Here is a 47,861-nt window from a genome sequence, read left to right as displayed (position 1 = left end):
TCACCGCCCACGCCTTCTCCGTCAACTCACCGCGACCAACCACCGGGCACAACTACCAGAGGTCCAGCTCAACCGCTTACAGGACACGCCCTAGGCCGGTGAATCGAACGCCCGCGACCGGCGCACGACGATCGCCGACGTGACGCCGCCCGCCGCCGCGATGACGGCCGCGAGAGGGAGCATCCCGTGGTCCAGCCCGAGCCCGCCGAGCGCCGCGCCGAGGGCGATGCCGATCTGGAACGCCACGATGTAGACCGCCGACGCGAGGTCCGGTCGGCCCTTCGCGACGCGCAGGACCGCCGCCTGCAGCACCACGCCGATCCCGGCCGCCGGACCGGCCCACAGCACGATCGCCGCGCCCGGCACCGCGACTCCGGGGCCGGCCAGCAGCAGCAGCATGCAGACGGCGAGGCCACCGGTGGTGAACAACGCCGTCGCGCGCGGGTGCCGGTCGACGTGCCTGCCGATCAGGATCAGGCCGATCAGGCCCGCCGTGCCGTGGGCGAAGAGCAGGCTCGACGTCGCCGGGCCGGTCAGGTGGACGTAGTGCGCGATGAGCGCCGTGATGTAGGTGAACGCGGCGAAGTGCCCGGTCACCACGAGCAACGTCGTCAGGTTGACCGGGAACAGCGCGCGGTCGGCGACGGCCGGCCGCCCGGGCTCCGGTGCTTCGGCGGGCATCGGGCCGACCGTGAGCCGGATGACCAGCCCGGTCAGCGCGGCGACCCCGGCCACGGCGAGGACCGCGGTCCGCCAGCCGAAGGTCGCGCCGAGCCACGAGCTGGCCGAGAGCCCGAAGAGGAAGGCCAGGGAGTTCCCGGCGAACACCACGGCCGTCGCCCGGCCACCCTGTCCGGGTCCGAGCAGCCGGCCGGCCATCGACGCGACGACCGACCAGAACACGCCGTGGCCCGCGGCCGCCACCAGCCGGGCGGCGACGGCGACGCCGTAGTTCGGCGCGACCGCGAGGACCAGGTTGGACACCACGACCATGCCGAGGGTGACCAGGGCGGTCGTCCGGCGGTCCCAGCGGCCGGTCAACGCGACCAGCGGCACCACCGAGACCGCGACGACCAGCGCGTACCCGGTCATCAGGAGGCCGACGGCGGGTTCCGGGACACCCAGCCCGGCCGAGAGCTGCGGCAGCAGGCCGACGGGCAGGTTTTCCGAGGTCACGGACACGAAACAGGCGGCGCTCAAGGCGCCGAGCGCGAGCCGGGTCCGGGGTGCGACGAGCATTGTTTAACGATACACAGCTAAGGTGTGCCCATGTCCGGTGCCGGTCGCGTCACGATGGCGGACGTCGCGCGCCGCTGCGGCGTCTCGGCGATGACGGTGTCGTACTGCTACAACCAGCCCGACCGGGTCGCGCCCGAGACGCTGCGGCGCGTCCGCGAGGTGGCCGCCGAGCTCGGTTACCGCGGGCCGGACCCGACCGCGCGGTCGCTGCGCCGGCGGCACAACGGCGCGATCGGCGTCGTGCTCGGCGAACACCTCGCCTACGCCTTCGAAGACCCGCAGGCCCGCCGGTTCCTCGCCGGCGTGGCGGAGGTCTGCCGCGAACGCGGGAGCGGGCTGAACCTCATCCCGACCACCGGCGCGGAGGATGACGTCGAGCGCGTGCGGTCGGCGTCGGTCGACGGCTACATCGTCTGGACGACCGTCGACGCCGACCCGGTGCTCGACGTCGTGCGCGGGCTCGGGAAACCGGTCGCGATCCACGGCGGCCCGGCCGTCGGCGGCGCCCGGGTGGTCACCATCGACAACCGCGCGTCCGCGCGTGAGCTGGCCGCGCGCACGTTCGCCGGCGCGCGCCGGCCGGCCGTGCTCAGCTTCCCCTTCGACCGCGACCGCCGGCCGCGGCTGGAAACCGGGCCCGCGCCGGAAACCGTGGCGTTCCCCGTCACTCGGGAGCGGCTGCTCGGCATCTACGACCACCTCGGCGACCCAGGCGGGATCCCGGTGGCCGTGGTGTCCCGCAACGACCGCGACGAAGCCGGCAAGACGGTCGAAGAGCTGCTCGACACCGAGCCCGACGCCGTGGTCGCCATGAGCGACCAGCTCGCCTTCGCAGTCCTCGACGCCGCCCGGCGCCGTGGCCTGCGCGTGCCCGAAGACCTCGCGGTGGCCGGGTGGGACGACGACCCGGACGCCGCGCGCACCGGCCTGACCACGATCGCGCAGTCACTCTTCGACCAAGGCCGCGAGTGCGCCCTGATCGCGCTCGGCGAGCGGGGCTCCACGCGCCCGGCCGAGTGGACCGCGGCGGTCCGGGCGACTACCCGCTGACCCGCACGACGACCTTGCCCCGCCGCGGCCCGCGTCCGGCGGCGGCGTGCGCGGCGGCCGCGTCCGTGAACACCGCCTCGACCGGCACGCGGAACCGGCCCGCCTCGAACAACGCGGCCGCGGCGGCGAGGCCGTGCCGCCCGTCCGGCTCGCCGCCCAGCGCGCCGGTCGAGACGCGGACGCCGTGCGAGGGACCGCCGAAGTCGGCGAGCGTGACGACCTTCGACGGCGTCCCGGTCAGCTCGACCAGCTCCGGCAGCGAGCCTTGGCCCGCGACGTCGAGAGCCGCGTCGACCCGGCCCGGTACCCGTGCGGGCAAGCCGGGGCCGTACGAAACCGGTGTGGCGCCCAGGCTTTCGACGAAATCCGGGTCTCCGGCCGTCCCGAACACGCGGGCGCCGCGCGCGAGCGCGAGGCCCACCGCGAGGCTGCCGACCCCGCCGGACGCGCCGTCGATCAGCAGCGTCATGCCGTCGCGGACGGCGAGCAGGTCCAAGGCCCGGGTGGCCGTCTCGATGCCGGAGGCCGCCGCGCCGGCCTGCTCCCACGGCATCGACGGCGGTTTCGCCGCCCAGAAGGCGAGGACGGCGAACTCGGCCGTCGCGCCGCCGAGCCGGGCGACGTCGACCGCGCCGAAGACCTCGTCACCCACCGCGACCCCGGGCCCGGCCTCGTCCACCACGCCCGCCGCGTCGACGCCGGGGATGTGCGGCAGGGCGATCGGCGCCCGCGACTTCCCGGCCCGGATGGCGAGGTCGACCGGCGAGACCCCGGCCGCCCGGACGCGGATCCGCACCTCGCCGGGCCCGGCGTGCGGCTCCGGGAGCTCGCCGGTGGACAGGACGCCGGGCGGGCCGAACCGCTCGAACCGGACTGCGAACACACTCACTCCTCGACGTCCGACCGCTGATCACGCCTACGGTAGGCGTCAGCACCGGTGACGAGCGGGGAAGTGAGAGCCGTGCGGGACGAAGTGACTCGGAAACGCCGGGTGGACGCCGAGCACAACCGCCGGCACCTCGTCGCGGTGGCGCACACGGCCTTCGCGCGGCACGGCCCCGACCTGCCGGTGCGCGAGATCGCGCGGCGGGCCGGGCTCGCGCCCGCGACGGTCCACCGGCACTTCCCGTCCCGCGCCGACCTGCTCGCCGCCGTGGTCGCCGGCCAGGTGGACCGGTGCGAGCACCAGCTGCGGGCCGCGCTCGCCGACCCGGACAGCCGCCGCGCGCTGACCCGGACGTTCCACCGCTTCGGCGAGTGGCGGCTCGAGGAGCCCGGGCTGCTCGACGTCCTGACCGGACCGGAGCTCGCCGACCGGCGCCGCGGGCACGCCGAAGCGTTCACGCGGCTGGTCGAACGGGCCCGGGCCGAGGGCGTCCTGCGCCCCGGGGTGTCGGCCGGCGACGTCCGGCTCGCGCTGCGGGCGACGACGTCCGCGCCCACGAGCGCGGCGGCGCGGCGGCTGACCGCGGTGCTGCTGACGGGCCTGCTAGCACTTCCCGTCGGCGATGACCCAGTACCCCGGTGACGTCTCCTGCAGGGCGTGCGTGGTGAACGTGTTCCACAGCCCCATCGCCTGGTTGGAACCGTTCGCGTACACCTGCCCGCCGCTCTGGTGGGCCCGGCCCGCCTGGGTGTGGGCGTAGTTGCTCGCGTTCACGCACGTGCCCGACGGCTGGGTGGTGGTCGTGGCCGTCGTCGGCGGCGCGGTGGTCGTCGTCGTACCGCCGGTTCCCTTGTCCAGCCCCCAGAACACGCCCGTGTAGTAGCTGGAGCAGATGCCCGCGAGGAAGTACGCGCCGGTGCTGCCGCACTGCGCCGCGCCGGTGCCCGGGTCGACCGCGGTGCCGTGGCCCATGCCGGCGATCGAATACAGCTGGACCTTGTCGGCGTAGTTCGTCAGCGTCGTGCTGCCCGGCAGGGACTGGGTGCTCGTCGGAGTCTGGGAGACGCCGTGCACCGCCGTCCACTGGTCGCGCAGCTCGGTGCCGTTGACCGGGTAGACGGTGTAGTCCGCGGTGCCCTGCCAGATCGCGACGCGCGGCCACGGCCCGCTGTAGCCGGGGTAGCCGGCTTTCGCCTTCGACGCCCACTGCGCGGGCGTCAGGTTCTGGTCGTTCATCTGGCAGCCCGACGCCTCGGTGACGCTCGTGGCGCACTGCGCGGGGATGCCGGCGTCGATGCCGCCGCCCGCGAAGACGTCCGGGTACGCGGCGAGCAGGTCCGCGGTCATGGCGGCCCCGGCCGAAAGCCCGGTGACGTAGACGCGTGAGCGGTCCGAGCCGTGGTCGGCGACCGCCTTGTCCACCATGGACTTGATCGACGCGGCCTCGCCGCTGCCGCGGGTGTCGTCGGCGGTGGAGAACCAGTTGAAGCACTTCAGCGAGTTGTTCGCGGTGGACTGCTGCGGGTACACGACCTCGAAGCGCCACTTGTCGGCCAGCTCGGCCCAGCCGGCGTGGGCGTAGTAGTCGCTCGCGGCCTGCGTGCAGCCGTGCAGGGCGACGACCAGCGGGCGGCCGCTCTCGAGCCCGGACGGCGTGTAGGTGTACATCGCCAGCGCGCCCGGGTTGGCCCCGAAGTCGGCGACCTGGACGAGCGACGACGGCGGCGGATCGGCGGAAGCCACCCCGACGGTGGTGAGCACGGCTGCGGTGACCGCGGCGAGTCCGGCCAGGGCGAGTTTGCGCATGGTGAGTTCCTTCTCGTCGTTGAGAGGGTCCCCGGTGACGCTAGATCGTCCCGGTGGTGCGGACCATGTGGACGGCCACCACATCGCCGCGGGGATTCATGGTGACCGGCGGGATGGCTCGCGGGTGGGGCACGCGCTTGGGTTGGCCTTCCATCCGAGACTGGAGGTGAACCGTGCGCAGATGGCTGGTCCTGGTTCTGGCGGGGGCGCTCGCGGCGGGCCTGCCCGCGTCGGCGTCGGCTTCGGCCGGGCGCTGCCGGGTGGACGTGCCCGGCGCCCAGAAGGCCGTGTCCGCGTGCCTCGACGACCTGACGACGACCGGGACGCTCGCGTCCGGGCACACCGTGCAGGCCGACTGGGCCGGCCTGACGTCGGCGGGGCTGCCGACGTTCGCCGCGGTGCCCGGCGTGCAGGTCGACGGGTACTTCCCCGACACGTCCACGACGAACGCGAACAACGGCTGGAACCACGACGCGCAGTTCGTGCTGCGCCTGCCGGACCACTGGAACGGCGGCCTGGTCGTGTCCGGCTCGCCCGGGACGCGGCGGCAGTACGCGAACGACCGCGCGATCGGCGACCAGGCGCTGGCCGAGGGCTACGCCTTCGCCGCGACCGACAAGGGCAACACCGGTGCCGCCTTCTACGCGGACGGTGTCCGGCCGGGCGACGCGCTGGCCGAGTGGAACACACGCGTCACGCAGCTGACGGTCGCCGCCCGCGGCGTGGTGGCGCGGCACTACGGGCGCCCGCCCGCGCGGACGCTGGCCGCCGGGCTGTCCAACGGCGGGTACCTCGTGCGCTGGCAGCTGGAGAACCGGCCGTGGCTCTACGACGGGGGCGTCGACTGGGAGGGGACCCTGTGGCGCGCCGGCGGACCGAACCTGTTCACGTTCCTGCCGCCGGCCCTGCGGAACTACCCGGCCTACGCGGCCGGTTCGGCGGCGGCGCACCAGTCCATTTTGGACGCCGGGTTCGCGCCGGGGTCGGAGTTCCTGTGGGACTACCACTACCGCGTCTACTGGGACCTCACGCAGCGGATCTACCGCGAGGCGGTGGACCCGTCGTTCGACGGCTCGCTGGCGGCGGGAATCCCGTTCTGCGCTTCGGGAACGCCCTCCTGTGACGCCGACTACGACTACGCGTCGCGGCCGTCGTCGGTGGCGCGGGCGGTGGAGCGGATCTCGCTGACCGGCCGGATCGGCAAGCCGCTGCTGACCCTGCACGGCACGCTCGACACCCTGCTGCCGATCACGCGCGACTCCGACGTCTACGACCGGATGATCACCTCGGCCGGCCGCGGGAACCTGCACCGCTACTACCGGATCGAGGACGGCAACCACGTCGACGGCCTGGTCGACCAGTACCCGGACCGGCTCCGGCCGCTGGCCCCGTGCTTCCGGACGGCGTTCGACGCGCTGGCCGGCTGGCTGCGCGGCGTCCGCCCGCCGACGTCGGGAACGATCGCGCGTCCGGCGGGCGCCACCCCGGCCGACCTGGCCCGCAGCTGCTCCCTCGGCTGAGTCGCGGTGCGTGAAGGCACACCTCGTGGGACTCACGAGGTGTGCCGACCGGAATGCGTATTCCGCGAGTTCGCGCCGGGCCGGCACCGGGAACGTGCGAAACAAAAGTGAACCGGATCCCGGCGGCGTCCGTACTACTGGGTGAGGGGCTCGTTCCGGCTACCCGAAAACCGGTCGTGACCTGCAGTTTCACCGCCCGGACGGGGCACCCCGTTCGGCCGCTTGCGGGAGCGTTGCCCCTCGTTCATGATGGGCTTCCGGGGTCCGCGAAACATTCGTTCACGTCGAATATCCAGGTGTCGGCCATGCTTCGGAAGAACCGCAAGTCCGGAAGTGAACGCCATGCTGCCAACCGTCTCCGGGGCCTCCTGATGGCCGCGGACCTGCCCGGATTCGCCATCGTCGCCGGCCTGCTGCTGCCCGCGCTCGCGGCGGCCGCCTGGGCGATCGCGCTCGAACGCCGCCCGCGCCGGGTCCCGGTCGACCCGGATCCGGAGCCGGACTGGACGGTGGCCGGCATCCAGGCCCGCCTCCGCTTCGAACAGGCCGCGGTCCGCCTGGCCGAAGCGGGCACGATCGCGTTGCCGACCCTGCCGATCCCGGAGCAGATCGGCCGCGACGCCTCTCCGGACCGGCTGCCGTGGCGGGTCCCGCGCGCGATCCCGCCGCCCCGGCCGCCGTCGGGCCGGGTCCCGGTGCCGCGGTTGGCGTTCGCGCCCCCGGACAGCGACCTCATGCGGCGCATCCTCGAGGGCCTGCGCAACCTCGACTGACCCCGCTGTCGATCCGCGGCTCCGCCGTTCGTACCGGAGGTGACCCACCCCGAACGGAAGGACACCCGGATGCGCTCGATCACCGTCACCATGAACGTCACCCTCGACGGCGTCGTGCAGGGCCTCGGCCGGCCCGACGAAGACACCCGCGGCGGCTTCGCCCACGGCGGGTGGGGCACCGGCTACCAGGACGAGGTCCTGGCCCGGGAGATGGCCAAGGGCATGAGCCGCCCCGGCGACATGCTCTTCGGGCGGCGGACCTGGGAAGACTTCATCGGCGCCTGGGCCGGGCGCGAAGACGGCAACCCGTTCACCACGCACATGAACGCCGTCACCAAGTACGTCGCCTCGACCACCCTCGACGACGCCGGCGCCTGGCAGAACTCGGTCCTCCTGCGCGGCGACGCCGAGAAGACGGTCGCCGAACTGAAGGAGCAGCCCGGCCGCGACCTGTCCGTCATCGGCAGCGCCTCGCTCGGGCACGCACTGCACGCCGCCGGCCTCGTCGACCGCTACACGCTGCTGGTCCACCCGCTGACGCTCGGTTCCGGGACGCGCCTGTTCGACGGACCGGCGCCGCGCACCGAGTTCACGCTCACCAGCAGCGTCACGACCACGAAGGGCGTCATCATCGCCCAGTACGAGCGTCGCTGAGCGCCGCCGGGGACTCCGCTTCCGGGATCAGCAGCCGGGGCGCGCCCGAGCCGTCGGCGGGGACCGACCAGACGTCCGAGTGGCCCGGCCCGCGGGGCACGCCGTAGCCGACGGTGTGGTCGTCGAGCCACGCGGGCTGGTCGTCCACGCTGCGGGTCTCGGCCAGCGGCGTCACCCTCGAGGTCGTCAAGTCCACAACGGACAGCCGCCAGCCCTTGCCCGGGTCACCGTCCACGGCGGACTTGAACGCCACGCGGGTTTCGTCCGGTGCCAGCGAAGGGCATTCGACGTTCTCGCGCAGCGTGCGGATCGTGTGCGCGGCGAAGTCGCCCGCGACGAGGTAGCGGTGGCCCGCCGTCGACATCGTCGCGTAGAAGTGGCGGTCGTCGCGGGTGAACGTGACACCCCAGAAGTTGAGGTCCGCCGCCTGGTAGGGCCGGCCGTCGACGGTCACGGCGTAGTCCTCCAGGGTCCCGGCGAGGTCGCCGGTCACGGTGTCGAGGATGCCGGCGCGGGTGGAGAACATGCCGCCGTTGTAGGAGTCGCCGGTGACGAACACCGTCCACGCGAGCATCCGGCCGCTCGCCGACACCCGCGCCCGGTTCGGCAGCCCGACCAGCGGGATCTCCCGCTTCGACGCGAGCTGCGCGTCGAGCACCACCAGCTGGTAGGTGGTGAGATCGCCGTCCTGGCGCAGGCAGATCCCGGTGCCGCCGGCGGCGTACACCCGCACGCACGACAGCGGGGACACCGTCCGCGGCCCGCCGGGATCGGCGGCGGACACGCTGGTGACGTGCCCGCGGTCGGCGTCGGCGGTGCTGCGGAAGAGCAGCCGCGGGCCGGGGGAGAGGCTCACCGCACCGGTTGCCGCGACGTCGTGGTTGCGCGCGCTCGCGAACCCGACATACGCGACCGCCGCTCCGGCCAGCACGAGCACGCCGGCGACGGCGATCAGGATCCGGGTCTTCACGCGGCCTTCCTCGGGGAGAGCACGGCGAACGTCACGGCGATCGCCACCACGGCCCCGCCCGCGGCGACACCGATCGCGAGCTCGGGACCCCAGAACTGCCAGGCCAGTCCGAACAGGACGGACGAGGCGAAGTAGGCGAGCGCCTGCACGGTCTGCACCAGCGAAAGTCCCGTGGTGCGCAGGGATTCCGGCAGCAGCGGGCCGGCCAGGGCCATCAGCACGCCGTCGGTCGCCGCGTAGAACGCGCCGTACAACGCCAGCGCCAGGACGAACAGCGGCCAGCCCGAGACCGGCCCGGCCAGCAGCAGGTAGACGAGCGCCAGCGCGCCGTAGCCGCCGAGCACCACCGGCAGCCGGCCGACCCGGTCGGCCAGCGCGCCCAGCGGCGCGGCGAGCAGCAGGTAGCTCAGGTTGGTGCCGACGGCCAGCAGCGGGAACCAGCCGGTCGCGACGTCCTCCTTGTGCTGCAGCAGCAGGTACACGAACCCGTCGCCGACCGTGGCCAGGCCGAGCACGCAGGCCGCCACCAGGAGCCGTCGCACGCCGCTGCCCCGCAGCAACGCCACGGCCGCGCGCGGGGAGACGGGGTCCGCGGGTTTCGGCGTCCGCCGGTCGCGGACGAACAGCACCAGCAGCAGCACGCCGATCGCGGCGATGCAGAAGCTGACGACGAACACCGCGTCGAACGCCTCGGGGTTCGCGGCCCCGACCGCGGCCAGCACCGCGAGCGCCACCAGCGGCCCCGCGAACGCGCCGACGCTGTCCATCGCGCGGTGGACGCCGAAGGCCCGGCCGAGCAGCGGTTCGGGGGCCGACAGCGTGATCAGCGCGTCCCGCGGTGCGGTCCGCAGGCCCTTGCCGGTGCGGTCGAGGGTGATGACGGCGCCGATCGCGGCCGCGGACGAGCCGGCCGCGAGCAGGCCGAGCTTCATCACCGCCGACAGCGCGTAGCCCGCGCCGGCCACGACCTTGCGGCGCCGGACCCGGTCGGCGACGTACCCGCCGACGATCCGCAGGAGCGCCGTCGCGCCGGTGTAGAGGCCGTCGACCAGGCCGTACGCGGCGGGGCCGAGGTGCAGCCCGAGCACCAGGTACACCGGCAGGACCGCGGTGACCATCTCCGAAGAGACGTCGGTGACCAGGCTGACCGCGCCGAGCGCGAAGACGTTCGCGCCGATCGCCGAGAGCTTGCCGTTGCCGGTGTGCTCTCGGCGACCGATGGTGGAGAGGTACACGCGGGTTACTGCCAGACGTCGAGGATCGGCGACTTGCTCGCGGCGCCGCCGATGCCCGGCAGGCCGTAGGACGCCTCGATCGTGCGCAGCACGGTGTAGTGGTTGATCGACTCGCTGTAGCTGCCGGTCTTGACGTGCGCGCCGGTGAAGCTGGTGAAGATCTGGTTGACCGAGGTGCCGCTGTCCTCGTCGAAGGTGACGATCAGCAGGCTGTTGTGCGTCTTCGCCCACTGGGCGTAGGCGTCGAGGTTGTTCTTGAGCCAGGTGTCGCCGGTGCCGATCGAGCAGTCGTGCATGTCGTTGCACATGTTCGGCGTGACGAAGGAGACCGTCGGCAGCTGGCTGTAGTCGGCGGGGAAGTTCGTGTAGCGGAGGTTGCTCGCCGCGGGGACGTTGGAGAAGTCCACCCAGCTGTTGTGCTTGCGCATGTAGTTGCCGCTGGAGCAGCCGGTGTAGCCGTCGGAGGGCATCGACTCGGAGTAGCCCTTGAACGTCTTGCCCGCGTCGATGAGCTGCTGGCCGAGGTTGGCCTTCGCGCCGAGGTCGGCCGGGCAGCTGTCGCTGGTCACGCCCTGCGTCGCGCCCGAGAACAGGGCGACGTAGTTGGGCTGGCTCGGGTGGGTGATGGCGAAGGAGTTCGTGAACTTCGCGCTCTGCGAGGCGAGGGTGTTGAAGTAGGGGGCGCTGGAGCTGCCGTTGATCGACGAGTACTTCTTGTTCTCGAACATCACGAGGACGACGTGGTCGAACGCCGGCACGGTCGACGCGGTCGGCCGGACCGCCGGTTCGGCCGTTCCGGTGACGACGGCCGCGGTGACCGCACCGGCTGTGACCAGGGTGGCGGCGGCGAAGGCGGCGAAGATCCGCTTGCGGATCATGGAGTCCTCCAACGGTGGCGGGTGAGGGCGCCTCATGATGCCCAGTCCCCCGGGCCGGCCGGTGCTGTGCCGTGGTCCGGTTCGTGAACATCAGGGAACCTCCGGCGAACAACGGAAAGAGTGGGTGAATCGCTTTCGGGTGTCAACCTCCTTTGGTAGGTGTCCATAGTGGACAGTCAGGGACTTGACAGGTCGCTCCCAGCTCGTTCAAAGGATCCGCGCCGAGACTCGGTCCCATGGACCCCCACACGACAGACGGCCCGGCCCGCCGCGAGCACGGCCGCCGCAAGGCCGCACTGGTCACGGTGACCGCGGCGGTGCTCGGCGCGGCCGCCGCCGGCGCGATCGGCTTCGGCCTGTCGGCGGCCTCCGCCGACACGTCGACCACCCAGACCACCAATACCGGTTCCCAGGACCAGCTCCAGTCGTCCGACAGCGGCCTGGGCAGCGGATCCGGCCAGGCCCACACGGGCACGGGTGCGTCGTGACGACCGCGGCGAGGGCGTTCCCGGCCCTGGGCACGACGGCCGAGGTGCTGGTCACGGACCCACCGAAGCTGGACGCGGCGGTCGCGCTCCTGCACGAGGAGCTGGCGGCGATCGACCTGGCGTGCAGCCGCTTCCGCACGGACTCGGAGATCTCCCGCCTGCACGAGACGGCCGGGCGCCAGGTCCGGGTCGGACCGCTGCTGGCGGAGGCATTGGGAGCGGCCTTGCGGGCGGCCCGCCTGACGGACGGGTTGGTCGATCCGACGGTCGGTGCGGCCGTGCGGGCGCTGGGGTACGACCGGGATTTCGCGTTGCTGGAGGGTTCCGGCAGCTCGGCCCGGCAGACGGGCGATGCGGCTCCGCTCGCCGGCGCGGCCGAGTTCGGAGGCTCGCGCGGCCCCGAGGTGGCTGGTTCCGGCGCTGTCGCTGCGTGCGGGGATCCGGGCGGCCCTGGTGCGGGTCGACTCGGCGCCCCTGCGGCGGCTGGATCTGGCGGCCTCGGCGGCCCTGCGGCGGCTGGATCCGGCGGCCCTGCGGCGGCTGAAACCGGCGGCCTCGGCGGTGAGATTGCTCGTGATCGAGCCACGCCTGGCGGCCCGGCTGCCGGACCCGAGCCGCGGCCCCTCACCCCCGCGCCCGGCTGGCATCGGGTGCTCTTCGATCCCGGGCAACGGCTCGTCGTCCTGCCGCGGGGGGTCCACCTCGATCTCGGGGCCACCGCGAAAGCCCTCGCCGCCGATCGGGCTGCGCGGCGGATCCACGCCGTGCTCGGGTGCGGTGTTCTCGTCAACCTCGGCGGCGATCTCCGCGCCGCGGGGGCCGGGCCCGCGGGCGGCTGGCAGGTCGCCCTCGGCGATGACCATGCCGATGCGCTCGCGCGGCCGGACGCCACTGTTGCGCTGCGGCGGGGTGGTGCGCTCGCCAGTTCCGGCATCGCCCGCCGGCGCTGGCGCCGTGGCGAGCGGACCGTGCACCACATCGTCGACCCGCGGACCGGTGATGTGCCGGAACCGCGCTGGCGCACGGTGACCGTCGCCGCCAGGTCCACTGTGGACGCCAATACCGCCAGCACCGCGGCCGTCGTGCTCGGGATGGCTGCGACGGGCTGGCTCGCGGAACGGCGGCTGCCCGCGCGGCTCGTCGGGGTCGGCGGCGACGTCGTCACGACGCCCGGCTGGCCGGCGGAACGGGACGCCGCATGAGCTCCGCCGTCTGGTACTTCAGCCGCGCGACCGGGCTCGTCTCGCTCGTGCTCTTCACCGGCGTCGTCGTCCTCGGCGCGCTCGGCGCCGGGCGGTTCGCGACGCGGGAGTGGCCGCGGTTCACCGTCGCCGCCGTGCACCGGAACCTCGCGCTGACCAGCCTCGCGTTCCTCGCCGCGCACATCGCGTCGGCCGTCCTCGACGGCTACGTCCCGCTCGGCTGGCTCGACGTGATCATCCCGTTCGGGGCGGACTACCAGCCGTTCTGGGTCGGTCTCGGCGCCGTCGCGATCGATCTGCTGCTGGCGATCGTAGTCACCAGCCTGGTCCGCACGCGCATCCCGGCGCGGGCCTGGCGCGCCGTGCACTGGCTCGCCTACCTGTGCTGGCCGGTCGCGCTCGTGCACGGCTTCGGCATGGCCGAGAACGACGCCGCGTACGGCTGGATCGTCGCCCTCGACGTGCTGTGCGTGCTGGCCGCGCTCGGCGCCGTCGCCTACCGGGTCACCGCCCGCGACGCCGACACCGAAACCCGCAAGCTCTCGCCGCTCGGAGGCTCCCGATGACCATCCTGCCGCCCCGCCGGCTCGACCTGGCCGGCCACCGGCGCGCCCACGGCGTCCTGCCGTGGGTCGCCTACCACGGCGAAGACGGCCGCGACCGGCTGATCGAAGCCGTCGCCGCGGCGGACCTGCGCGGCCGCGGCGGGGCCGGCTTCCCGACCGCGGTGAAGCTGCGCGGTGCCCGGGCGCGCCGCTCGATCGTCGTCGCCAACGGCTGCGAGGGCGACCCGCTCAGCCACAAGGACGCCGCGTTGCTGACGCTCTCCCCGCACCTGGTGCTCGACGGCCTGCAACTCGCCGCGCACGCCATCGGGGCCGGGGAGGCGGTGCTGTGCGTGCACGCGGGCAGCCCGGTGCTGCCTGGTGTCCGCGCGGCTCTCGCCGAACGCGACGACCCCGTGCCGGTCCGGGTCGAGGAGGTCCCGCGCCGGTACGTCGCCAGTGAGGAGACCGCGCTCGTCCACTACCTGACGTCCGGGGACGCGCGACCGCTCGGCAAGTCGCCGCGGCCCGCCGAGCGCGGGGTGCGCGGCCGCCCGACGCTCGTGGACAACGTCGACACGCTGGCGCAGCTGGCGTTGGTGGTCCTGCTCGGCCCGCACCACTACCGCGCGGCACGCACGGACCTCGTCACGGTGACCGGCGCGGTCGCCCGCCCGGGGGTCGTCGAGGCGACGCGCGGGGCGTCGCTCGCGGACCTGCTGGCCGCTGCGGGCGGCGAGACCGAGCCGGTGCAGGCAGTGCTCGTCGGCGGGTACGGCGGGACCTGGACGGCCGACCTGAGGCTCGGGGTCTCGGGGATTCCGGCGGTGTACGCGCTGCCGGCCCGCGCGTGCGGGCTGGCGTACACGGCGAAGGTCCTGGCGTTCCTCGCGGCCGAGTCGGCCCGGCAGTGCGGGCCGTGCATGTTCGGCCTTCCGGCGGTCGCGGAAGACTTCGCGTCCCTGGTCGGCGGCGCTTGTCCGCCGCGCCTGGCCGAGCGGCTCCCGCTGCTCGCCGGCCGTGGCGCGTGCGCCCACCCGGACGGCGCGGCCCGCCTCGCGGCGAGCGCGTTGCGGGTGTTCGGCGCCGACGTCGAGGCGCACGCGGCCGGCGGCCGGTGCCGGGTGCTGGAGCGTGTCGCGTGAAGCTGTCGGTGGATCGGATCGGATGCCGCGCGCACGGGTTGTGCGCCGACCTGCTGCCCGAGGCCGTGCGGCTCGACGAGTGGGGTTATCCGGTGGTGGCTGCGGGGCCGGTGCCGCCGGAGCTGGTGACCGAAGCGCGCCGGGCGGCGGCCGCTTGCCCGGCGCTGGCGCTGCGGCTGCGGAAGGACTGAGCGTCAGACGGCGGTGGCGAGGCAGGCGGCCGGATGGGGCTGCTCGCACGCCATGGCCCACGCGTACAGCTTCTTGCAGCGGTCGTCGACCAGGCGGTCGAGGTAGCCGTCCGGGTTCTTGGTCCCGCCGGCGGCCGCGGTTTCGAGCTCGCTGAGCTGTACCGTCTTCTTGCCCTGCATGAAGTCCGTGTAGTCGAGCCGCTTGAGGGCTGGGACGACCGCGCCGATCAGCCTGCCGACGCAGCCCCGGAGGCGGGGGTCTTCGTCGCCGAGCCAGATCCCGTGGAGGCGGACCGCGACGGCCCGCAGCGCGTCTTCGCAGCTGGAGTGCGCGAGCGTCAGCTGGACGAGGGCGTCGATCAGCAACAGCTTGGTCTTGGGGCCGAAGTCGTGGTTCCAGCCGCCGTCGATGGTGCTCGGCCAGTGCAGCGACTGGCAGGAGTTCAGCCGGTGCGCGTTGCGGCACAGCAGTTCGGCGGCGACCAGCTGCGCGTTGCCGGTGGAGGTCAGCGCGGCGTCGATGACGAGAACCGCCGTTTCGTCGGCGACCCGCGAATCGTCCGAGTCCGACCAGAGGTTGACCAGGAGGGCGACCGCGAGCTCGGCGTGGTCGAGCCGGGTGAGGGCGAGCAGCCCGGACGCGATCGCGGCGGGGTGGGCGGGGACGTTTTCCTTGGCGGTGAACAGTTCTCCCGCGCGCATGGCCGCGTCGAGCTTCAGCCGGGCCAGCTCTTCGAGGTGTTCCTGGTGCAGCCGGCGGTCCGCCTGCCGCGTGGTGAGCCGGCCGATCCAGATGCCGGCGAGGGAGACCACGGCCGTCGCCAAGCCGCCGACCAGCGCGGGGTTCATGGTGACCACCTCCTTGCTGCCGGGTGAGTCGCCGTTGCGGGCTGCCGTGTGACAACGCGCAGGTAAAACGGGTCGTGGGGGAGCCGTTAACCTGCGGCGTATGGACCTTCTCGACGGGCTCCCCGGCTACCGCGGACCCGACGCCGCGGCGAGCGAGGTTTTCCTGGCGGGCGGCAGTTCGCCGCGGGTGCGGGATGACGTCGAGACGATCGTGCCGCTTCGCTGCGCGGCGGTGTCCGCTTGAGGGCGCGGCGTGACCCCGCGGCGGTCGCCGATCCGGACAACTGGGCGGGCGGTTTCTACGAACTGTCCTTGGAAGCCGACGAGCCGGCCCTGGCCGCGGTGTGGCGCGCGACCGGCGCGCGCGGGGCCACGGAGGAGTTCGGTCACCTTCGCGGCACCGTCCAGCCGCCGTTCGGCGGCCCGGCGGTGTGCGGCGGCTTCGTCACGGGCCTCGACGACGGCTCGACGCTGACGACGTTCTACCTCCCGTTGGGTGCGCTCGCCCGTCTCGACCGCCGGGTCGGTGGTTTCCCGTTCGGCCCGTCGGGCGGGCCGGGATCGCTGGCGTGGCGCACGGAACTGGACACGTGGCTGGCCGGGGTGGCGGAGGAGGTGTTCGTCGAGGCCGGGTTCAGCCTGGGCGTGATCGGCTTCGAACTGGACCCGGTGCTGTCGGCCGAACTGGGCGGCGTGGTGCCGGAGGAGCGCTGGGAAGGGTACTTGCTGCCCGCCGACGGCCGCCTGACGTACTGGCCGGCGAACCGCTAAGCGCCTCCGGCGGTGACGGGCCGGCTGTCGGCAGCAGCGCGGCGGACGCGTTGCGGCAGCGCGATCCGTGTGTCGGGAGCCGAGGAGTGGGGCCGCCGTTGGTCCAGTGGCGGACTCGATGAAATGAACGACGCTCGCTGCGTGGGGAATCGGCGCAAACGAGCACAACGCAAGGCAAGTAAACGAAGCGCCGATCTCCCACGCCACGGCGAAGCCGCATCAGTAAAACTCTAGGCGGACAAAGGAACGGTAGCGAGAAGCTGACGAGCAGCAACACTGGCACCATCAAACCGAACAACCCGAGCAAACTCACGCGCCCGAGCAGCAACAGAAGGCCGCAGGGCACCATCAAGAGCGGCAGTCAACGAAGAAGCAGTAGGCTCGGCAGCAGCACCGAGACCAAGCGAAGAAACCCGCTCCCCAAAGTAAAACTGATCGTACATCTGAGGAACGACAACCTGAGTAGCACCAGCCCGCGCAGCACAGGTAGTCGTCCCAGCACCCCCGTGATGGACGACAGCAGCCACCCGCTTGAACAAGGCCTGCTGGTTCACCTCGCCGACACCAAGGCAATCGGAAGCGTCCACAGCGACAAGATCAGCCCACCCCCGGGCAATGATGGCCCGACGCCCGTGGGCCCGAGCAGCCTCGAGCGCCGCGGTGGCGACCTCGGCAGGCGCGCGCATGCTGCCGAACCCGAAGTACACCGGCGGCTCACCGGCGTCGAGGAACTTCAGCAGTTCGACGGGCAGAGGACGTTCGTCAGGCCAGATCCAGGCACCCGTCTGGACGACCTGGGAGTCGTCCGGCCACGGCGCCAAAGCCGGGTCGGCCGCGAGCCACGGCCGGTCCGTGAAGACGTGGCCCGGCAGGTCGTCGACCGCTGCCTGACCCGCCGCCTGGCGGTGTTCGTTGACGCGCCCGCCGAACATCGTGTTCCAGCGCTGCGCGTCTTCGTCCCAAAGGGCATGGTTTTCCGCCTTTCCGGGCGACCGCCAGGGCATCGGCGGTGGCGCGTGGCGATCGGACGGCAAGGTGATCGGGCAGAAACTCGCGTAGACATACGCGGCACCCAGGCGCTCGGCGATCGAGCGGGTGGCGAACTGCAGGGCGCCGGCGGCGACCAGGACGTCGCAGCCCTCGGCGGCCACCGCGATCGTCTCGAACTGGGTCGTGACGGTGCCTTCGGCGGCCGCGCGGATCTGTTCGGGTGTCGGCTTGCCGCGGTGCGCCGAAGCGGTTCCGCGCAGCTCGGGACCGATGGGCACCACGTCGAAACCCAGTTCGTCCAGCCAGGACCGGAAGTCCGGCGGCACGCACAGGCGGACGTCCTGCCCGAGTGCTCTCAGCTCCGAGGCCAGCGCCAGCACCGGCTGCACCTCGCCCCGCGAGCCGATCGTGGACAGCAGCACACGCATGAAAGATTCCCCTCCGCAGAAAATGGTGAGCCCGAATGATGGACCCCCGCCGGGGCCTTGCCGCAAGCCCCGGTCTCCGCTATATCTTTGAGTGGGGAGAGGGAATCAGCCCAAGGTGAACGGATCCCGCGTACCGCCGGAGAGTTCGACCCACACCGCCTTGTCGACCAGGTACTCGTCGATCGCGTGGACGCCGTTCTCGCGGCCGAGGCCGGAGTTCTTCACCCCGCCGAACGGCACCGAGGGCGCGACGACGCGGTAGGCGTTGACCCACACCGTCCCGGCCTTGAGCCGCGCCGCGACGCGGTGGGCGCGGTGGACGTCCTTCGTCCACACGGCACCGGCGAGGCCGTACGGCGTGTCATTGGCCAGCTTGATCGCTTCGTCCTCTTCGGTGAACGTCAGCGCGGCCAGCACCGGCCCGAAGACCTCCTCACGCACGACCGTCGACGCGGGCGTCACGCCGGTCAGCACGGTCGGCCGCACGAACAGGCCGCCGAGCGCCGGGTCCGCCGAACCGCCGCAGACGACCGTCGCGCCTTCGGCTTTCGCGGTTTCCAGGTAGTGCAGCACCTTCTCGTACTGCGGCGCGTTCGCGACCGGGCCCATCTCGGTGCCGGGCTCGTTCGGGTCGCCGAGCCGGATCGCCCCGGCGCGCTCGGCGACGAGCCGGACCAGCTCGTCGTGGACGTCGGCGTGCACGATCAGCCGCGATCCGGCCATGCACGTCTGGCCGGTGGCGGCGAACACGCCGGCGATGACGCCGTTGGCGGCCGCGGCGAGGTCCGCGTCGGGGAACACCACCTGCGGTGACTTGCCGCCGAGCTCCAGCGTCACCTTGTTCAGGTTCGCGGCGGCCGCCGTCGCGACCGCTCGGCCGGTGGCGGTCGACCCGGTGAACGCGACCTTGTCGACGCCCGGGTGCCCGGCCAGCGCCGCGCCCGTCTCGCGGGAGAGCCCGGTGACGACGTTGACGACGCCGGGCGGGAACCCCGCTTCGGTGATCAGCTCGGCGAGCCCCAGCGTCGAAACGGGGGAGTGCTCGGACGGCTTCACCACGACCGTGCACCCGGCGGCGAGGGCGGGCGCGAGCTTCCAGGTGAGCAGCAGCAGCGGCGAGTTCCACGGCGTGATGGCGGCGACGACGCCGACCGGCTCGCGGCGGGTGTAGACGAGGTAGTCCGGGTTCGGCGCCGGGATCTGGCGGCCCTCGATCTTGTCGGCCAGGCCCGCGAAGTAGTGGTACCAGCCGCCGAGCCCGGTGAGCTGGCCGATCATCTCGCGGTAGAGCTTGCCGGAGTCGTTGACCTCCAGCCGGGCGAGCCGTTCGGCGTTCGCGGCGATGAGGTCGCCGAGCCGCCGCAGCAGGGCGGCGCGGGCGAAGCCGGTGGTCGCGCCCCATTCGCCGTCGAGGGCCGCGCGGGCCGCCGCGACCGCGTCGTCGACGTCCTCGGGGCCGCCGTCGGGCACCTCCGCCCACGGCTCGCCGGTGTACGGGTTCTGCGACCCGAACGTGCGCCCGGAGCGGGCCTCGACGGCTTTTCCGTTGATCAGCAGGGAGAAGCGGAGCTGCTCGGCCATGGCGTGGCCTCCTCGACGTCCGGCTGTGCTGGGTTTCAGCCCGCACCGGTCCGGGTACTTCAGTGCACCCGGTCGGCAGGAGGTCAGGATGACACTTCGCAGCGTTCTCCTGGAAGACGAGATCATCCTGTCCGTCGACGGTCTCTTCGACGGCGACCTCGCCCCTGACTACCACCGAGCGGTCGAAGTCGCGTTCGCCGCCGGGGTCCGCCGGGTGGTGGTGGACCTGACGATGGTCACGGCGGTGGACGGCGGCGGCGCGGCGGTGCTGGCCGCGACGGCGGCGGGCTGCGTCGCCCGCGACACCCACCTGATCATCGCGATGCCCCGGGGCGTCGAGGCCGAGATCCGGGACCCGGCACAGGTCAAGCTGCTGTTGCGGAGCTTCGAGCCGTGGCAGGACGCGGGTTAGCCGACCCGGACGGTCAAGCGGAACCGGCGCACCTCGCTGTCCGGTGCCCACGCGCGGGCTTCCCGCGCCACCACCGTCGTTTCACCGGGGCGGTCCGCGTGGAGGACGAACCGGTGCTCGCCGGTGCCGCCGGCCCGGCCCGCGGCCGGGTGGAGGGTCTCCTCGACCACCCGCAGCGGCGGCCCCGGCTCGTCCAGCACCCACTGGTAGCCGGTGCTCGCGTTCTCGGGCAACCGCAGCTCCAGCCGCTCGCCGGGCGCGACGGAGGCCGCCGCGCCGTCGGCTTCGAGCGTGAGCACCTTCACCAGAGGTAGATCTCGTGGATCAGGCCGTCGGTGGCCTCGGGGTAGGTGATGGAACCCGCCAGCCGGCCCGACGAAGCAAGGGCCAGCAGGGCTTCGTGCACGCTGTCGCTGTTCGTCGCGAACCGCTTCCAGCCGATGCCGTCGACGTAGGCGTAGCCGTTGCGGTCGGAGTTGTTCGTCCAGAGCGCGAGCACCTTCTTGTTCGACTGCCAGGCCGCGGCGGCCGTGGCCTGGGCGGCGACCTGCGGTGCGCCCGGCGGGCTCAGCACCGGTTCGGCGGCGGCCTCGGTGGTCACGGTCGTCGTGGTCGTGGCATTGAGCTGGTCGAGGGTCAGCGGCTGGGGCGCGTTGTCCGGGCTGGCGGCGGGCGCCACCGCCGCGGGCGAGCTGGACGGGCTCTTCGATGCGGCCATCTCGCGGCTCCTAGAAGACGTAGGTCTCGATGATCGTGCCGTTGTTGTTGAACGCGTTGACCGGACGGCCACCCTGCTTGGCGACGACGAGCTCGGTCAGCATCGCCTTGGCGACGACCTCGTCGTCCGAGGCGAGGTGCAGCCAGCCGAGGTCCTTCAGGTACGCCCAGGTGTTGCGGTCCTGGTCGTTGCTCCACAGGCCGAGCACCGACGTCGAGCCGGTCCACGAGCGCAGGTTCACCGTGCCGATCTGCTCGACCTGCCAGGTCTCGATGCCGCACTCGCCGTACGCGATCCGGAAGAAGCCGCTGTCGCCCCAGCCGGTGCTCCAGCTGTTCTTCGCGATCCAGCAGCCCTGGGAGTCGTCGTAGCCCACGAGCGACACGCAGTGCCCGCCGGCCAGACCGCCGGTGACGTGGCGGTACACGCCGGACCGGTAGGAGAAGAAGTCCTGGTAGACGAGGAAGCACGCGATCAGGGCGCCGCGGGCGGCGAGCTGCTCCTTCATCGCCGCCGGGTTGCCGGTCAGCGCGCCGTAGGACGGCGAGGTCGCGAGCCGGTTCGGCCAGTCGGCGTTCAGCTTGGCACCGGAGCGGTTGCGGGGGCTGTACGGGAAGTAGTCCTCGTAGGTGATGCCGACGTCGTGGCACGCCTTGAGCGCCCGGTCGGGCATCCAGCCGGTGTCGCAGTTCGCGTTGTCGTTCAGGCCGTGGGTGTAGAACAGGTGGGCTTCGGAGAGGTCGAGCTGCAGGCCCGGCTGACCGCGGGTGAACGCGGCGACCGTCTCCATCGTGGCCACCGTGCCGAAGGCGACGCACGAGCCGCAGTCGCCCTGGTCCTTCACCGGCGTGACGTAGTTGGCGCCGCCCGCGGCGCGGCTGTCGAACTGCGCTGGGGCCCCGGCCCCGGCGACGGCGGCGGCGCGGGCGGCCTCGCCGGCGGCGAGGGACTTCGCCTGCGACTCGAGCTCCTGCCGGTCGTTCTCCGGCGGCAGCGGCACGCCGAGGCGGTGCCGCCGCTGGTCTTCTTCGAGAATGGTCATGGAGTTCTCCCCCATGATCCACGGGTGGCCTTGTGCGGCCAGTTCGGTGCGGACCCGGTCGAGTGCGACCGGTGAAGCGGGGGTACCGGGGTCGGCCATGACTGCTCCCCAATCTCGGACGTCTCACACGGCGCTGTGCCCGACCCGTTGTACGCCAGGGCCGGGCGAGGTCACCAGAGGTGTCATCCCTTTGCCGGAGAGCAGTTTTGTGGCGCGTGAAAACGATCTGCGAGTCAAGAGATCTCGACGCCGACGCCGTTTTCGGCAGGCATTTCCGGTGACAGTTCTTCGGCGAAGATCGTGTCGATCTTCCGGGCCGCGGTCCGCAGTTCGAGGGCGCCCGCGACGAGCAGGAGGAGCGCGGCGGCGGGCACGACGAGCAGCACCGGCGGCCAGCCGGCGCCGACCACGGCGAAGGTGGAGATCAACGCGCACAGGAGGAAGAGCGTCCTGACGGCGACGCGCGGCCACACCGGGCGCGGCTTGGCGTGCCGCCCGCGGGGTGTTCCGAAAACCGGCCGCGCGAGGGCAGCGTGGACACTCATCAAGACCTCCGGGAAGTCGTCGAACCGGGGATTCCCGGCACGTGAGTTGTGTCGGCGCCGGGTACGGTTCGGTTACCGCTCGTTATTGCTTCGAGTCCGAATTCGGGAAATCCATTCCGAACGGCTTATGGTCTATTCCGAATCGGTTTCCGGCACTAGGGCCGTTGGGCCCGGATCCGCCGGCCGGAGGGCCCTCACGAGTCGTGGCCGGGACCCTTCCCCTTGCCGTGGTTCCGGGTCCGGTTGGGGTTGGCGGGCTTCGCCGGCGGCTGCGGGGCGGGCCGGCTTTGGTGGGTCACGGCGGCGGGCTCGAGGTCGGCGGTCTCGTTGGCGGCGGGCTGGGACGTGGTGCTGTCCGGCGCGGACGAGGAGGGGGTGGCGGTCGCCACGGGGGAGTTCGGCGCGGGCGGCTGGGCCGGAGTGCTGGTCCCCGGTTCCTGCGCGGCGAGCAGCATCGCGGAAACGGCGGCAACGGCCGCGGCGGTCAGTCCGGCGGCCGCGGTGAACCGGCGGCGGTGGGCTGGATCGCCGGAGCTGGACAGGCCGACCGCGGCGAGAATCCGGCGGCGCGGACCGGCTCGGTGGGGGGCGTGCGCCGCGGTGTCGGTGGGACTGGAGTCGCCGGTGGGGGCGAAGGGGCCGGCGGCCCAGGGCAGGGTCGGGACCGGGGTGTGCAGGAGCTGGCGCACCTCCAGGGCCGTCGGACGGTCGGCCGGCTCACGGCGTGTCATCCGGCGCAGCGTGTGCGCCAACGACGGTGGGAGGCCGTCCGGGATGCGGGGTGCTCTCGTCAGGCGGGCCATGGCCGCCTCGACCATGGTGCCCGGGTACTCGCGGTGGCCCGTCACGCACTCCAGGAGGATCAAACCCAGCGCGTAGACGTCCGCCGACGGGCTCGCCGGCTCGCCGCTGACCTGCTCCGGTGCCAGGTACGCCGCCGTGCCCGGGACCACGCCAGTGCCCGTGATGTGCGTTGTGTCCAGGGCGTGGGCGATGCCGAAGTCGCCGATCAGGGGGCCGGTCGCGGACAGGAACACGTTGGCCGGCTTGAGGTCGCGGTGGACTATCCGGCGCGCGTGGACGTGGGCCAGCGCCTCCGCGAGCCCGCCCGCCAGCTCGATCACCTCGCCCGGCGGCAGCGGCCCGGTGAGCAGCCGCTCCGCCAGGTTCTCGCCCTCGACGAGCTGCATCACCAGGTACGTCCGGCCGTGCTCGGTGCCGCTGTCGAGCAGCGCCACGACGCCCGGGTGGGTGATGCTGCCCTGGATGCTCATCTCGCGCAGCCGTCGGCGCTGGTCGAGCGCCACCGCGTCGCGGTCGTAGATCTTGACCGCGACCTCGCGGTTCAGCCGCAGGTCGTACGCCCGGTAGACGCGGGCCGTGCCGCCGCTGCCCACCAGCCGGCCGACCTCGTAGCGCTCGGCCAGCAGGCCGGGCGGGCGCTCGTCGGCGAGGGGTCGCGGCTCGACGGCGAACTCGCCGAGAGCGAAGCGCGCACACGTGACCTCGTCCGCGTCGCTCATCGGCGCGCTCCCCGTTTTGCCGGCTTCGTCAGCCACGGCCGCGATGTACCCCGATCCAGTGAACGGCAAACCTCAGAAGATCATACTGAGGCGTCCACTCCGGTCAGCTCGGCCGAGAGCGTCCACAGGCGCGCGGCCTGCTCGCGGTCCACGGCGTACCGGCGGACGCCCGAGGCGGCCAGGCCCTCGGCGTCCTCGGGGGACAGCTCGGCGACGTCGCAGTCTTCGAGGTACAGCCCGCCCAGCCCGGCGAGCTGCGGGGACGTCGCGGCCCAGACGGTCGTCGCCGCGCCCTGCTCCGGCGTCTTGAACTCCATGAGCATCGTCCCGGCCTCGTCCATCCAGCCGCGCTCGACCATTTCGGCGCGCGACAGGTGCCGCTGCAGCGGCGTCATGATGCCGCCCGGGTGCAGCGCGAAGGCGTGGACGCCGCGGGAGGCGCCCAGCTCGTCGAGCCGGACGGCGAAGAGCACGTTGGCCGTCTTCGCCTGCCCGTAGGCCACCCACTTGTCGTAGCCGTGCTCGAACTGGACGTCGTCCCAGCGGATCGGCGAGTTGTGGTGGCCGCGCGACGACACGGACACGACGCGCGCGCCGTCGGCGACGGCCGGCCACAGGCGGTTGACCAGCGCGAAGTGGCCGAGGTGGTTGGTGGCGAACTGGGCTTCCCAGCCCGGGCCGACACGGGTCTCCGGGCACGCCATGACGCCGGCGTTGGCGATGAGGAGGTCGATGCGCCGCCCGGAGGCGAGGAAGCGCTCGGCGAAGGCGCGGACGCTTTCGAGGTCGCTCAGGTCCAGCTCGTCGACCTCGACGTTTTCAACGCCTTCGAGGGCCGCTTCGGCCGTCTCGCGGCGGCGGGCCGGGACGACGACGTGCGCGCCGGCGCCGGTGAGCGCGCGGGTGGTCTCGAGGCCGATCCCGGAGTATCCGCCGGTGACGACGGCGAGCCGGCCGGTGAGGTCGATGCCCGCGACGGCTTCGGCCGCCGTGGTGGTGGCGCCGAAACCCGAACCGATCTTGTGCTGTGCGGTGGTCATGCCCCGACGCTACGAGCTGGAGCGCGCTCCAGCGCAAATCGCGAACGAGGCCGAAAGAGGGGACAATCGGGGACGAGAGGCGCAGCCGACCTAGGAAGGCTCTGATGGCCGACTACTACGGGAACCAGCCCCAGGACGTCCGCCCGGGGATCGATGCGGGCCGGCTGTGGGCGGGCGGCGTGGCGACGGCGGTGGTCGCGGCCCTGCTCGCCGTGGTCGGGCTGCTCATCGCCCGGGGCATCTTCGAGGTCGAAGTGCTGGCCCCAAAAGGCGAGGGCGTCTGGGGGAACGCGAGCACCACGACGTACGCACTGGTCGCCGCCGCGGTGGCCCTGCTCGCCACCGGGCTGATGCACCTGCTCAGCGTCGCCACGCCGGCGCCGGCCCAGTTCTTCGGCTGGATCATGGTGCTGGTGACGTTGATCGCGGTGGTGCTGCCGCTGACGTTGACGGTCACCCCGAGCGCGAAGATCGCGACGGCGATCATCAACCTCGTGATCGGCCTTGTGATCGCCACGGTGGTCAACAGCATGGCGGCGAGCGCCCGCACCCTGCACCGGCGCCGCAGCCAGCAGAAACCCCCGCCGCCGACCCGGCAGTGGTCGAACCAGGAGCCCCCGTCGACCCGGTACTACGACCAGTGACCGTGGACGTGCGGGAGACGAACCGCCGGGTGATCGAGCAGTTCCGGGCGGGCGGTGAGGTCGAGGGCATGCACCGGGACCGCCTGGTGCTGCTCACCACGACGGGCCGGCACTCGGGCGAGCCGCGCACGGTCCCGATGATGTTCCACCGCGACGGGGATCGCCTGCTGGTGGTGGCGTCCAACATCGGCGCGCCGCGGCACCCGGACTGGTACCTCAACCTCGCCGACGACCCGCGGGTGACGGTGGAGGTGGACGGCCGCGAGTTCGAGGCGGAGGCCCTGCCGCTGCTGGGCGCGGACTACGTGCGGACGTGGACGGAGCTGGAGAAGCAGTACCCGTTTCTGGCCGACCACGCGGCGAAGGCCCGGCAGGCCAAGCGGGTCATCCCCATCGTCGAGCTGTCCGAAGAGGACTGACCCGCTCGGTCCACTTCGGACTACTTGCTCGCCACCCGGCGGTAGCGGGCCGTGGCCAGCGGGGCGAACACCGCGATGATCGCGACGCAGCACAGGAGCGCGTACAGGGCCGCGTGCTCCGCCGGCCAGCCCGAGGGCGGTGCGCCGAACCGGTTGCCGAACAGGTCGCGGGTCGCGTTGATCACCGCCGTGAACGGGTTCCAGTCCGCGATCGCCTTGAGGAAGCCCGGCAGGGTCTGCGTCGGGACGAACGCCGACGAGATGAAGCTCAGCGGGAACATCCAGATCAGCCCGAGGCTCTGCGCCACCTCGACGCTGCGCGCCGCCAGGCCGATCAGCGCGCCCACCCACGACAGGGCCCACGCGAACATCAGCATGACCAGGTAGCCGAGCAGCGCGTCCCAGAAGCTGCCGCGGATCCGCCAGCCGACGATCAGGCCGCAGGCCGACATCACGACCAGCGCCACCACGCTGACGACCAGGTCGGACGTCGTGCGGCCGAGGACCACCGCGAGCCGGGACATCGGCAGGGAGCGGAACCGGTCGATGATGCCCTTCTGCAGGTCGTTGGCGAACCCGATGACGGTGAACGCCGAGTTGAACGCCACCGTCTGGGCGAAGATCCCGGCGATGAGGAACTCGCGATAGGCCGCGCCGCCCGCCTCGCCGCCGATCGCGTTGCCGAAGACGTAGGCGAACAGCAGCACGAACATGATCGGCTGCAGCGTCGCGGCCATCAGCCAGTCCGGGTTGCGTCGGACGTTCATCAGGTTGCGCCAGGTGATGACGCCGCCGTCGGAGATGCCCTTCGCGAGCGCGTTCACTTCGCCACCTCTTCGGCCTCGGCGCCGTGGCCGGTCAGGGACAGGAAGACGTCGTCGAGCGTGGGCCGGTGCAGGGCGACGTCCTGGACGGCGATGCCCTGCGCGTCCAGCCGCCGCAACGCCTCGATGAGCGCTTTCGGCCCGGTGTCGACGAGGATCTCGGCGCGCCGGGTGTGGTCGTCGCCGGCCGGCTCGCCCGCGCCGACTTCGCTCAGCACCGCCAGGGTGGCCGGCAGGTCCGCGGCGGAGGCGACGACCAGCTCGAGCCGTTCGCCGCCGATCTGCGCCTTGAGCTCGTCGGCCGTGCCGCGCGCGATCACCTTGCCGTGGTCGATGACGACGATCGAGTCGGCGAGCTGGTCGGCCTCTTCGAGGTACTGGGTGGTCAGCAGCACCGTCGTGCCGTCGGCGACCAGTTCCTTGATGACGCCCCAGGTGTCGAGCCGCCCGCCCGGGTCGAGGCCGGTGGTCGGCTCGTCGAGGACGACGACGACCGGCTCGGCGACCAGCGCGCCGGCCAGGTCGAGCCGCCGGCGCATGCCGCCCGAGTACCCCTTCGCGGGCCGGTCGGCGGCCTCCTCGAGCGCGAACCGCGCGAGCAGTTCGCGGGCGCGCGCCCGGGCCACGGCCTTCTTCCGGCCGTAGAGCCGCCCGACCATGTAGAGGTTTTCGAAACCGGTGAGGTTTTCGTCGACGGCCGCGTACTGGCCGGAGAGCCCGATCCGCTGCCGGACCAGGTCGGGCTCGGCGAGCACGTCGTACCCGGCCACGTGCGCCGTGCCCGAGTCGGGCCGCAGCAGCGTGGTCAGGATGCGGACGGTCGTGGTCTTGCCGGCGCCGTTCGGGCCGAGCAGGCCGAGCACCCGCCCGGCCGGGATGTCGAGGTCGACGCCGTCGAGCGCGCGCGTCGACCCGTAGGTCTTGACGAGTCCGCGCACCTGGACGGCGATGTCCGGTTCGGGCATGGCGATTCCCCTCTCGCTGACACCCGCCAAGCTAGGCCACGCTGTCCGCTTTGTCCTCCGGGTTTATCCCTGAGCCGCCGAGAGCGTCACCGCGAACTCCGGCGGGGTTCGCAGGGACTGGAACACGACGCAGTAGCGCTCGGTCAGCTTCTTCAGCGTGGCGAGCTGGTCTTCGGACGCGTCGGTGTCCAGCTCGAACGACAGCCGGATCGCGCGGAAGCCCACCGGGGCGTCCTTCGCGACGGCCAGGGTGCCGCGGAAGTCGAGGTCGCCCTCGGCGCGGACGCGCCCGCCGCGGACTTCGAGCTCCAGCGACGTCGCGACCGCCCGCAGCGTCACCCCGGCGCACGCGACGAGCGCTTCGAGCAGCATGTCGCCGGAGCAGGCGAGGGTGCCGTCGCCGCCGGTCGCCGGGTGCAGGCCGGCTTCCACGACCGCGCGGCCCGTCTCGACCTTGCAGGAGATGCCGAGGCCGTCGAGTTCGGCGTCGGCGTGCAGCGTCACGAGCGCGCTTTCCGGCTGCTCCCGGTACTTGTCCTTCAGCGGGGCCTGGGCCGCGCGCAGCTCTTCAGTGTCCATGGGCCCGATTGTGCCCCCGGACGCGAAGAAGCGGGGAGACCGGTCGCCCGGCCTCCCCGCTTCAGCGGTTCAGCTTCAGCTCAGGGTGACGGCCACGTCGTCGATGACGAACGAGGTCTGCAGCGAGCTGTCTTCGGTGCCGCTGAACTTCAGCGCGAGGGTGCCGCCGGCGGCCGACGAGACGTCGATCGTCTTGAGCGCGTACCCGGACGCCTTGTTCAGGTTGGAGTAGCTGCCCAGCGTCGCGCTGCCGTTGGTGACGGTCAGCTTGTCGTAGGCGGTGGTGGTGGTCGTTTCCGCGGTGTCGATGTGCAGGTAGAACGTCAGGCTGGCGTGGCAGCCCGCCGGGATGCTCACCGACTGGGCGACGGCCTCGGTGTGGGTCGAGCCGTAGCCGTCGAGGTAGGCGGAGTAGGTGCCGCCGTGCGCGGCCTCACCCGACGAAGCCCACTGGCCGATGGTGCCGGTGTCGCCGGTCCAGTTCGCCGCGCCCGATTCGAAGCCGCCGTTGACGATCTTCTGGCCGGAGCAGCCGCCGGTGGTGCCGACGGTCCACGTGAACGACGCCGTGCCGGTCTTGTTGGCCGCGTCCTTCGCCGTCACCGTGACGTTCGAGCTGCCCGCGGTGGTCGCGGTGCCCGAGATCGTGCCGGTGGAGGCGTTGATGGACAGGCCGGCCGGGAGGCCGGTGGCCGACCAGGTGTACGGCGCGGTGCCGCCGGAAGCCGACAGCGGCAGGTTGACCGAAGCGCCGGTCACGGTCGACTGGTTGCCCGGGTTGGACACGGTGACCGTGCCGGTCGCCGAGCACGTCGGGTCACCCGACTGCGCCGGGACGGAGATCGCGTCCCACGCCGCCTTGACGGTGTTGAACTCGGTGCAGCTGCCCGGGAACAGGTTCTTCGCCGCGGTCAGCGTCCAGGTGCGGTACTTCAGGTACGACGCGCCGCTGGTCTTGAGCAGCATCGCGTTGTAGAAGATCTTCACCGCGTTCTGGACACCGAGGCCGGTGATCGACGAGCTGTTGCAGGTGGAGCTGGTCGGCTGCCCGTTGGTCGGGTTGGTGCCTTCGGCCAGCAGGTAGAACCAGTGGTTGCCGGGCCCGGCCGCGGCGTGCACCTCGGTGCTCGGGATCGAGCTGTCGTAGCAGTTCTTGTCACCCAGCGCCGACGGGTTGTACATGTTGCGGATCGGGCCCGAGCCGACGAGGTTGATCTGCTCGCCGACGAGGAAGTCCGGCACGTCGTACGGCGCCGGCTCGTTCGCGAACCACTCGGTCGAAGCGCCGAAGACGTCCGCGACGAACTCCTGGGTGCCGTTGCCGGAGATGCCGCCCGGGGTGTGGTCGTCGATGCCGTGGCCGTGCTCGTGCGCGACGACGTCGATCGAGCCGATCCACTGGTTCTGCGAGTTGTGCCCGATCTGGACCTGGGTGCCGTCGTAGTAGGCGTTCTCGTCGGCCAGGCCGACGCGGATCGGCCAGCCGCCGCCGTTGCCGTCGAAGCTGTTGCGGCCCAGCCACTGCGAGAGCATCTTGTTCTCGGTCTGGGCGGCGAACAGCGCGTCGACGCAGCCGGTCTCGCGGCTGGTCGCGTTGCCGTTGCCCCAGCTGTCGGTCGTCTTGCTGAAGGTGGTGTTGTTGGCCGCGTCCTGGCAGGACGTGTTGGTGATCGTCGGGTCCTTCAGCGAGTACGTCGAGCCCGAGTGCGTGGTGTCGAGGTGCACCGGGTTCGGGCCGTTCCAGGCGGAGGTGCCGTCACCGTGCAGGACGTGCTCCTGCGTGTGGAGCACCTTCCCGGTGGCGGCGTCGACGATGACGTCGAGGCGGCTCGGGCCTTCGGCGTCGCGGCCGACGACGGTGCTCTTCCACGCCAGCGTCGGCGAGCCGAGGGCGAAGACGACCTGCTCGGCCGGGCTGACGCTGTCCACGGCGGACAGCTGCTTGCGCGCGGTGGCTTCGGCCGCGGCCTTCGTCACCTTGGCGCCGGTGGTGGCGAGGTTGATGGTCTGGTCCTGCGCGACCGAGGTGCCGAGCACCTGGCCCGTCGAGTTGGTCGCGACGACGAAGTCGCCACCGACCACCGGCAGGCCCTTGTAGCTGCGCTCGTACGGGATGTACTGCAGCCCGTTGGTGGCGGAAATCGCTTTCTGGGCCAGGAAAACGTCGTCCGCGCTGGCGTGCAGCGCGGCCGGCCTGCTCGCCACCAGGCCGGCGGCCGCGGTGGCGGCCTGGGCCACCGCGCTCGGCGCGGCGTTCGGGGTGGCGTTCGGGGTGGGTTGTGCCTGTGCGGTGCCGGTGATGCACAGCGCACCGACGAGCACGCCGGTTGCTGCCAAGACGACAGGACGTCTCAGATCCATCGAGGAATCTCCTCCGGGCAGGGTGGACCAGACCCGGGTTCGAGGCCGGGCCGGATCAAGGGGACGCGAGGTGAAGCGGTGGAACGGAAATCAGAATCCGGTGCCGGAGCTTCGTGAACAAGCGACTAACGTACGGTCTTATCTACCGGAAGCAATAACTCCCAAAAAGGACATTCGACCCTATTGGGATTTCTCTTGCTGATCGTCCACTCAGGACCGAACGGGGATCACCGCTGTTCGGGTGATCTTTCCCGCGTCCGAACCGACGAAGGCCCCTTCGCCGGGAATCGGCGAAGGGGCCTTTGGTGGTACGGCTGTGTCAGGCGGTCTTCTCGCGCTTCGGGAGCTTCCAGCCCGGGCGCACGAAGTGGCAGGTGTACCCGTTCGGAATGCGCTGCAGGTAGTCCTGGTGCTCCGGCTCGGCTTCCCAGAAGTCGCCCACCGGGCTGACTTCGGTGACGACCTTGCCGGGCCACAACCCGGACGCGTCGACGTCGGCGATCGTGTCCTCGGCGACCTTCTTCTGGTCGTCGTTCTCGAAGAAGATCGCGGAGCGGTAGCTCATGCCGATGTCGTTGCCCTGACGGTTCTTCGTTGTCGGGTCGTGCACCTGGAAGAAGAACTCGAGCAGGTCCCGGAACGTCGTCTTCGCGGGGTCGTAGACCACCTCGATGGCCTCGGCGTGCGTGCCGTGGTTGCGGTAGGTGGCGTTCGGGACGTCGCCGCCGCTGTAACCGACCCGGGTCGAGATCACCCCGGGCTGACGGCGGAACAGCTCCTGCATGCCCCAGAAGCAGCCGCCGGCCAGGACGGCCCTTTCGGTTGACGTGGTCACGGCGTCACTCCTTCTCCTCGTGTGGTGCTGCCACCTGTACAACTTCGGTGCTCAGCCGATGATTCCACGCGGGGATTACGGAAGCCTGACGTCACCCGGCCTGGAGCTTCGCGAGGGTGAGCACGTCGCCGCCGATGCCCCAGCCGCCGTCGGCGACCTCCTCGACGAGCACCATCGTGTTCGCGCGGGCACGGTCGCCGTAGATCTCGGCGTACAGGTCGGTGGTGCGGGTCACGAGCTGCTCCTTCTGCTCCGGGGTGAGGGTGCCGGCGGGGACCTTGAAGTTGGCGAACGGCATGGGACGTCCTTCGGGTATCGATGTTGTCGGATTGACGTAATCGACGCTAACACGAGGTTGGCATCGGCGCTACCCTTGGATTGATATCAACGATAACGCCTGCTAGCGTCGGTGCCGTGGACTTGAGAACGCGGATCCTGGAGGCGGCGGCCGACCTGCTGTCCCGCTCCGCCGAAGCCGACTTCTCCACGCGGGCGGTCTGTGAGGCGGCCGGTGTCGGCGCGCCCGCGCTCTACCGGCAGTTCGGCGACAAGGAGGGGCTGCTCGCCGCCGTCGTCGACCGCGGGTTCGAGAAGTACCTCGCCGGCAAGCGGGCCGCGAAGCCGTCCGACGACCCGGTGCGCGACCTGCGCGACGGCTGGGACAACCACGTCGCGTTCGCGCTCGACAACCCTAACCACTACCGCCTGATGTACTCGGGCCTGTCGACGCCGCCGGGCGCCGCGGCCGAGGCGCACAGCCTGCTGCTCGCGGTCCTCGAGCGATGCGCGGCCGCCGGGCGGCTCAAGCTGCCGCCGCCGCTCGCCGCGCAGATGGTGATGGCGGCCAACGCCGGCGTCGCGCTGTCGATGATCACGCGTCCCGAGCTGTACTCCGACCGCGGGTTTTCGACGCGGGTCCGGGAGAGCGTGCTGGCCGGAGTCCTCGCCGACGAGCCGGCCGGGCCGGGTGGTGTCGAGGCGACGGCCACGACCCTCGCCGCGCGGCTGCGCGAGGCGCCGCCGGGCATGCTGACGGCGGCGGAGGCGACGTTGTTGCAGGAGTGGCTGGCGAGACTGAGCCTCCACAGTGGACACTGAGCCGGACGGCGGCGGCCGTTGGTCCGTTCGCTTCCTCTTCGCCGCCTGCGCGGCCGGGTTCCGGCGGGGGTGGGACGATGGCGTCGGGGCCGCCCCGATCCGGCCCCGGGGAGGCGCGCGATGCGCGACCAGGAACAGGCCGTCACGGAACGGACCAGCGGGGTGCTGGTCGTCGAAATCCGCGGCGAACTGGACATAGCCACCGTGCTTCGGTGGACAACGCTCATCGAAGCCGCGATCTGCGAGCTTCCGGAGCCGCACCTGCTGGTGCTCGACCTGACGTCACTGGAGTTCTTGTCGGCGCGCGGGGCCCGTGGCCTGCTCGAGGCGCTGGAAAGCTGCCGGGAGCGCGGGATAGCCGGGTGCCTGATCGCCACGCCCGGGACGGTGGCGGCCCGGGTGGTCCGGCTGACCGGGCTCGTCGACCGGGTCCCGGTGTTCCCGAACCGGCTCTCGGCGATCGCCGCGTACCAGCCGGTGGAAATGCGCTGGCTGCCGGGCTGACGGCCCGTCCACGACACGACCCCGGCGCGGGCCCTGCGCCGGGTGCTATTCGCCGCGCATCGACCGGCGGATCTCGGCCAGCCGGTCCTTGGCCGCCTGGTCGCGGTCGGCGATCTTCTTGTCCAGGGTCTCCGCGGTGTGGTCGGTCCCGAGACCGGCCACCTCGACCGACCCGACCGACGTGTGGTAGCGGTTTTCGATCTTGTCCCGGACGAAGTCGAAGCTGGGTACGCCGCCCTCGCTGTAGTCCGGGTCCGGCAGGGGCGGCGAGGGGATCGCGATCGCGGCCGTGGGGGTCTCGTCGACGATCTCGCCGTCCACGATGTCCGGGTCCTCGGGTTTGCTCATCGTCGCCTCCTCGCCGCCGCTCGGCCCTTCCGACCTTAGCGCCGAAGCGGCGCCCCGGTCAGCGACTCGCGGACGGCCCGTTCGACGAGGGCGTGGACCGGACCGCGGTCCAGCTGCGTCGAGGTGAACTCAAAATGAACGACAGGTGGGAAACCGCCAGTGGGTAATTCGGCCGTGGGGCGGCGGGGCGCGGTGGGGAATTCTCGACGCGCACAGCCGGTGTCCGGAGGGAGCAGACATGAGTGCCGGGGCCTACCACGCCGAAACCACGGAGATGGGGACGGTCGTCAAGGCGGTCGAGGAGGTCGGATCGTCCTTCGTGTCCACGACCCGCGACCTGGAAGGCCTGGTGCTCGACGCGTTGTCGTTCGCCGGGATCGGCAGCGGGGTCGCCGCCGCGAACTCGGCGTTGCACTCGACGCTGGGCAGCGCGCTCCAGAAGTTCCTCAGTCTCATCACGAACGTGAACCAGAACGTCCAGACGGCCGCGAACGGCTACAACGCGGCCGATTCCGACGTCGCCCAGGCCTACGGCGGCGGGCAGAACGGGGCCGCCCAAGGCGGTGGTGGGGCGGCGGCCGCGGCGGCGTCGCCGCAGCTCGACCCGCGCGTCGTCGACTCGATCATGCGGTCCGAAGGCGCGACGGGGGAGCAGGGCGGCGTGCCCGAGGCCTACGGCTTCCGGCAGAACATGCACAACGGCTACGACCGGATCATCGCCGCCCGCGAGCAGTACGGGCAGGGCAGCGCCGAGGAACGCGCCGTCGTCTCCGACCTGATGACGGCGAACGCGCGCACGGCCGGTGCGCTCAACTTCACCGACCCCGGCACGCAGGCCGCGATCATGTCCGGCGCCCACATGCGCGGCGCCGGCGGGGTCCGCGCGATCCTCAACCACATGGCGGGCGACGACATCGTCCGCAGCTCCGGCACGATCAGCGACGCGGCGGTCCAGCACGCGCAGGGCCTGACGCCCGAGCAGTTCCAGCAGGAGTTCCACGACGCCCGCATCGAGTACGACCGCCAGATCTACGGCGACACGACTACGCGCCAGGGCGGGCACACGGCGAACTGGTGGGACCGCTACGGCAACGGGCTGACCCAGCGTTACGACCGCGAGCAGAACGAGTTCCTCCGGCTGTCGCAGCCCCAGAACTGATCTTCGGCGGTTCGAAGATCGGAAAACGGGGCACCCTACACCGTGTAGCCGAACGACGACGGGAGGCACACGATGTTCCGGAGGATGATCGCACTACTGGGCGGGGTCGCCGCGCTGTCGGGGACCGTGGCGTTCGCGGGAACGGCCGAAGCGGCGGCCACGCCGTGCAGCGCCGAAGCGAAGGCCTGCGTCCAGCGCAGTTCGAACACCGCGTGGCTGACGGACGGCACCGGGAACGTCACCTACGGGGGCGTCCCGGTCACTGTCGGGCTGCCGAAGTACCCGACCCCGCTCGGGACGTTCCACGTGCAATACAAGGACATCGACCACTACAGCAAGCAGTACAACGGGCCGATGCCGTACTCGGTGTTCTTCACAACCACCGGGGTCGCGTTCCACCAGGGCAGCCTGAAGGTCAAGTCGCACGGGTGCGTGCACCTTTCGCACGCGGCCGCGGTGACGTTCTACAACGCGCTGCACCCGGGTGACGTCGTCCAGGTCGTGCCCTGATCCGTCCGGTGTGGACGGTCGAGCAGGGCGCCGGTGACGGCGCCGAAGACCAGGTGGTCGAGCACCTGGGGCGTGCGGGGCAACGCCCGCACCGCCGGGTAGGCCCGGCTCGCGATGCCGAGGTCCAGCGCCGCGATCGCGAGCCCGGCCACCGCGCCCTTCAGGACGCCCCGGCAGCCGGTGGCCGCGAGGACACCGGTCCAGGCGGCCGAGACGAGGGCGTGCGCGACCAGTCCGGCGGCGACGCCGGGCCGGTCGCGCCGGCCGGGCAGCAGGGTGCCCGCCGCGCGGGTCGCGGCGAGGACGTCGCGGCCGGTGACCAGGGCGTGGGCGGTCGAGGGGAGCCCGCTCACGACGGCGGCGACGGCGCCCGCCCGCGCGACGTTCACCGCGCGGCCAGGTACGCGGCCACCCGGATCCGCAACCCGCGGACGTGGGGGAGCGCGATCGTGAACTCGCGCGTCGGCCGGTAGCCGGGCCACGGGTCGCCGTGGGTGCACGGTCCCGTGAAGTAGACGAAGCCGTCTTCGTCGTCGAAGCGCCCGGGCGACCAGCGCGCGGCGTCGCCCGCGCGGCGATCGGCGCAGTCGGCTCGCGCGAGCCAGTACACCTCGTGCTTCATGACGCGCTTGAGCTGCCCGGCGAACGCCGGCAGATCGGGCTCCGGCAGGCCGAGTCCGCGCCCGCCCCAGACCCGTGGCGCGCGCTCGGACGTGCGCGCGGGGCAGCCGAAGGTGACCTCGCCACCGGCGTAGTGACGGGCCCAGTTTTCCGTTGCCAGGTCGGAGAAAGAAGATCCGCCGGTGATCTCCAGCGTCATGGGGGAACGATAGTCGATCACGGCGGGACGGGTACCGCCGCGCGGGTGTCGATCACTGATCTCATGGTGTATACAGTATGCAGTAGGCTACCGCCGGGCTGAGGAGGCCGCCATGTACTCAGTCACCAACCCCGCGACCGGGGACCTGGTGGAAGAGATCCCCAACGCGACCGACGAGGAGGTCCGCGCCGCGATCGACCGCGTCCACGGCGGGTTCGCGGCCTGGCGGGCCCGGCCGGTCGCCGAGCGGGCGGCCGTCGTCCTGCGCGCGGCGGAGCTGTTCGCCGACCGCGCCGACGAGCTGGCCGCGATCATGACGCTGGAAATGGGGAAGCGGATCAACGAGGGCCGCGGCGAGGTCGGCGTCGTCGTCGACATCTTCCGGTACTACGGCGAACGCGGCCCGGAGCTGCTGGCCGACGAGCCGCTCCCGATCCGCGGCGGCGAGGCCGTGCTGACGAAGGAGCCGATCGGGGCGCTGCTCGGCGTCATGCCGTGGAACTTCCCGTGCTACCAGGTCGCCCGGTTCGTCGCGCCGAACCTGGTGCTGGGCAACACGATCCTGCTCAAGCACGCGTCGATCTGCCCGCGTTCGGCGGCGGCGATCGAACAGGTGCTGCGCGACGCCGGCGTGCCTTCGGACGCCTACGTGAACGTGTTCGCCTCGAGCCGTCAGGTGCCGTGGATGCTCGCCGACCCGCGCCTGGTCGGGGTGTCGCTCACGGGCAGCGAGCAGGCGGGCATCTCGGTGGCGGCGGAGGCCGGGCGGAACCTGAAGAAGTGCGTCCTCGAGCTCGGCGGATCCGACCCGCTGATCGTCCTGGACACCGACGACCTGGACGAGACGGTCAAGGTCACGGCGACGGCCCGGATGCGCAACTGCGGCCAGTCGTGCAACGCACCGAAGCGGATGATCGTTTTGGGCGAGCTGTACGACGAGTTCGTCGACCGGCTGGCCAAGCGGGTGACGGAGTACTACGTGCCGGGCGACCCGGCCGACCCGGCGACGACGCTCCCACCACTGGCGTCGATCGCGGCAGCGGACGAAGTGGCGGCCCAGGTCGAGACGGCGATCCGCGAAGGCGCAACCCTCCGGGCGGGCGGCCGGCGCGTCCCCGGCCCGGGCGCGTACCTGGAGGCCACGGTGCTCACCGACGTCACGCCGGAAATGGCGGCGTACCAAGAGGAAATCTTCGGCCCGGTGGTCCTGGTGTTCCGCGCGGACACGGAGGAGGAAGCCATAGCCCTGGCGAACGACACCCCGTTCGGCCTGGGCGCGAGCGTGTTCGGCACGGACCGCGCCCGCGCGGTGCGGGTGGCCCGCGCCATCGAGGCGGGAATGGTCTACCTCAACAAATCGGGCGGCTCGGAAGCGGACCTGCCGTTCGGCGGCATCAAGCGATCCGGCATCGGGCGCGAATTGGGGCCACTGGGCATCGAGGAGTTCATGAACAAGAAACCTATACGCCTCTGACCTGCTGTTTTATTGCTTTTGGCCCCGCCAGGCCGTCGTCAGGCCGTCTCGGAATCCTGGGCCGACTGCTGCGGCCGGCGGGGCTTGAACACTCGGTTGGTCGCTGCCCGGGCCCGCTGTGGCTCGACGGGACGAGGTGGGTAAAGATCCGGGAGGTACACGGGACCTCCTTGAGCAGTACCTTTTATCTTACTATGCAGCGCCACAAGGGCTTCTACTTAGCCCTCAAGGAAGCCAGGCGTGCGAGAAGTTCGGAAGCGGCAGGTCTCCGATGCGGGTTCTTGTGCATCGCGTCGCTAACGATGTTTTTCAGGTGTTCGGGCACCCCGTCGAGCTTGGGATCTCTCTCCATGATTTGAAACATAATCGAAAGCGGGTTTCCCTGCCCAAATGGCTCTTTTCCTGTTGCGGCAAATATTATCACGCCTCCCCAGGAAAATACATCAGATGCTAGCTGGGCAGTCCCGCTTTCGATGTGTTCGGGCGACATGTAGGCAGGCGTTCCTAGGCGAACCATATTCTGCGTTATTGCAGTCGTTGAATCTAGTGAATGTGAGATGCCGAAGTCGATTACTTTCGGCCCATACTTAGAAAGAATGACATTAGATGGCTTCAAATCACGGTGGATCACTTCTACTTCGTGGATAGCGACCAGTGCGGCCGCCATCTGTACTGCGAGGTTGTGGACATCGCCTGGCGAGAGGGCACCCTCGCGTCGCACCTGCTCTTCGAGGGTTGGTCCATCGATGAACTCGGTGACAAGATACGGTCGACCGCTGTCGATGCCGGCGTCGAGTACGGTTGCTGTGCAGAACGCTTGTACTCGGCGTGCGGTTTCCACTTCCTTTATGAAGCGTCTGCTCAAGGTTTCATCTTGCGCGAACTCTGACCGGACGACCTTCAGGGCGGCTACGCCTCCTCCGGGTCTGGCGGCAAGGTAGACGGTGCCCATTGCGCCCTCGCCGAGGTGGCGAAGGAGGGAGTAGGGGCCGACTTGTTGTGGATCCCCGTCGCGAAGAGCAAAGCCGCGCTCGACGACCGGGTGCTCAACGTGTGACTGCTTACCTGGGCTGACTCGAGCACTTGGGCTCGGCGGGGCAACAATGTTTTGCGCACCACTCTGGGTTGTCGGTCGGGGCCACGGTTGGGGCTTCGGCTCGACGACTTTCTTTTTTGAATCATCTGTATTGGTTCTGCGAATTCTTTGTGCTTGCGGACCTCGCTGTCCTTGTCCGACGTCGAATTCGACGCGTTCGTTCTCTTTGAGCGTTTGGTAACCATCTCCTTCGATCTCGCTGTAGTGGGCGAACATGTCAGTACCGTCGTCCGCGGTGACGAAACCGAAACCCTTCTCGTCGTTCCACCACTTCACGTAGCCCTTGGTCAAGGTCTGAACTCCTCTTGTTGTTGGGTCACGTCGGGCGGACTTCGTCGATTAGCTCGACGAACAATGGACTGCCAACGACGTAGCTGCGGTACACGGATGGCTGCTCGACGGTCCCTGCTGTCATACTGCGCGCCAAGAATTCGGCGCGCTGTGGGACCTTGTGCACCTGCTCGAAGACCTCCGATGCGAAGGAGCCGATGCTTGCCGTGGTCTCGTGGCCCACGCCCATTGCGAGCGCCGCGAGCTTCTGCTGGATGATGAACGCGTGCGAACCGAGCCCCTGCGCGAGGTGACTTCCGCCGACGAGGTTGGCCGTCGAACCTCCCAGGAACACCAATCGATCACCGCTGCGTCCTGCGAAGAGAACTACACCTTCGTCTAGAACGGCCCAGTCGAGGTCGACTCGTGCACGGAAGTAGCCGTTCGTGGAACCGAGGTCGCCGACGGGTGCAGTCGCTTCGAGGTGTCGCTCAACGACGGCGAGTTTCGAGAGGCGAGTAGCAGAGGAGGCCAAGGTGGCAGGCCTGCTCAACTTGACTGAAAGGAGCTTCAGATCGATCTTTAGCTCCGAAGCAACCTCTTTACGGAGAGTCGTCGGCATCTGGTCGAGCAGCATCTCAATCTTGCTGTCGGATAGGTATACGAGGTATCGGAGCGGATTCCGCGCCTTCGCTTTTCGCCTGAACATTCGCGCTCCGCCTCGTGGGTATGACCGTGTCGTATACTGCTTCAAGTCCTGAAGTCGAGCAAGTCGGTCTGCTCGTTACAGGTCATGTTGCGACCGGGCGGCGAGGACTGCGACTCGGCCATAGGTCGCCAACACAAAGCCTGCCTACCGCTAACTCCTATCAAGTTGCTTCGACCCCATCAGGCCGTCTCAGGTTCCTTGGCCGTCTTCGGCGGCCGCCGAGGCTTGAACACGCGGTTGGTCGCTGCGCGAGCCCGCTTGTGGCTCGACGGGACGAGGTGGGTGTAGATCCGGAGCGTGTAGCCGGGGTCGTGGTGACCGAGGTACTCGGCGACTTCCTTGATCGACACGCCGTTGGCGAGCATGGTGGACGCGAAGAAATGCCTCATGGCGTGCATGCCGTCCCGACGCTCGACGTACTCCAGGCCAGCGCCCGCGAAGGCCGGTCGCCAGACGTGGTACGTGAAGTTGGCGCCCTTGATCACGTTCCTGATCGGCTGCCCGGCGTAGACGCTGCGCTTTGTTGCCCGGCCGATCAGCACGCGTACGGTCTCCGGCCGGCCACCCGGTTCGAGCCAGGGGAGCGTCAGCGTGACCGGCTCGAAGGTGGCCATGTAGTCGTCAATGTCATCGAGCACGCCCTGCCCGAGCGGCACCACCCGCGTCTTGCCACCCTTGGGCGGGGAGAACACCGGCTGAGTCCCGATCCACCGGATCTGACGCTGAACGTTGACGATCATCTCGTCCCGGTCGACGTCGTCCGGGCTGAACCCGAAGATCTCCATCTGCCGCAGCCCGAGCCCGGCCCCGAGCGGCACCGTGACGGTGTACTCGGCGGGCAGCGCGAGCCGAACCGCGCGGACTCGACTGTCCGGCCACGGGATGACCTTCCGCTGGACGGGCTTGGGCCGCTTGACGCTCTTCGCGCGGCAGGGATTCGCCCGGATCTTCTTGTCGTCGTAGGCCGCCTGGAGGATGGCAGACACGGTGTCGAAGAGCACCGCGCGGGTGGACGCCATCAGGCCGCGCCCGCCTTCGCTCTTCGGCCGTTCCAGCCCGTCGAGCCAATCGCGAATGGTGTCGGTCTTCGCTGCCACCTTGAGCGGCTTGTCGCCGAGGAACGGGAAGACCCCGGTCTTGAGATGGTTGCTCACCGTCTGCCGGGTCCCCGCGTCGGCCGACTGGCCCTTGCGCCACTGGGCCGTGTAGTCGCGGAACTTCTCTTCGCCGGACTCGGCCGAGATGTACTCACCGGCGAGCACATCGTGTTGCATCTTGGTCAGGAAGGTCTTGGCCTTCGTAAGTTGCTTGTCCGGAAAGGACTTGCTCCGCTCGTTGCCTTCGGGATCGTAGTAGCGGACCTTGTACCGGTCGCCCTTGCCGAACAGTTCGGTCTTCTCGCGGACTGGGTGGCCTTTGGCGTTGAAGACCGGCTTACCGTCCCCGTCTTTCTTCTGCCGCCACCATCGATCTTGCACGTGGCCTTTCATCGTTTTCTCCTATCCTGGTTGGATTTTGATGCGGCTTAACCCCATGCCCGAGGCTGATCGGGCATGGGGTGTCGTAGCCGGGACCTTCTATGCGGCACCGTCATGGCTGAGCTGGTCGATCCAAGCTCGTACCGTTTCGGGGGAGTACCGGACGTGTTTGCCCATCCGAATCCACGCGGGGCCGTAGCTCTTGAAACGCCAGTCCCGCAGGGTCTTCTCGGGTATCCCGAGGAAGGTGGCCAAGTCCTCAGGCGTCCACAGGCCCTCGATGCTCACCACCTTGATCCGTGCGCTCATGTCTGCCCCCTCAGGCCGCCAGAGATGGAGTTGCCGAAGTAACTTCGCCCGGTGGTCCGGCCGCGAGTAGCGCTAGGTCGTACTCCGCCTTCCACGTGATCCGCTCCGAGATGGCGCGCATGACCAATTGGTCCCGTGGCGGGCAGTGGGTGTCGCCGGGCTCGACTTTGCGCCACACGAAACGATCCGGGGCCGGTTCTGGCTTGCTGATCCCGACCGCCGCCAAGGCGGACAGCACGAAGCCCCGGCGATCGGCCTTGTGGTCAGCCACCGTCTTGCCGGACCACTTGCGCGACACGAGGACTCGCCGCCCCGGCAGCCCGAGGGTTGTCCGGCGATGCGCCCGGCCTTTGCAGTGCCCAGGAACCGTCTTCCCGTTCGCTCCCTTCGGGTTGACGCCATACAGCAGCCACACGGCGCAGCGCGGCGAGCACGGCGTCACGGCCAGGTGGGCATGAAGCATGTCGTGGTGATCCCGCTGGCCGGCTGTGTCCGCATCGACGACCTCACCGGTCGACTTCGTCAGGTACTTGGTCAGATAGCCGATGTGCCGCCCGGCCTCCTCCGTCCCGCCGAGGATGCCCTTCGAGTGCACCTGCGTGCCGAACCGCACGACATGAGCCGGTTCCTCCACGGCAGCCACAGCGTCATCCCACGCCGTCAACGGCTCCCGGGTCTCCGGATCCACAAAGGAACGGGAATCGGGATCCCATAACGGGTTCCGGTCCGGGTAGACCAGTTCGTCATGAGTAGGCCACCACACCTGGTGGTAGGTCGCTTCGGTGACGAGCCGGATGGTCTCGTGCGAGATCGCGCCCCGCAACGCCGCGTGCAGATGCGGGGCCGCCCGCTTCTGCGGTTCGACCGTGGCGAAGTACTGCACGTCCCAGCCGACGACGCGGCGGAGGTTCTGCCACCACCGATCCACCAGCGCCGCGAAGTGCACCGCATCCCGAGCCGCCCGCCGATAGTCATACGACGCCGGGTCGACCGGAGAGCCATCCGACCGGACCCGCCCGTAGGTGTCGCAGGTCAGCGTGACGAACATCGACGGCCGGAACTTGCCCGCGAACTCCTTCCCGACCGTCGTCTTTGCGACCTTGCGCCGAGGCAGGTTCGGTGCGTCCTGGCGCCGCTTGGTCGACCGCTTCACCGCCTTGCGTTCCGGGACGTCGAGAGCGGGCAGGCGACCGGTCATGCCCGAGGCCCGCAGTTCCGCGTCCACACTCGCGACCTCTGCCCGGAGCTCTTCGGCCTCTGCCTCGTCCCCGGCCGCCACCACGTCGCGGTAGTGCGCGGCCAGGTCGGCCCGGTAGGTCAGCAGCTCGGTTTGGGTCTCCGAGGGCTTCTCCCGGGTAATCACCGGCTCTTCGGTCAGGTGCCATCCTTCACGGCACTGGGCCTGCCGCAGGGCCTTCGCCTTCCGGGCGCATGGCAGGCACACCGACTCCACGGTAGAGCCGCAGGGGACGGGGACGTAGCGGACTTCGCCGGTTTCGGTGTCGCCGACCTCCATTGTGAACGGCCGGACGCACACTCCGTGCTTCTCCGCCGTGGCCTTGACGACGTCGGCGGAGAGGGCACCGCGGATTCGCTCGATTGGGGTGGCCGGCACCGCCGGGGCCTGCGAGTTTTCGCTGGTGATGGTCATGCCGACCTCCCTTCGCCCGTGCGTCGATCGGCCAGGCTGATCACCTGGGCGCCGCCGTTGGTGACGTAATGCTCCAGTTGCTTGATCGTGTGATCGGGCACCCACCCGGCCCGCACGCGCAGCGGTTCGCGGATGCCTTCGCCCCAGACGTAGCCGACCCCGGCCGCTGATTCCGGGATGCGGTTCGCCCACGCCCCGCGTTCGTACGCGCCGTCTCCGAGGACCATCGGGACCTGCGTCTTCGAGGTCAGCCGCATCGCGATCCGCCGAGGCAGCAGCTCCCGTACCGGCACCGTGTCCTTTGTCGGCTCCTGCACGTAGCCCCGGACCGTGAACCCGAGCGCCCGGCCTTGGGTGGTCAGGATCGCCACCTTCTCCACGATGGCGTCGCGGGTCTTGCGGTCGGTGTACTTGGTCAGCGCGCCGATCTCGTCGAACTCCAGCAGCTCCACCGGGTAGTCGGTGGAGATGGGGACCTGTCGGGTGTGTCCGGCGAACTCGCGCTTGCGCTTGTCCAGCTCGTCCAGGAGGGCGTCAAGGACCTGGACCGCTTCCTGTCCGCTCTGGCCGTAGCGGGCGAAGATCCCGCGCCCGTAGGACAGCTCCATAGCCTTCGGATCGATCCCGGAGACCCGCACCAGACCGGCCCGGATCGCCGAGGCCGCCGCCACCAGCGGGCACCACATCACCGAGTTCTTCCCCGACCCGGTGGCCCCGGCAACCAGGGTGTGCGCGCCGGTACCGACCAGCGGGAGCCGCCAGGGCTTGCCGTACTCGGTCGACCCGGCGAACACCGCCCGCAGGTCCACCCCGGTGCCGTCCGCGGAGACCAACTCCGGCACAGGCAGGCACGCGACCGGTGAGGCGAGGAGGTCCCGGCGCATGAAGTCGATCGAGACCACGTCGGGCTCGAGTTCCCGGATCTGGCAGCGGGTGACCTTCCTGGCGACCGCCAGCGCGCGGGCTCCGTCGTCGAAGTCCTCTGGCTTCTGACCGGGCACCAGCCGTACCCGGACCTCATCCCACGAGGCCCCGGAACGGACCGACAGCAGCTTGGGCACCGCGATCCCGGCCGACCGGTCCTGACTGTGGGAAACCGTCTTCCGGCCTCGTCGACCGCCGACCAGGGACACCGTGACGTCGACCGGCACCGAGGCGTCCCGGACCACCAGGCCGCAGGCGGTCAGCCAGCCGGCCAGCTTCCGGCCGTAGAGCGCCCAGCGTAGCCACCACGAGCGCACCCACCGCCCGCACCACTGGTCGTAGCTCACCGCGTCCAGCCGCCACCAAACGAGCTGTACCAGGCCGAGCACGACGAGGGTGACCAGGAGCGAGAGCCCGCCGAGGTACCGGCACCAGGCCCACGCCGCGACGAGGGTGAGGCAGGTCCGCCAGTGCGTCACAAGTTGCCGAACAACCCAGCCGATCGCGCGCGCCAGGCCCCAGACCACCATCCCGACGACCGCGAGCGCGGCCAGCATCTCCGCCAAGCCCGCCAGCGCCCGGCCGATCTTCGCCAGCACCCACAGCAGCACCGCCAGGCCACCGCCGACTGCCATCAGCGTCATCACGCCGTGCGCGTCCATCAGCGACCACCCCGCACACCGGCCGTGTGGAGGACCAGCGGCAGCATGCCCATGCAGGGGGCGCACTTGGTCTCTCCGGGCAGCAGGCGCGCGAACTTCTTGCATTCCGCGCAGCGCATCCGGGTGACCCCGGTTGACTGGCGTTGGTTGTCATCATTTATCGTTTGCATTGTTCACTTCTCCAGTGGACAGACGCAGAACCGGCGAAAAGGTTGGTAGCCAGGGAACCGGTTCTGCGTTCTAAAAGGGACACTTGCGTGCACGTGGGGACGCGTTTATCCGCCACACGTCCCCACGTGCGGAATCATCGATCTTCAGTTCTTCTCAGACTTGTCTGTACTGTCCTCGTGAGCGGAGCTGGACCCCCTCGGCGAGCAGGATATTGCGAGTTTGGTTGTAGCTCATGCCATACATGGCAGCGACTTGCCGGATCGTCCGTCCGTACTCGTACGAGTTGACCAATCCCGGCGGAGTCGGTGGCAGGCGGATCTTCGGCGGCCGCAGCACAACTCCGGCGTCGATAAGAGTGGTCCGCACCTTCCGGTAGCTGAACGGATACTCTGCCACCAGAGACTCGATCGTCTCACCGTCGGAATAGCGCTTGACCAGCTCGATAACGACTGCCGGATCTACCTCGCTAGTCACGTCTCCTCTCCGAAACCTGATCGCCATTCCGGCCGTTTCGTCAGCTTCTCGACTTGACGCATTTCGTAGCCGACCCAGTACAACGCCTCCCAGTGGTGACGCCGGTCGGTCTTCGCGACCCGTTCGTACATCGCCGCGTTCGCCCGGTGGAACGCCACCCACTCCGCCGTCTTCGCGTCGACCTCGGGGCGCAGCACGAATACCGCCTCCCGGGCGTCAGCCAGCGTCACGACCTCGTCATGCGCCTTGACCACCGTCGCCGTCTCCATCAGATCCGACCGATGCCGCCGCGCGAGCTGTCAGCAGCGCCGCCAGATCGTCCACGCCGTCGCGGAGCCGGAGAAGGAATGCCACGCAGGCCGGCCACTGCTCCAGATCCTCCGGAACCGTGAGAGACACCACCGACGTCGCGCCGGTCACGACCAGCATCGGAGGACTGGCCGGATGAGGTCCGGTCTCCTCCACTGCCACCGAATCCCGGAACTCGACCCTCCACGTCACGCCGAACCCGTCGACCCGAAGCACCATCACCGTCTGCCTTACTTGCCCAATCCCGTGCCAGCTCGGCGAACCCTTCGGCTGCCGACTCCAGAGCCGCGACGCACCACCACGGCAGACCACGCGTCCGCGCCAGCTCATGCCACGCCCGCGACACCCGCCGCGCCGCATGCGACGTGTTGAGCGACGACGTGGGCGAGAAGACCCGCGTGCCGTGCTCCCACGCCGCCATGTAGTCGCGGTACGCCGATTCCCACGCCCGGACCAGCTCGTTGAACGCCGCAGCGTCGCGAACCGGCCCGGACGCGTTCATGCCGCTCACGCCGCCTTGGTCGCAGCTTCGCCAGCCGTGGCGGAGCGCGCCGACTTCGAGCCCGAACCGCTCCCGGCCGCCTTGAAGCCGGTCGCCCGGAACGTGTACGACTGGTACTTGAACTCGCCCTGGCCGGCCACCTTCGGCTCCGCCGTCAGCCCCTCCAGCTCGATCGGACGCATGCCCGGCAGGGCTTCGGAGGTGGCCGGGACCGGCTGAACGTCCGCCAGCAAGGTGATCTCGAACGAGGCCCGCTTCGCCTTCGTCTCATCCGGGTCGGTCACCGTCGCCTTCCACTGGCGCTTGCCCGTCACCTCGTCCACTCGCTGCCGAGCCGGGCGGCCTGCCGTCCGGTCCTCGCGAGACTGGTACTCCGTGTCCGCCGTAACATCGCCGACCATGACGAGCCCCTGCGGGAACGCCTGGTCGAACGCAATTTCGAACCTGTAACCCTTGGCGATAGCCATTTCGCTTGCTCCCTGAATGTTGTTCTCAGTCAGTCGCTTCTGGTGCCTGGTCGTCTACTCGTGTCGTGGTCGAGTTCAGTGCGGCCCGTACCGCTTCGAGTTCCTTGCTCAGCACCGCAATGGCGTCCGAATCCACAAGCAGGACTACCGGGAACGCCTTGCCGAACCGGATCTCGGCTCGGTTCGCGTACGTGAGCGCGCGGACCCGGATGGGGAGATCTGCCGTGACGTGGATCTGGACCGTGTCACGCATGCCGGTCGCGCCTACACCGCAAGCCGACGCAGCGCCTGCGTTCCCACATCACGCGTCCGGCCGTCGAGCACGGGCCCCACGCTTCGAGTCGTCATGCCTGCCTTCCTCTCTTCGCCGCCGGACGGACCCCGGCAATCTGCCCTCCAATCTCCGGCAAAAGGCGGGACATGATCACCACGTGGCGGGACATCTCGGGACGTCCCTGGTACGGTCGAAGACGTCCCTAAAAGTCCCAAGGGGTGCTGATGCCGAACGAACGCCTGCGTGACGCGCTGCTGCGCAACGGCCTGACCTTGGAACAGGTCGCCAAGGCCGTTGGCGTCGACCAGAAGACCGTTGAACGCTGGATCACCAAGGGGCGCCTGCCGTACCCGAAGCACCGGCACAAGATCGCGGCGATGGCGCGCGAGTCAGAGACGTACCTGTGGCCGGACTCGGTGGCACCGGAGCGCAAGGCCGAGACGGCGGCCGCCGAGGTCGTGCGGGTGTTCCCTCACCGCAACGCCATCCCGGTCGAGCTGTGGGACCGGCTGATCAAGGAGGCGTCGGAGACCGTTGAGGTCCTGGTGCACGCTGCCCTGTTCTTGGTCGAGCGCCCGCGCTTCATCAAAGACCTGACGGCCAAGGCTGCGGCCGGTGCGAAGATCCGGCTGGCCTTCGGTGACCCGGAGGGCGACAGCGTCGCACTACGCGGCGAGGAGGAGCAGCTTGGCGACGGAACGCTTCCGGCGCGTATCCGTAACGCCTTGGCGTTCTATCGGCCGCTGATCGGCGTCGAAGGTGTCGAGATGCGGTTCCACAACACGACGCTGTACAACTCGATCTTCCGGTTCGACGACGAGATGATCATCAATACGCATGTGTACGGGTTCCAGGGGGCACACGCCCCGTCGCTCCATCTCAGGCGGCTTTCCGCCGGTGACCTCTTCGAGACGTACTCGGAGAGCTTTGAGTCAGTCTGGAACCTTGCCAAGCCGGCCAGCTTCTGAGGAAGCGATGGTGACTAGGGATGCCGACGTCGATCAGACACCACCCACAAGTTGTTCCTAAGATCAGGGTGGCCCCATCAGTGCCCCAAATAGCTAGGAGGCCACAGCGTGACGCGCGTCGACTACTACAACGACCCCGATGCCCCTAAAGCCAACAGTATCGCCGTTGCGGTTTCTGCATACATCCAGGACGACGAAGGTCGGATTTTGATGATCCGGAGAACGGACAATGACCTGTACTCGATCCCCGGCGGTCAGTTGGAGGTCGGCGAGACCCTGGCGCAGGCAGCTGTTCGTGAAGTCTGCGAAGAGACCGGCATCGAGTGCGAGATAACCGGTGTTATAGGGCTCTATTCTAACCCCGGTCACGTCATTGCCTACGACGACGGCGAGGTCCGCCAAGAGTTTTCGATCTGCTTCCGTGCCAACGCAACGGCAGGTGAATTGCGCACCAGTAGCGAGAGCAAGGAAGTACTTTGGGTCGCACCCTCAGAGTTGAACAACCTGAAAATTCACCAATCGATCCGATTGCGACTGCAACACGCCATGGATAACCAATCAGCCGTCTACTTCACA

The 47,861-nt window shown here is 70.3% G+C and carries 57 protein-coding genes (1 of these 57 running past the window's edge); 22 read left to right on the top strand and 35 right to left on the bottom strand.

The features are described from left to right. Nucleotides 1–90: 90 nt before the first annotated feature. Nucleotides 91–1,239: an MFS transporter gene (locus tag ACWEN0_RS38810; protein ID WP_451985001.1), complete on the bottom strand. Its 1,149-nt coding sequence runs from the start codon at nt 1,237–1,239 to the stop codon at nt 91–93. Between the two features lie 30 nt (nt 1,240–1,269). On the opposite strand from ACWEN0_RS38810, the gene ACWEN0_RS38805 reads away from it, so the two are divergent. Next, nucleotides 1,270–2,289, top strand: coding sequence for a LacI family DNA-binding transcriptional regulator (locus ACWEN0_RS38805; RefSeq protein ID WP_451984999.1), 1,020 nt, complete (start codon nt 1,270–1,272; stop codon nt 2,287–2,289). On the opposite strand, the gene ACWEN0_RS38800 is transcribed toward ACWEN0_RS38805, so the two are convergent. Continuing rightward, nucleotides 2,279–3,172: an NADP-dependent oxidoreductase gene (locus ACWEN0_RS38800; RefSeq protein ID WP_451984997.1), complete on the bottom strand. Its 894-nt coding sequence runs from the start codon at nt 3,170–3,172 to the stop codon at nt 2,279–2,281. The two genes, ACWEN0_RS38805 and ACWEN0_RS38800, sit on opposite strands and share 11 nt — an antisense overlap. Before the next feature lie 78 nt (nt 3,173–3,250). On the opposite strand from ACWEN0_RS38800, the gene ACWEN0_RS38795 reads away from it, so the two are divergent. Further along, complete coding sequence (locus tag ACWEN0_RS38795) at nt 3,251–3,817, top strand: TetR/AcrR family transcriptional regulator (RefSeq protein WP_451984995.1); 567 nt, start codon at nt 3,251–3,253, stop codon at nt 3,815–3,817. Here the strand turns inward: ACWEN0_RS38795 and ACWEN0_RS38790 are convergent. After that, entirely contained in the window at nt 3,779–4,981 is a 1,203-nt protein-coding gene (locus tag ACWEN0_RS38790; protein WP_451984993.1) for an extracellular catalytic domain type 1 short-chain-length polyhydroxyalkanoate depolymerase, read from the bottom strand. The genes ACWEN0_RS38795 and ACWEN0_RS38790 overlap by 39 nt on opposite strands. Before the next feature lie 191 nt (nt 4,982–5,172). On the opposite strand from ACWEN0_RS38790, the gene ACWEN0_RS38785 reads away from it, so the two are divergent. From ACWEN0_RS38785 to ACWEN0_RS38775, 3 genes are all read left to right on the top strand, one after another. After that, nucleotides 5,173–6,501, top strand: a complete 1,329-nt coding sequence (locus ACWEN0_RS38785) for a tannase/feruloyl esterase family alpha/beta hydrolase (RefSeq protein WP_451985011.1) — start codon at nt 5,173–5,175, stop codon at nt 6,499–6,501. A 371-nt stretch (nt 6,502–6,872) separates the two neighbouring features. After that, nucleotides 6,873–7,274, top strand: a complete 402-nt coding sequence (locus tag ACWEN0_RS38780) for a hypothetical protein (protein WP_451984991.1) — start codon at nt 6,873–6,875, stop codon at nt 7,272–7,274. A gap of 69 nt (nt 7,275–7,343) precedes the next feature. Then, the gene (locus ACWEN0_RS38775; protein ID WP_451984989.1) at nt 7,344–7,928 is read left to right on the top strand and encodes a dihydrofolate reductase family protein; all 585 of its coding nucleotides are present in this window, start codon (nt 7,344–7,346) and stop codon (nt 7,926–7,928) included. Here the strand turns inward: ACWEN0_RS38775 and ACWEN0_RS38770 are convergent. Genes ACWEN0_RS38770 through ACWEN0_RS38760 form a run of 3 tightly spaced genes read right to left on the bottom strand, consistent with a single transcriptional unit; the run spans nt 7,903 to nt 11,011 of the window. Continuing rightward, nucleotides 7,903–8,898, bottom strand: a complete 996-nt coding sequence (locus ACWEN0_RS38770) for a hypothetical protein (protein WP_451984987.1) — start codon at nt 8,896–8,898, stop codon at nt 7,903–7,905. The two genes, ACWEN0_RS38775 and ACWEN0_RS38770, sit on opposite strands and share 26 nt — an antisense overlap. Next, complete coding sequence (locus ACWEN0_RS38765; RefSeq protein ID WP_451984985.1) at nt 8,895–10,133, bottom strand: MFS transporter; 1,239 nt, start codon at nt 10,131–10,133, stop codon at nt 8,895–8,897. The genes ACWEN0_RS38770 and ACWEN0_RS38765 overlap by 4 nt, the downstream gene beginning before the upstream one ends. A 5-nt stretch (nt 10,134–10,138) precedes the next feature. Further along, a complete protein-coding gene (locus ACWEN0_RS38760; protein WP_451984983.1) occupies nt 10,139–11,011 on the bottom strand; it encodes an alkaline phosphatase family protein in 873 nt (290 codons plus the stop codon). A gap of 236 nt (nt 11,012–11,247) precedes the next feature. Between ACWEN0_RS38760 and ACWEN0_RS38755 the strand changes: the two genes are divergently transcribed. From ACWEN0_RS38755 to ACWEN0_RS38735, 5 genes are read left to right on the top strand one after another with little or no spacing between them, the layout of a single operon-like run. Further along, nucleotides 11,248–11,499, top strand: a complete 252-nt coding sequence (locus tag ACWEN0_RS38755; protein WP_451984981.1) for a hypothetical protein — start codon at nt 11,248–11,250, stop codon at nt 11,497–11,499. Then, a complete protein-coding gene (locus ACWEN0_RS38750) occupies nt 11,496–12,701 on the top strand; it encodes an FAD:protein FMN transferase (protein ID WP_451984979.1) in 1,206 nt (401 codons plus the stop codon). The genes ACWEN0_RS38755 and ACWEN0_RS38750 overlap by 4 nt, the downstream gene beginning before the upstream one ends. Next, nucleotides 12,698–13,267: a ferric reductase-like transmembrane domain-containing protein gene (locus tag ACWEN0_RS38745; RefSeq protein ID WP_451984977.1), complete on the top strand. Its 570-nt coding sequence runs from the start codon at nt 12,698–12,700 to the stop codon at nt 13,265–13,267. Before ACWEN0_RS38750 ends, ACWEN0_RS38745 begins: the two co-directional genes overlap by 4 nt. Next, nucleotides 13,264–14,391, top strand: coding sequence for an NADH-ubiquinone oxidoreductase-F iron-sulfur binding region domain-containing protein (locus tag ACWEN0_RS38740; RefSeq protein WP_451984975.1), 1,128 nt, complete (start codon nt 13,264–13,266; stop codon nt 14,389–14,391). The genes ACWEN0_RS38745 and ACWEN0_RS38740 overlap by 4 nt, the downstream gene beginning before the upstream one ends. Nucleotides 14,392–14,399: 8 nt before the next feature. After that, a complete protein-coding gene (locus ACWEN0_RS38735) occupies nt 14,400–14,582 on the top strand; it encodes a ferredoxin (protein ID WP_451984973.1) in 183 nt (60 codons plus the stop codon). A 3-nt stretch (nt 14,583–14,585) separates the two neighbouring features. Here the strand turns inward: ACWEN0_RS38735 and ACWEN0_RS38730 are convergent, their stop codons facing one another. Continuing rightward, on the bottom strand, nt 14,586–15,431 hold the full coding sequence (locus ACWEN0_RS38730; RefSeq protein ID WP_451984971.1) for a hypothetical protein: 846 nt from the start codon (nt 15,429–15,431) through the stop codon (nt 14,586–14,588). A 100-nt stretch (nt 15,432–15,531) separates the two neighbouring features. Here ACWEN0_RS38730 and ACWEN0_RS38725 point away from each other — a divergent pair, with 100 nt between their 5' ends. Both ACWEN0_RS38725 and ACWEN0_RS38720 read left to right on the top strand, forming a co-directional pair. Beyond that, nucleotides 15,532–15,675, top strand: a complete 144-nt coding sequence (locus tag ACWEN0_RS38725; RefSeq protein ID WP_451984969.1) for a hypothetical protein — start codon at nt 15,532–15,534, stop codon at nt 15,673–15,675. Beyond that, nucleotides 15,672–16,202 carry a hypothetical protein gene (locus tag ACWEN0_RS38720; protein WP_451984967.1) on the top strand — a complete coding sequence of 177 codons (531 nt, stop codon included), beginning with the start codon at nt 15,672–15,674 and terminating at the stop codon, nt 16,200–16,202. The genes ACWEN0_RS38725 and ACWEN0_RS38720 overlap by 4 nt, the downstream gene beginning before the upstream one ends. Nucleotides 16,203–16,432: 230 nt before the next feature. On the opposite strand, the gene ACWEN0_RS38715 is transcribed toward ACWEN0_RS38720, so the two are convergent. Both ACWEN0_RS38715 and ACWEN0_RS38710 read right to left on the bottom strand, forming a co-directional pair. Continuing rightward, on the bottom strand, nt 16,433–17,620 hold the full coding sequence (locus ACWEN0_RS38715) for a glycosyltransferase (RefSeq protein ID WP_451984965.1): 1,188 nt from the start codon (nt 17,618–17,620) through the stop codon (nt 16,433–16,435). Nucleotides 17,621–17,725: 105 nt separating this feature from the next. Then, a complete protein-coding gene (locus tag ACWEN0_RS38710) occupies nt 17,726–19,201 on the bottom strand; it encodes an aldehyde dehydrogenase (protein WP_451984963.1) in 1,476 nt (491 codons plus the stop codon). A gap of 88 nt (nt 19,202–19,289) precedes the next feature. Between ACWEN0_RS38710 and ACWEN0_RS38705 the strand changes: the two genes are divergently transcribed. Continuing rightward, nucleotides 19,290–19,613 (top strand): STAS domain-containing protein, encoded by a 324-nt coding sequence (locus tag ACWEN0_RS38705; RefSeq protein WP_451984961.1) that lies wholly within the window; start codon nt 19,290–19,292, stop codon nt 19,611–19,613. On the opposite strand, the gene ACWEN0_RS38700 is transcribed toward ACWEN0_RS38705, so the two are convergent. The 6 genes from ACWEN0_RS38700 to ACWEN0_RS38675 form a co-directional block, all read right to left on the bottom strand. Next, nucleotides 19,610–19,918, bottom strand: a complete 309-nt coding sequence (locus tag ACWEN0_RS38700) for a protease inhibitor I42 family protein (RefSeq protein ID WP_451984959.1) — start codon at nt 19,916–19,918, stop codon at nt 19,610–19,612. The two genes, ACWEN0_RS38705 and ACWEN0_RS38700, sit on opposite strands and share 4 nt — an antisense overlap. Then, nucleotides 19,915–20,331, bottom strand: coding sequence for a hypothetical protein (locus ACWEN0_RS38695; protein ID WP_451984957.1), 417 nt, complete (start codon nt 20,329–20,331; stop codon nt 19,915–19,917). The genes ACWEN0_RS38700 and ACWEN0_RS38695 overlap by 4 nt, the downstream gene beginning before the upstream one ends. A 10-nt stretch (nt 20,332–20,341) precedes the next feature. Continuing rightward, nucleotides 20,342–21,472 carry a C1 family peptidase gene (locus ACWEN0_RS38690; protein WP_451984955.1) on the bottom strand — a complete coding sequence of 377 codons (1,131 nt, stop codon included), beginning with the start codon at nt 21,470–21,472 and terminating at the stop codon, nt 20,342–20,344. A gap of 134 nt (nt 21,473–21,606) precedes the next feature. Next, nucleotides 21,607–21,918, bottom strand: coding sequence for a hypothetical protein (locus ACWEN0_RS38685; RefSeq protein WP_451984953.1), 312 nt, complete (start codon nt 21,916–21,918; stop codon nt 21,607–21,609). 194 nt (nt 21,919–22,112) lie between these two features. Beyond that, nucleotides 22,113–23,441 (bottom strand): protein kinase domain-containing protein, encoded by a 1,329-nt coding sequence (locus ACWEN0_RS38680; protein ID WP_451984951.1) that lies wholly within the window; start codon nt 23,439–23,441, stop codon nt 22,113–22,115. A gap of 80 nt (nt 23,442–23,521) precedes the next feature. Beyond that, nucleotides 23,522–24,481, bottom strand: coding sequence for an SDR family NAD(P)-dependent oxidoreductase (locus tag ACWEN0_RS38675; protein WP_451984949.1), 960 nt, complete (start codon nt 24,479–24,481; stop codon nt 23,522–23,524). A 104-nt stretch (nt 24,482–24,585) separates the two neighbouring features. Between ACWEN0_RS38675 and ACWEN0_RS38670 the strand changes: the two genes are divergently transcribed. Beyond that, nucleotides 24,586–25,125, top strand: a complete 540-nt coding sequence (locus ACWEN0_RS38670; RefSeq protein WP_451984947.1) for a DUF6069 family protein — start codon at nt 24,586–24,588, stop codon at nt 25,123–25,125. Further along, nucleotides 25,122–25,544, top strand: coding sequence for a nitroreductase/quinone reductase family protein (locus ACWEN0_RS38665; RefSeq protein WP_451984945.1), 423 nt, complete (start codon nt 25,122–25,124; stop codon nt 25,542–25,544). Before ACWEN0_RS38670 ends, ACWEN0_RS38665 begins: the two co-directional genes overlap by 4 nt. Before the next feature lie 20 nt (nt 25,545–25,564). On the opposite strand, the gene ACWEN0_RS38660 is transcribed toward ACWEN0_RS38665, so the two are convergent. The 6 genes from ACWEN0_RS38660 to ACWEN0_RS38635 all read right to left on the bottom strand — a co-directional run bounded on the left by ACWEN0_RS38660 (nt 25,565) and on the right by ACWEN0_RS38635 (nt 31,406). After that, nucleotides 25,565–26,368, bottom strand: a complete 804-nt coding sequence (locus tag ACWEN0_RS38660) for an ABC transporter permease (protein ID WP_451984943.1) — start codon at nt 26,366–26,368, stop codon at nt 25,565–25,567. Continuing rightward, nucleotides 26,365–27,333: an ATP-binding cassette domain-containing protein gene (locus ACWEN0_RS38655; RefSeq protein WP_451984941.1), complete on the bottom strand. Its 969-nt coding sequence runs from the start codon at nt 27,331–27,333 to the stop codon at nt 26,365–26,367. The genes ACWEN0_RS38660 and ACWEN0_RS38655 overlap by 4 nt, the downstream gene beginning before the upstream one ends. Before the next feature lie 63 nt (nt 27,334–27,396). Further along, entirely contained in the window at nt 27,397–27,912 is a 516-nt protein-coding gene (locus ACWEN0_RS38650) for an OsmC family protein (protein ID WP_451984939.1), read from the bottom strand. 75 nt (nt 27,913–27,987) lie between these two features. After that, entirely contained in the window at nt 27,988–30,273 is a 2,286-nt protein-coding gene (locus ACWEN0_RS38645) for a M4 family metallopeptidase (protein ID WP_451984937.1), read from the bottom strand. 319 nt (nt 30,274–30,592) lie between these two features. Continuing rightward, nucleotides 30,593–31,108 (bottom strand): peptide-methionine (S)-S-oxide reductase MsrA, encoded by a 516-nt coding sequence (gene msrA / locus ACWEN0_RS38640; protein ID WP_451984935.1) that lies wholly within the window; start codon nt 31,106–31,108, stop codon nt 30,593–30,595. Nucleotides 31,109–31,199: 91 nt separating this feature from the next. After that, nucleotides 31,200–31,406: a 4-oxalocrotonate tautomerase family protein gene (locus ACWEN0_RS38635; RefSeq protein WP_284742587.1), complete on the bottom strand. Its 207-nt coding sequence runs from the start codon at nt 31,404–31,406 to the stop codon at nt 31,200–31,202. Between the two features lie 116 nt (nt 31,407–31,522). On the opposite strand from ACWEN0_RS38635, the gene ACWEN0_RS38630 reads away from it, so the two are divergent. Both ACWEN0_RS38630 and ACWEN0_RS38625 read left to right on the top strand, forming a co-directional pair. Then, nucleotides 31,523–32,206 (top strand): TetR/AcrR family transcriptional regulator, encoded by a 684-nt coding sequence (locus tag ACWEN0_RS38630; RefSeq protein WP_451984933.1) that lies wholly within the window; start codon nt 31,523–31,525, stop codon nt 32,204–32,206. A gap of 120 nt (nt 32,207–32,326) precedes the next feature. Continuing rightward, nucleotides 32,327–32,710, top strand: a complete 384-nt coding sequence (locus tag ACWEN0_RS38625) for an STAS domain-containing protein (protein WP_451984931.1) — start codon at nt 32,327–32,329, stop codon at nt 32,708–32,710. Between the two features lie 45 nt (nt 32,711–32,755). Here ACWEN0_RS38625 and ACWEN0_RS38620 read toward each other — a convergent pair whose 3' ends face one another. Beyond that, on the bottom strand, nt 32,756–33,058 hold the full coding sequence (locus ACWEN0_RS38620) for a hypothetical protein (protein ID WP_451984929.1): 303 nt from the start codon (nt 33,056–33,058) through the stop codon (nt 32,756–32,758). Between the two features lie 238 nt (nt 33,059–33,296). Here ACWEN0_RS38620 and ACWEN0_RS38615 point away from each other — a divergent pair, with 238 nt between their 5' ends. Both ACWEN0_RS38615 and ACWEN0_RS38610 read left to right on the top strand, forming a co-directional pair. Continuing rightward, nucleotides 33,297–34,217, top strand: coding sequence for a hypothetical protein (locus tag ACWEN0_RS38615; RefSeq protein ID WP_451984927.1), 921 nt, complete (start codon nt 33,297–33,299; stop codon nt 34,215–34,217). 84 nt (nt 34,218–34,301) lie between these two features. Then, the gene (locus ACWEN0_RS38610) at nt 34,302–34,727 is read left to right on the top strand and encodes a L,D-transpeptidase (RefSeq protein WP_451984925.1); all 426 of its coding nucleotides are present in this window, start codon (nt 34,302–34,304) and stop codon (nt 34,725–34,727) included. On the opposite strand, the gene ACWEN0_RS38605 is transcribed toward ACWEN0_RS38610, so the two are convergent. Both ACWEN0_RS38605 and ACWEN0_RS38600 read right to left on the bottom strand, forming a co-directional pair. Continuing rightward, nucleotides 34,682–35,116 (bottom strand): hypothetical protein, encoded by a 435-nt coding sequence (locus tag ACWEN0_RS38605; protein ID WP_451984923.1) that lies wholly within the window; start codon nt 35,114–35,116, stop codon nt 34,682–34,684. The genes ACWEN0_RS38610 and ACWEN0_RS38605 overlap by 46 nt on opposite strands. After that, entirely contained in the window at nt 35,113–35,547 is a 435-nt protein-coding gene (locus tag ACWEN0_RS38600) for a hypothetical protein (protein ID WP_451984921.1), read from the bottom strand. The genes ACWEN0_RS38605 and ACWEN0_RS38600 overlap by 4 nt, the downstream gene beginning before the upstream one ends. 112 nt (nt 35,548–35,659) lie before the next feature. On the opposite strand from ACWEN0_RS38600, the gene ACWEN0_RS38595 reads away from it, so the two are divergent. Continuing rightward, the gene (locus ACWEN0_RS38595) at nt 35,660–37,021 is read left to right on the top strand and encodes an NAD-dependent succinate-semialdehyde dehydrogenase (RefSeq protein ID WP_451984919.1); all 1,362 of its coding nucleotides are present in this window, start codon (nt 35,660–35,662) and stop codon (nt 37,019–37,021) included. 214 nt (nt 37,022–37,235) lie between these two features. On the opposite strand, the gene ACWEN0_RS38590 is transcribed toward ACWEN0_RS38595, so the two are convergent. From ACWEN0_RS38590 to ACWEN0_RS38540, 11 genes are all read right to left on the bottom strand, one after another. Further along, complete coding sequence (locus tag ACWEN0_RS38590) at nt 37,236–38,408, bottom strand: protein kinase domain-containing protein (protein WP_451984917.1); 1,173 nt, start codon at nt 38,406–38,408, stop codon at nt 37,236–37,238. A gap of 25 nt (nt 38,409–38,433) precedes the next feature. Continuing rightward, the gene (locus tag ACWEN0_RS38585; protein ID WP_451984915.1) at nt 38,434–39,096 is read right to left on the bottom strand and encodes a DUF7019 family protein; all 663 of its coding nucleotides are present in this window, start codon (nt 39,094–39,096) and stop codon (nt 38,434–38,436) included. Nucleotides 39,097–39,275: 179 nt separating this feature from the next. Beyond that, nucleotides 39,276–40,586, bottom strand: coding sequence for a tyrosine-type recombinase/integrase (locus ACWEN0_RS38580; RefSeq protein ID WP_451984913.1), 1,311 nt, complete (start codon nt 40,584–40,586; stop codon nt 39,276–39,278). A gap of 87 nt (nt 40,587–40,673) precedes the next feature. Then, a complete protein-coding gene (locus tag ACWEN0_RS38575; protein ID WP_451984911.1) occupies nt 40,674–40,883 on the bottom strand; it encodes a helix-turn-helix domain-containing protein in 210 nt (69 codons plus the stop codon). A gap of 10 nt (nt 40,884–40,893) precedes the next feature. After that, complete coding sequence (locus ACWEN0_RS38570; protein ID WP_451984909.1) at nt 40,894–42,534, bottom strand: replication initiator; 1,641 nt, start codon at nt 42,532–42,534, stop codon at nt 40,894–40,896. Then, nucleotides 42,531–44,120, bottom strand: a complete 1,590-nt coding sequence (locus ACWEN0_RS38565) for an FtsK/SpoIIIE domain-containing protein (protein ID WP_451984907.1) — start codon at nt 44,118–44,120, stop codon at nt 42,531–42,533. The genes ACWEN0_RS38570 and ACWEN0_RS38565 overlap by 4 nt, the downstream gene beginning before the upstream one ends. A 324-nt stretch (nt 44,121–44,444) precedes the next feature. After that, nucleotides 44,445–44,765: a helix-turn-helix domain-containing protein gene (locus tag ACWEN0_RS38560; protein ID WP_451984905.1), complete on the bottom strand. Its 321-nt coding sequence runs from the start codon at nt 44,763–44,765 to the stop codon at nt 44,445–44,447. Further along, nucleotides 44,762–45,019, bottom strand: a complete 258-nt coding sequence (locus tag ACWEN0_RS38555) for an AMED_5909 family protein (protein WP_451984903.1) — start codon at nt 45,017–45,019, stop codon at nt 44,762–44,764. Before ACWEN0_RS38555 ends, ACWEN0_RS38560 begins: the two co-directional genes overlap by 4 nt. Continuing rightward, a complete protein-coding gene (locus tag ACWEN0_RS38550; protein ID WP_451984901.1) occupies nt 45,003–45,293 on the bottom strand; it encodes a hypothetical protein in 291 nt (96 codons plus the stop codon). Before ACWEN0_RS38550 ends, ACWEN0_RS38555 begins: the two co-directional genes overlap by 17 nt. A 288-nt stretch (nt 45,294–45,581) precedes the next feature. Beyond that, nucleotides 45,582–46,043: a hypothetical protein gene (locus ACWEN0_RS38545; RefSeq protein ID WP_451984899.1), complete on the bottom strand. Its 462-nt coding sequence runs from the start codon at nt 46,041–46,043 to the stop codon at nt 45,582–45,584. 25 nt (nt 46,044–46,068) lie between these two features. After that, nucleotides 46,069–46,296, bottom strand: a complete 228-nt coding sequence (locus ACWEN0_RS38540; RefSeq protein WP_451984897.1) for a hypothetical protein — start codon at nt 46,294–46,296, stop codon at nt 46,069–46,071. A 245-nt stretch (nt 46,297–46,541) separates the two neighbouring features. On the opposite strand from ACWEN0_RS38540, the gene ACWEN0_RS38535 reads away from it, so the two are divergent. Together ACWEN0_RS38535 and ACWEN0_RS38530 are read left to right on the top strand one after the other, a co-directional pair. Further along, on the top strand, nt 46,542–47,285 hold the full coding sequence (locus tag ACWEN0_RS38535) for a helix-turn-helix domain-containing protein (protein WP_451984895.1): 744 nt from the start codon (nt 46,542–46,544) through the stop codon (nt 47,283–47,285). 108 nt (nt 47,286–47,393) lie between these two features. After that, nucleotides 47,394–47,861, top strand: the 5' portion of a protein-coding gene (locus ACWEN0_RS38530) for an NUDIX hydrolase (RefSeq protein ID WP_451984893.1). It continues 3 nt past the right edge of the window; 468 of the gene's 471 nt are visible here — the first part of the coding sequence; it begins with the start codon at nt 47,394–47,396; the stop codon falls past the right edge of the window.

Source organism: Amycolatopsis sp. NPDC004378, assembly GCF_053602455.1.
The sequence above is the reverse complement of the archived record's forward strand: the minus strand, read 5'-3'. Positions and strand labels throughout refer to the sequence as shown.

What these genes read in the sequence shown, in the direction of transcription:
- ACWEN0_RS38810 (WP_451985001.1), bottom strand. Translation starts at nt 1,239, where the DNA reads ATGCTCGTCGCACCCCGGACCCGGCTCGCGCTCGGCGCCTTGAGCGCC.
- ACWEN0_RS38805 (WP_451984999.1), top strand. Translation starts at nt 1,270, where the DNA reads ATGTCCGGTGCCGGTCGCGTCACGATGGCGGACGTCGCGCGCCGCTGC.
- ACWEN0_RS38790 (WP_451984993.1), bottom strand. Translation starts at nt 4,981, where the DNA reads ATGCGCAAACTCGCCCTGGCCGGACTCGCCGCGGTCACCGCAGCCGTG.
- ACWEN0_RS38780 (WP_451984991.1), top strand. Translation starts at nt 6,873, where the DNA reads ATGGCCGCGGACCTGCCCGGATTCGCCATCGTCGCCGGCCTGCTGCTG.
- ACWEN0_RS38775 (WP_451984989.1), top strand. Translation starts at nt 7,344, where the DNA reads ATGCGCTCGATCACCGTCACCATGAACGTCACCCTCGACGGCGTCGTG.
- ACWEN0_RS38760 (WP_451984983.1), bottom strand. Translation starts at nt 11,011, where the DNA reads ATGATCCGCAAGCGGATCTTCGCCGCCTTCGCCGCCGCCACCCTGGTC.
- ACWEN0_RS38755 (WP_451984981.1), top strand. Translation starts at nt 11,248, where the DNA reads ATGGACCCCCACACGACAGACGGCCCGGCCCGCCGCGAGCACGGCCGC.
- ACWEN0_RS38745 (WP_451984977.1), top strand. Translation starts at nt 12,698, where the DNA reads ATGAGCTCCGCCGTCTGGTACTTCAGCCGCGCGACCGGGCTCGTCTCG.
- ACWEN0_RS38740 (WP_451984975.1), top strand. Translation starts at nt 13,264, where the DNA reads ATGACCATCCTGCCGCCCCGCCGGCTCGACCTGGCCGGCCACCGGCGC.
- ACWEN0_RS38730 (WP_451984971.1), bottom strand. Translation starts at nt 15,431, where the DNA reads ATGAACCCCGCGCTGGTCGGCGGCTTGGCGACGGCCGTGGTCTCCCTC.
- ACWEN0_RS38725 (WP_451984969.1), top strand. Translation starts at nt 15,532, where the DNA reads ATGGACCTTCTCGACGGGCTCCCCGGCTACCGCGGACCCGACGCCGCG.
- ACWEN0_RS38715 (WP_451984965.1), bottom strand. Translation starts at nt 17,620, where the DNA reads ATGCGTGTGCTGCTGTCCACGATCGGCTCGCGGGGCGAGGTGCAGCCG.
- ACWEN0_RS38710 (WP_451984963.1), bottom strand. Translation starts at nt 19,201, where the DNA reads ATGGCCGAGCAGCTCCGCTTCTCCCTGCTGATCAACGGAAAAGCCGTC.
- ACWEN0_RS38705 (WP_451984961.1), top strand. Translation starts at nt 19,290, where the DNA reads ATGACACTTCGCAGCGTTCTCCTGGAAGACGAGATCATCCTGTCCGTC.
- ACWEN0_RS38695 (WP_451984957.1), bottom strand. Translation starts at nt 20,331, where the DNA reads ATGGCCGCATCGAAGAGCCCGTCCAGCTCGCCCGCGGCGGTGGCGCCC.
- ACWEN0_RS38690 (WP_451984955.1), bottom strand. Translation starts at nt 21,472, where the DNA reads ATGGCCGACCCCGGTACCCCCGCTTCACCGGTCGCACTCGACCGGGTC.
- ACWEN0_RS38685 (WP_451984953.1), bottom strand. Translation starts at nt 21,918, where the DNA reads ATGAGTGTCCACGCTGCCCTCGCGCGGCCGGTTTTCGGAACACCCCGC.
- ACWEN0_RS38680 (WP_451984951.1), bottom strand. Translation starts at nt 23,441, where the DNA reads ATGAGCGACGCGGACGAGGTCACGTGTGCGCGCTTCGCTCTCGGCGAG.
- ACWEN0_RS38675 (WP_451984949.1), bottom strand. Translation starts at nt 24,481, where the DNA reads ATGACCACCGCACAGCACAAGATCGGTTCGGGTTTCGGCGCCACCACC.
- ACWEN0_RS38670 (WP_451984947.1), top strand. Translation starts at nt 24,586, where the DNA reads ATGGCCGACTACTACGGGAACCAGCCCCAGGACGTCCGCCCGGGGATC.
- ACWEN0_RS38655 (WP_451984941.1), bottom strand. Translation starts at nt 27,333, where the DNA reads ATGCCCGAACCGGACATCGCCGTCCAGGTGCGCGGACTCGTCAAGACC.
- ACWEN0_RS38650 (WP_451984939.1), bottom strand. Translation starts at nt 27,912, where the DNA reads ATGGACACTGAAGAGCTGCGCGCGGCCCAGGCCCCGCTGAAGGACAAG.
- ACWEN0_RS38645 (WP_451984937.1), bottom strand. Translation starts at nt 30,273, where the DNA reads ATGGATCTGAGACGTCCTGTCGTCTTGGCAGCAACCGGCGTGCTCGTC.
- ACWEN0_RS38635 (WP_284742587.1), bottom strand. Translation starts at nt 31,406, where the DNA reads ATGCCGTTCGCCAACTTCAAGGTCCCCGCCGGCACCCTCACCCCGGAG.
- ACWEN0_RS38625 (WP_451984931.1), top strand. Translation starts at nt 32,327, where the DNA reads ATGCGCGACCAGGAACAGGCCGTCACGGAACGGACCAGCGGGGTGCTG.
- ACWEN0_RS38620 (WP_451984929.1), bottom strand. Translation starts at nt 33,058, where the DNA reads ATGAGCAAACCCGAGGACCCGGACATCGTGGACGGCGAGATCGTCGAC.
- ACWEN0_RS38615 (WP_451984927.1), top strand. Translation starts at nt 33,297, where the DNA reads ATGAGTGCCGGGGCCTACCACGCCGAAACCACGGAGATGGGGACGGTC.
- ACWEN0_RS38610 (WP_451984925.1), top strand. Translation starts at nt 34,302, where the DNA reads ATGATCGCACTACTGGGCGGGGTCGCCGCGCTGTCGGGGACCGTGGCG.
- ACWEN0_RS38600 (WP_451984921.1), bottom strand. Translation starts at nt 35,547, where the DNA reads ATGACGCTGGAGATCACCGGCGGATCTTCTTTCTCCGACCTGGCAACG.
- ACWEN0_RS38595 (WP_451984919.1), top strand. Translation starts at nt 35,660, where the DNA reads ATGTACTCAGTCACCAACCCCGCGACCGGGGACCTGGTGGAAGAGATC.
- ACWEN0_RS38585 (WP_451984915.1), bottom strand. Translation starts at nt 39,096, where the DNA reads ATGTTCAGGCGAAAAGCGAAGGCGCGGAATCCGCTCCGATACCTCGTA.
- ACWEN0_RS38580 (WP_451984913.1), bottom strand. Translation starts at nt 40,586, where the DNA reads ATGAAAGGCCACGTGCAAGATCGATGGTGGCGGCAGAAGAAAGACGGG.
- ACWEN0_RS38575 (WP_451984911.1), bottom strand. Translation starts at nt 40,883, where the DNA reads ATGAGCGCACGGATCAAGGTGGTGAGCATCGAGGGCCTGTGGACGCCT.
- ACWEN0_RS38570 (WP_451984909.1), bottom strand. Translation starts at nt 42,534, where the DNA reads ATGACCATCACCAGCGAAAACTCGCAGGCCCCGGCGGTGCCGGCCACC.
- ACWEN0_RS38565 (WP_451984907.1), bottom strand. Translation starts at nt 44,120, where the DNA reads ATGGACGCGCACGGCGTGATGACGCTGATGGCAGTCGGCGGTGGCCTG.
- ACWEN0_RS38550 (WP_451984901.1), bottom strand. Translation starts at nt 45,293, where the DNA reads ATGGTGCTTCGGGTCGACGGGTTCGGCGTGACGTGGAGGGTCGAGTTC.
- ACWEN0_RS38545 (WP_451984899.1), bottom strand. Translation starts at nt 46,043, where the DNA reads ATGGCTATCGCCAAGGGTTACAGGTTCGAAATTGCGTTCGACCAGGCG.
- ACWEN0_RS38540 (WP_451984897.1), bottom strand. Translation starts at nt 46,296, where the DNA reads ATGCGTGACACGGTCCAGATCCACGTCACGGCAGATCTCCCCATCCGG.
- ACWEN0_RS38535 (WP_451984895.1), top strand. Translation starts at nt 46,542, where the DNA reads ATGCCGAACGAACGCCTGCGTGACGCGCTGCTGCGCAACGGCCTGACC.